Genomic DNA, 41,710 nt, shown 5'->3' with positions numbered 1-41,710 from the left:
GTTTGAGGACGGAACCCCCCGCCTCGGGTGGGGACATCCGACACGGGGTCGCCCAGCCGGGGCGCCCAAGTCCTCGGGACTGGGTCACCTCCTCCGAGGCAAGGCCCCTGCCAGGGGTCCCGCCTCAGCCTGTCCGGCGTTTGAGGACGGAACCCCCCACCCCGGTGGGGATAACCGACACGGGGTCGCCCAGCCGGGGCATCCAAGTCCTCGGGACTGGGTCACCTCCTCCGAGGCAAGGCCCCTGCCAGGGGTCCCGCCTCAGCCTGTCCGGCGTTTGAGGACGGAACCCCCCACCCCCGGTGAGAACAACCAACACAGGAGCACCCAGCCGAGGCGCCCAAGACCCCAGGACACGGTCACCCCGCAAAAACAAGGCCCCCCGCCTAGGGGACCCCCATGGACAGACGCCGTGGCTGCAACCCCAGGACGAGCGTCGTCAGGGCCTGGACGATGTCCACTCCCAAGTACCAGTCCCCGGTGTGGTCCACGCTGTACACACGGCCCTGTGAGTCGATCGCCAGCACCGCCTGGTTGTCGCCTTCCGAGCCCAGTGGGGAGACCTCGGTGTCCAGTGCGCGTCCGAGGTCAGCGAGGGTGCGTGCCAGGTGGAGGCCGGCGAGTGGGTCGATGTGGAGGGTGGGCGGGGCGGTCTGTCGGCCTGGGCCGGGGGCGGTGATCCGGAGGTCGCCGAACTCCGCCCAGGCCTCCACCGCCGCCGGGAAGACGCTGTGCTGGTGTCCCGCTGGTGACGCGTAGGCACGCAGGCTGTCGGCCCAGTGTTCGGCGAGCTTGATGTCCCAGCGGCCAGGCTGCCACCCCGCCTCGCGCAGCGCGGCGTCGACGGCGACGGGAAACCGGGTCGTACTGAGGTTTTCGGACATCGGTGCGGATTCAGCCGTTCTCGTTGGCGGTCGGGTCCACTGCGCGTACCCCGAAGTGGTCGAGCATCGGTGCGCAGGAGCGGCAGGGCGCCGCGTAACTGCCGTGCAGTGGATCGCCGTCCTCACGGATTCTGCGCGCCGTCAGTTTTGACTGTTTCAGCGCTCGCTTGGCCTCGCTGTGGCTGAGTGGCCTGCGCCGGGCACGCTTGGATCGCTTGCCTTCGGCGCTGGTCAGATGGCGCGACAGCAGAATTGCTTCAGGACATCGGCCGGTGAAGCGCTCCCGCTGCCCGCTCGGTAGCCGGTCGAGAAAGTCCCGTACGAGGGGATGGAGGACAGGTGGCTGATCGCCCTTGCCCGCAGTGGACTTGAGCGTCTCCCCTTGGACGGAGAGCGCGGCTGCGACGGCCGGCAGGATGCCGTCCCGTCGGTGGCTCAGCGCGGGTACCCCTCCTTCCTCGGTGCTGCTCCAGCTGAGACGAGGGTCACTTGTGGTGACCGGTTGACCTGATTGCGCTGTGTGCATGGTGTCGCTGTCCCCTCCCGTGCACTCCCCCGAGTTGGGTGAACACCTTGCCAAACGTGGTGCGGGCTGTGGAAGCGGGGTGGGTTAAACGTGTCCTCTCGTCGTCGTTCGGTCACTCGCCCGTGACGGTTGGTGACGTACAGCGGGACTCCTGGAAGGACCGGTACTCCCCGTTGGTCCACCCGCATAGGCTGTCCCGGACAGCCAGAAGCCAGCAGGGGGCAGATCGCCATGACGACAGGTCGGCAAGGGCTGGGGGCACCGCCTGGCCCCCAGGGACACGTCACGCCACCGAACGGTCCGGTGAACGTCGCGCCGCCGAATGCGGGCTACGCCGGTCAGACTGTGTACTTCCCCGATCCGGTACGAGCCTCCCGGCACCCCCGAGGGGTGCGGATCGACGCCGACGGGTATCCGGATTTCAGCCCGTACGTCCGTGCCATGGCGGAGATCGCTGAACCGCCGCCGGGCTTCGGCATCGATGAACTGCGCCTCACCGACTACGTATCGGCGAATGCCGCGCTGCACGCGAGCGGCCATCAGCTGTGGGACACGGTCCCCGCGGTGGCTACTCCGCACGGCTGGACCTGGCATCACGTCCGCGGGACTCGGCGGATGGAACTGGTTCCGGTCGAGGTGAAGGCGCTGCTGCGCCACCACGGCGGCCTGGCGACCGCCGCCGTGGATCAGAACAAGCGTGGAACCCGTCCGCTCCAGGAGACCCGGCCCGCCCACTTCGGCCTTCCCAAGGGCACGTTGTCCGTCACTGAGCAGCAGCTCCTCGGTGTGGAGGAGGAGCTGGGCTATCGGCTGCCGGGGGCCTACCGCTCGTTCCTGAAGGCCGCCGGGGGGTGCGCCCCGGTCGGCACCGCGCTCGATGCCGAACTGGGTCTCCTGGTCGACCAGCCGTTCTTCACGGTCCGGGACGAGGCCGCGGTCAATGACCTGGTCTATGTCAACAAGTGCCTGCGTGACCATCTCACCAAGGACTTCCTGGGTGTCGGTTTTGTCCAGGGTGGCATTCTGGCAGTGAAGGTCAGGGGTTCGGCGATCGGTTCCGTATGGTTCTGCGCCTATGACGACGCGCGGGACCAGAATGGTTGGCACATTCAGGACCGGGTGGATCGGCTGTTGTTGCCGTGTGGTGCTGACTTCGATGGGTTCCTCCAGCGGCTCGCTGGCAATCCGCCCGAGTTGGAGACTGTGGCGAATCTGATGGTGGACGGCGGCTTTGCGCACGTCGTCCCAGTCGCGGATGGGGAGTGACGCTCCGATGGTGACCTTCGCGCAGGCGCAGGAGCGTGCGGAAGAGTGGGTCAACGGCGATATGCCGGTGTACCAGCACCGTGAGGTGCGGGTGCGGGAATTCGAACTCGGCTTCGTAGTGTGGGCCGAGGACCGTGAGGACGTGGCGACACCGGATGGTGGGCATCAGCGCCTGGTGATCGCGCGGGACAGCGGTGAGGCGACGCTCTGGCCCGGACTGCCGATCGGCGAGGTGATCAGGCGGTACGAGGAGGAGTACGGCGCCCAGGCGATCGCTCCCGAGGCCGCCACCCCACCGCCCCAGCGGATCGATCTCAATCAGACGTCGTTCCTGCTCACTCCACCGGAGTGGCTCCAGGACGCGGCCGACAGGCTGGGCACGCTCGGCGGCCGGCCGACCTCGGAGCCCGCGCCCGTCGCGGCGTCGGAGGGGCAGGGGGTGGGAGTCCCCCCGTCGCACGGTCGCGGGGTAGGGCGGTTTGACGCGCCTTCCGATTCGCCCGCTGCCGGCACTCCTGCCGCTTCGGACGGGGTCGGAGCGACCGGTGGCCCCGGAGCTGTCCCCGTTCCGGCGGATACGCGCCAGCCGAGCACCGGCCCCGGTGCTCCGGTCGCCGACGCGCCGGGACCATCGCCCGCCCCGGTGGGTCCGGATGAGCCCGTGCGGGCGCCATGGGACACGCCCCCGCCGGCAGCGGCCGATGCCAACGACCGCATCGCCGGAGCCGACGGCGGTTCGGCCAACGCCTCCCAGGCGAGTAGCGGGTCAATCGGCGGCGACGCCGCCTGGTCAGGCGATCGATCGGCAGGGGGCAACGCCTCACAGGGCGGCACCATGTGGCTGGCCCCCGCGGGCGATGGGGACCGTGAGCCGACGCCTTCGGACGGCCGTGGCGGTGCGTCCTGGAACGACACCAGTTCGATACACACGAACGACCCCTCTGTGCCGTTGCCCGACACGGTGTTCGCGCCGCCCGTCGCCGGTGTGGACGACGACGGGAAGCCCCCGTCCGGGGTCGGCCCGGACGCGCCGACCGCGCTGATGTCGGGCGGTAGCCAGTTGCCGCAGACGGTCAGGCAGGAGGGGCCCATCGGTGGGCTGAGGCCGTCGTCCGGTGGTGCGGCCGACATAGCGGAGGCCGCCACCAGCAAGAGCCAACGGCCACAGCGGCCCACCCGCGGTGGGGTTCCGGCGACGCCGCCACCGCCTGGCCCGCCGCCTGCTCCTCCTGGCATCCCGGGAGCGCCGGCTCCTCCCGGCCCGCCGGGAGCCCCCGTTCCTCCGGGACCGCCCGCGAACGGCTATCTCCCCACGCAGCTCAGTCCGCAACTCGACTCGGGGCAGGCCCGACCGCCGGGGCCGCAAGCCCCTCCCGGGCCGCCCGGCCCTCCCGCTCCTCCTGGTCCTCCCCCGGGGGCGACCCCTCCGCCAGACGGGGTGCATCGCGCGGCGACCATGCTGGCCGATCCGGGGCCACCCGGGATCGGCGGCCCGGGTGTGCCCGCGCACCCCGGCCCGCCGGGTCCGCCGCCTGGTTCCGTACCGGGGGCCAGGCCCCCCACGTACGGTTATCCACCGCAGCCCCACGGAGTGCCGACCGTCGGCCCCGGATATCAGGCGGTGCTGCGCTACCGCGCGCCCGATGGCTCCGAGGCTCAGCTGATCCGCCGGTCGGCACCTGGTACTCCGCACCCGGAGTGGCAGATCCTGCATGAGCTGCGGGCGCTGAACGTGCCGCCGCAGCAGGTGCTGGAGTTGCACACCGAGCTGGAGTCCTGCCAGCTCCCGGGCGGCTACTGCGCTCGGATGATCAAGGAGACCTGGCCGCAGGCGAGGATCACCAATATCGCCCCCTACGGCAGGGACCACGCCAGCCGGCAGCAGGGGATGCGTCAACTGATCACCCACCAGGGCGAGCTGCACCAGGTGGCGGACGGTCCGGCCAGGCCGGCACCGGTGCGGGCTCCGTTGCAGCATGTGCAGCAGGCTCCGGCGGTGCCGCCGCAGGCGGTGGCGCAGGAGTTGGTGTCCGCGTTCGGGCCGCAGGGCATCTGCCGGTTCGACCAGCGAGCGGTCTCACGTCAGGGGGTGCCGGAGGTGGTGGCGGCAACCCTGGTGTGGGCGGGGCTGCCGGGTGACTTCAACCCGTTCTTCTGGGCACAGCCCGCCCAGCCGGTGGTGCCGACCCTGGCTGAGCTCGCCGCTCAGCGCCAGGTGCAGGCCGCGATGGACGCCGGCTCCTATCTGGTGGTCGGCAGCGACTTCGGCCGGGCGATCTGTGTCCAGTACGGCACGGCCCATATCGTGGCGGTGCCGGTTGAGGCCGGTCCCGGTGGGCAGCCGACGGCGCCGCAGTTCGTCAACAGCGGGCTACCGGAGTTCGTGCGCTGTATGGCGCTGCTCGGTCGGATGTGGCGCTACCGCTACAGCCTCAACCCGGAGCAGGCCGGTCGCTGGACCGTCGACTTCCAGGCGCAGCTGGCATCACTGGACCCGGCGGCGCTGGCATCGCCGGAGAACTGGTGGTCAGTTCTGCTCGAACAGATGTGGGACGGTTTGCTGTAATTGTCGCCGTTCGGGACGTAGGGGCGTCCGGTCCGTGATTGCGGGCCGGACGCCTGTTTCGTTTTCTTGGGACGGGTACCGCATCCTTGGCCGACATAGTTAGGTGGAGTGTCGCAATGTCGACACTTTGCTGGAATCCGGGATGATATGTACAGAATCGCGGAAGGGGCTTGAAGGATGAGTGCTGCATCGGTGTCAGCTCATGGCTTCGCCGTCGTGCGTCGTGGCTATCACATGGAGCAGGCCGACGCCCATGTCACCGCCCTGTCCCAAGATCGGGACGAAGCCTGGGAGCGGACGGCGCGGCTGACCGTACTCGCCAAGAAGATGGAGGCGGAGGCGACCCGGCTGCGCGAGGTGGTCGCAACGCTCGCTCCGCAGACGTACGAGGCGATGGGCGAGCGGGCCCAGCAACTCTTGGCGCTCACCGAGGAGGAGGCGGACGACGTGCGGGGGAGCGCACACGCCGCCGCGCGGGAGGCTGCTCAGGCGGCGGATGCCGAGGCGCGTCGGCTCCGGGGTGAGGCCCGCGAAGAGGCCGACCGGTTGCTGGCCAAGGCCCATGACGATGCTGAACGTGCGCTGCAAGCCGCCCAGAAGTCCGCGGATGGCACGCTTATGGAGGCCCGGGAGGAGGCGAAGGCCCTTCGGGCGGATGCCCTGACGGCGTGGGAGGAGATGCGCGACCGCGCCGAGGGTCTCCTTGCCGACCTGGAGTCGAAGCAGGCCGCGCGGTGGGAGGCGGACGGCCGGGAGCTCGCCGCGCGTCTCGCGGAGCAGGAGGCGCGTCACACGGAGTTGATGACCCTGGCGGAGAGCGTCCTTGCGAAGGCCAAGCGGGCGTTCTCGGAAACCGAGGAGAAGTCCCGCCACGACCAGGAGGACGCGGAGGCCCGCGCAACCGAACTGATCACTCAGGCCCAGGTCCAGGAGGAACGGACCACGCGCGAAACGGAACGGGTGCTGCGCGAGCATGAGGAGTCCCGCGAGGAGATGCAGGCACATATGGCACATGTGCGCAGCAGCCTGGCGGCCTTGACGGGGAGGACCCCCGCGGAGGGCTGACGGCTCCTTTTACGCGGTTGCTTCACTGGGCTACTTCACTGCGGGGGGTGGGGTGTCGGGGATGACGGGGTTGTTCTCGCACCCCATGCCTTTCAGCGCCTTCTGGGTGGCTGCGAGGAGGAGGGTGAAGCGCTCGCGGTGGCTGGTGGAGCCGGTGAGTGTGTCGTGGATGTAGGCGTTGAACGGGAGCCCTTCGAGTTGCCCCGGTTCGCTGCCCGCGATCTTGCATATGGACGACGAGGTCCCCCGAACTGCCGCCGGTTTCGGCGGGGAGTTGGTTGGGACGGGTCCGTGCCGTATCGCCGCCAAGGATTCAGCCTTGGCCTGTTCCCATTCGTTCCATGTCATAACTCCCCCCGGAGCAATATGAGTTGGGCACTTGGCAAGCGCCGGCCAACCCTAACGGAATCTCGGGTACGTCAGGCAAAGCGGCGCACCGGGTGCCTGGCGAGAAGCGGGTGGGTCCTCCGGGCGTCAGGAGGGTTTGTCGCAGGGTGCGTTCGGTGTGAGGGGTTGATCGAGCACCGGCTCTGGTGGGGCTGTCTCATCATCGATCACGGGGAAGCGGCGGGGGGCGATGAACACCAGGGCCAGCAGGGCGAGCACGGCTGCCGCCGCGGCCCCGATGTAGACATAGTCCACGGCGGTGTCCACCGCTCGGCGCAGTCGGTCCGCGGCCTCGGCGGTGAGGGATGCCGGGTCCTCCAGTGCGGTGGACACCGAGTCCAGATCGCCCGAGCCCCCCAGGCGGGAGGCCAGCACACCGTTGGCCACCGCACCGAAGAGTGCGGCTCCCACGCTCTGGCCTATCTGGCGGTAGAAGAGGACGGATGCCGTCGCGGTGCCCCGCTCGGACCAACCCACGGTCGCCTGCACACCGACGATCAGTGGTAGCTGGAAGAAACCCAACGCCCCGCCCAGGAGCAGCATCAGCAAGGCCGGCTGCCAGGCGGAGCCGGGGTAGGGAAGGAAGGGGAAGACCGCCAGGATCAGCGAGGCGAGTGAGATGCCGATGATGGCGGTCATCCGGAAGCCGATGCGGTTGTAGAGGTGGCTGGAGGACGCGGCGGCTATGGGCCAGCTGATCGTCATCACCGAGAGCACGAAACCCGCGGCGACCGGTCCCAGACCCAGTACGGATTGCGCGTAGGTCGGCAGGAAGACGATGGGCGCGATGATCACCAGCCCCAACGCGCCCAGCGCCACATTGACGGCGGCGATCGTGCGTCTGCGCCAGACCCAGCCGGGCAGGATCGGGTCGGCCGCTCGCCGCTCCACCACGATGGTCAGGGCGATCAGCGCCACACCCGTACCGAACAGGGCGAGGGAGGGGGCGGAGAGCCATGGCCAGGCGATGCCTCCCTGCACCAGGGCGATCAGGAGCGTGGTGCCCGAGCTGAAGACGAGGACCGCGCCGGGCCAGTCGATACGAGGGCGTGGTGTCACCTTCGGACGCGACGGTTCCTGGAGATGGCGCTGGATCAGCCAGAGCGCTACGAGGCCTACCGGCAGACTGACCAGGAAGATCCAGCGCCAGTCGGTGTAGGTGGCGAGCAGCCCGCCGATCGCCGGTCCCGCGACCGCTGAGGCGGCCCAGACCGAGGAGAGCCGGGCTTGGATCTTGGGGCGTTCCTTCAGGGGGTAGAGATCGGCGGCGATCGTCTGCACGGTGCCCTGGATCGCTCCACCGCCTAGCCCCTGGATCACCCGGAAGGCGATCAGCGAGCCCATGTTCCAGGCGGTGGCGCACAGGATGGTGCCGATCAGGAAGATGACGATGCCGACGACGAGGACGGGCTTGCGCCCAAGGGTGTCGGAGAGCTTGCCGTAGATGGGGATGCTGACCGTGAGGGCGAGCAGATAGCCGGCGAAGATCCAGGAGAAGAGGGAGAAGCCGCCGAGGTCGCCGACGATCTGCGGAACGGCGGTGGAGACCGTGGTGCCCTCCAGCGCGACGAGGGCGATGCTCATCATCAGCGCGGCGACCAGCGCTCGGCGTCCCGGGGGTTGCTGGGCGGGTCTTGGGGGCCGTTGGTCCGCTGTGGACGGCTCCGGTCTCTCTATCACCACCAAATCCTTTCGATATGCACCTATTTCCGGGGACACCTTCTCACTTGAGGTTGACGCAGCGGGAGGGTGCAGGCTCTTTCGGTGACGCACATCTCCCATCCGCAGGGCCGGGGGTAGGGGGTTTTCCATCCGGGGGTGGAGAACCCCTAGGGGCTCCTCCCTACGTCCGGGCGGGGAACGCTCGTACCCCGGAACGAGGAGAACAGTGCGACTCACTGCTTACGTTGTTCCTACGGCGTCGGGCAGTTGAGGACATCGCCGGGGGTGGGGAAAACCCCCGGTTCAAGACTGCGCCTTGCCCCAGCGCGCCGGACTCCTTCCGCCGACAGACTCATTCGGGTACGCGGCGACATCTGAACCGACCGACATTTGGAGACTTAAAGTGACAACGGCTGTTACCACTCCCCGCCACGGGGACACCGGAGGGCGTACGGCCGTCGCCGCACGCGGTCGGCAGGTCGTCAAGGCGTACGGTTCCGGGGAGACGCGTGTGGTCGCCCTCGATCATGTCGATGTCGACATCGCTCGCGGACAGTTCACCGCGATCATGGGTCCGTCCGGCTCGGGCAAGTCCACCCTGATGCACTGCCTCGCCGGCCTCGACACCGTGACCTCGGGCAACATCTACCTCGACGACACCGAGATCACCGGCCTCAAGGACAAGAAGCTCACCCAACTCCGCCGGGACCGGATCGGCTTCATCTTCCAGGCGTTCAATCTGCTGCCCACGCTCAACGCCCTGGAGAACATCACCCTCCCCATGGACATCGCGGGCCGTAAGCCGGACGCCGCCTGGCTCAACCGGGTCGTTGACACCGTCGGCCTCTCCGAGCGGCTCAAGCACCGGCCCAACCAGCTCTCCGGCGGTCAGCAGCAGCGCGTCGCCGTCGCCAGGGCACTCGCCGCCCAGCCCGAGATCATCTTCGGTGACGAGCCCACCGGAAACCTCGACTCCCGCGCCGGCGCCGAGGTACTCGGCTTCCTGCGCCGCTCGGTCGATGAGCTGGGCCAGACCATGGTGATGGTCACCCATGACCCCGTGGCGGCCTCCTACGCGGACCGGGTGATCTTCCTGGCCGACGGCCGGATCGTGGACGAGATGTTCCGCCCCACCGCCGACGCCGTACTGGACCGCATGAAGGACTTCGACGCCCGGGGGCGTACGTCGTGACCGTATTCAAGACCTCCCTGCGCAACTTCTTCGCGCACAAGGGACGCATGGCGCTGTCGGCGATAGCGGTCATGCTCTCCGTCGCCTTCGTGTCGGGGACGCTCGTCTTCACCGACACCATGAACACCACCTTCGACAAGCTCTTCGCCATCACCTCGGCCGATGTCACCGTCAGCCCGAGTGAGGAGGACGAGGACGACGAGAGACCGCAGAGCGGCAAGCCGGCGGCCCTGCCCGCCTCCGTTCTGGCGAAGGTCGCGGCGACACCCGGTGTGGAGGCCGCCGAGGGCGCCGTCACCAGTGCGAGCGTCACCGTCGTCAACTCCAAGAACAAGGACATCGGTGCCAGCGGCGGTGCTCCCACCATCGCCGGCAACTGGACCAGGAACGAACTCCGCTCCATGGAGATCTCCTCGGGCAACGCCCCGCGCGGCCCCACCGAGGTGATGGTCGACGCCGAGACCGCCGACAAGCAGAACCTCAGCATCGGCGACGAGGTCCGTACGATCTCCGCCGTCGGCGACTTCACCACCAAGATCGTCGGAATTGCCTCGTTCAAGGTCACCAACCCCGGTGCGGCGGTGTTCTTCTTCGACACCCCCACCTCCCAGCGCCATCTGCTGGGCAAGGAAGGACTGTTCACCAACATCACGGCCGAGGCGGCTGACGGGGTGAGCAACGATCAGCTCAAGAAGGACGTGGGCGCCGCCCTCGGCGGCGGCTACGAGATCCTGACCGCGAAGCAATCCGCCGACGAGGGCCGCAAGGACGTCGGCGAATTCCTGAACGTCATGAAGTACGCCATGCTCGGCTTCGCCGGGATCGCCTTCTTGGTCGGCATCTTCCTGATCGTCAACACCTTCTCGATGCTGGTCGCCCAGCGCACCCGCGAGATCGGTCTGATGCGGGCCATCGGCTCCAGTCGTAAGCAGGTCAACCGCTCCGTACTGATCGAAGCGCTCTTCCTGGGCATCGTCGGCTCCATCGCCGGTGTCGCAGCAGGAGTGGGCATCGCCATCGGGCTGATGGAACTCATGGGCTCCATGGGCATGAACCTGTCCACCGACGACCTGACCGTCAAGGCGACCACTCCCATCGTCGGAGTCGCCCTCGGTGTGATCGTCACCATCCTGGCCGCCTACGTTCCCGCACGCCGAGCGGGCAGGGTCTCCCCGATGGCCGCACTGCGTGACGCGGGCAACCCGGGCGACCGCAAGTCCGGCTGGATCAGGGCCGCCATCGGGCTCGTCCTCACCGGCGCCGGCGCCGCCTCCCTCTACGCCACCACCCAGGCGGACAAGGCGAGCGACGGCTCCATGGTCCTTGGCATCGGAGTGGTCCTCTCGCTCCTCGGCCTGATCGTGATCGGCCCGCTGCTGGCGGGCGTGGTGGTACGGGCCATCAGCGTGGTGCTGCTGCGGATGTTCGGCCCGGTCGGGCGGATGGCCGAGCGCAACGCGCTACGCAACCCCCGCCGTACGGGAGCGACCGCCGCCGCCCTGATGATCGGCCTCGCCCTGGTGGCCTGCCTGTCGGTCGTCGGTTCCTCGATGGTCGCGTCGGCGACGGACGAACTCGACAAGTCGGTCGGCGCGGACTTCATCGTGCGCACCGAGACCGGGCAGCCGATCGTGCCGCAGGCCTACGAGGCGATGAAGAAGACCGACTCCATCGACCACATCACCCAGTACAAGGACGTGACCGCCAAGGTCACCGCCCCGAACGGCAAGGCCGCCAAGGAGACCGTCGTCGCGGCCGACCCCACCTACCCCCAGGACCTGCGCCGCAAGGTCGTGGACGGTGACCTGAACGCCGCATACGGCAAGGGCTCCATGTCGGTGGGGGACGAGTACGCCAAGAAGCACGGGGTGAAGGTCGGAGACACCCTCACCGTGGACTTCATCGTCGGGGACACCGTCCAGCTCAAGGTCAGGGCCATCACCTCGGACGACGGCGCACTCGACCAGGGCGTGAAGTTCATCAGCACGGCGACCCTGCAACAGCATGTCCCGGCCGACAAGATGCCGCAGAACCTGATGCTGCTCGCGTCCGCGAAGGACGGCCAGGAGAAGGAGGCACTCACCGCGCTCAAGGCGTCCCTGGAGGCGTACCCGCAGTACAAGGTGCAGAACCAGGCCGACTACAAGCAGACCCTGAAGGACCAGATCGGCCAGCTGCTGAACATCGTCTACGGTCTGCTGGCACTCGCGATCATCGTCGCCGTACTGGGAGTGGTGAACACCCTCGCCCTCTCGGTGGTGGAGCGGACCCGGGAGATCGGTCTGCTGCGCGCCATCGGACTCTCCCGCCGACAGCTGCGCCGCATGATCCGGATGGAGTCGGTGGTGATCGCCGTCTTCGGCGCGCTGCTCGGTCTCGGCCTGGGAATGGGCTGGGGCATGGCGGCCCAGAAGCTGCTGGCCCTGGAAGGCCTGAAGGTCCTGGAGATCCCCTGGCCGACGATCATGACGGTCTTTGTCGCCTCGGCCTTCGTGGGTCTCTTCGCCGCCCTGGTCCCGGCCTTCCGGGCGGGCCGGATGAACGTACTGAACGCCATCGCGACCGAGTAACCGACCAGAGGACCGGGGGAGCCCTGCGGGGCTGCGGTAATGGGGGACGGCCCCCGGGACGCGGAGGAATCGCATCCCGGGGGCCGTGCGTTGGGTACCTACGAAGTCCCCTGGACGCGGTGTCGCCAGGCGGCGATGAGCGCATCGATCTCCGCGGTCAGCCGGCCGTACTCGGGGGTGGCGCGGATCGCCTCGATCTCCGGGTCGCAGAGGTCGAAGCTGTGCGGGCCCCGATGGCGGGCGAAGAGAGTGCAGGCTTCGTCGTTCTGATCCGACCTTCCGTTGTGAGCTGGACAGTCAGGCAGCAGGAGTACGGACTCGGGCGCCCGGCCATCCGCCCAAGCGGCCCACATCTCGCCCTGCCGGGAGTCGTCCAGTTGCCACACCAGGTCGTGGTGGCGACCGGTGGTGTGTGCTGCCAGCTTGCAGCGGAGAAAGGTCTCGACATAGAGCGGATCGCCCGCGTCGGGGGCCAGTCGCATCATCTGCGCGACAAGCGACAAGCGACAAGCGGCATCGGCATGACGGCCAGGGCGGCGCAGACCTGGTGCTGTTCACCTGGCGTCTGGGGCGTAGTTCTGCCCAATGGGTGGCCTATCGACGGGGTGTCCGGCTGTTCAGAGGCGTCACCCGCTCGCTCAACCGGCTTTGACTCACTCAACAGTGCGCCTCCCTTTCCCAGTCTGAGGACGATGAACAAAGAACACCGAATCGGGGGAACTCAAGCCACTCTGAAAAGGCTGCGCTTAGGAGGCGCATAGGCTTCGCTGGATAGCCTGTTCAGTAAGCTCGCCCGGCCGCAGAGGTAGGAACAATGACGGGCAGGAGGGAGCGCTTTGCCCAGCACCGGAATTCATGCGGTTGCAGTCAAGAGAAGTTCGCAGAGGCAGTCGGGGTTGACCGATCAACGGTTCAGCGCTGGGAACGTGGTTCCGCCAGTCCTCAGCCATGGCAGCGGTCAAAGATCGCACTATTTTTTGATTTGACCATGCGCGAACTCGAAGTTCTGATCACCTCCCAGCAACAGACCTCAACTGGAGATGGGCTCGAAGTTCCGCTGGACCGCCCGGATATCGGCGGTCAGGACTTAGGCTTGAGGGAAAGCCTCGGGGAGGTTCCGCTCTCAGCAACTCCCCACAGCGCAGAAGACGGAGACGACCCAATGAAGCGCCGCATTCTCCTGCGCGGCGCGCTCGCTGCCGGTCTGGCAGGTCCCGGGCTCGCCGCTTTGTCCCACACCCGTCATGAGATCGATGCTGCTCTCTCCGCTGATCACAGCATCATCGACGTTGGCTTCTGGGAGTCGACGGCCGAGCGCCATAGCTACGGCTATGCGGGCCAGACTCCCCTCGACGTACTCTCCTCTCTTCTCGATGACTTCGCCGAACTGCGCCGTTCCCTATTCCGACCCCAGACGGTCCGGAACCGTACGGCCCTGTGCCACGCGACGGGGCAGATGGCGGGTATGGCTGCGATCGTTCTGCATGACCTCGGGCAGCATCGCGAGGCCCACCGTTGGTTCGACACTGCTGGGCGGGCGGCTGAGCAGTCAGGGGACCGGCTGCTGAACGCCTGGGTGGTGGGCCGGGAGGCCATGGTTCCGTTGAACTACGGCGCACCGCAGGCGGCTGCCCGGCTTGCGGACAAGGCGCGGCATCTTGCGGGCGGTGCTCCCTCGGCTGCCGCGGTGCTTGCGTCCGCTGTCGCGTCTCGTGCCTATGCAGCCGGAGGGGATCGAGACAGGGCACTGCAAGCGGTGGCGCGGACGGAGGCGCTTGCCGAGCGGCTGACGCCGCAGCAACACGCGGACACCTGGTTCGGGTATCCGATGCAGAAGCACTTCGTTCACATGAGTCAGGCACTGACGGTGTTGGGTGAGACCGATCGTGCCTACCAGGCACAGACGCGGGCACGGGAGCTTTCGCGGTCGCCCTCCCTGATGACACGGGCCTTGATCGCCATCGATCAAGCATCTTGCCGGGCCCAGGACGGTGAGCCGGTCGAGGCTGCTCAGATCGCTGCCCAGGCGTATGGCCGTCTTCCGACCGCCTACCGCACGGGGCTCACCCGGACCCGGGCCAAGGCTCTCCACCGGTCGCTGCCCCCGGGTACTCCCGGAGCCGATGAGCTGGCCGACGCGCTGACCAAGACCGGGTGACCCGGTCCGCCGCAGTCCAAGATCGTTGAGTGCGCGCCGATTGGCTCGTGGCCCTGGGACGGCCCACCCACTGCGGAGGCGCCCCCCACCCCCGCGGGCGTACGCTGGAGAGCCCGGCCCGTTGGACGTGTCGGGTCGTTTGTGTTGCGCACCCCCCGGGACGGAAAGCCTTTCATGAGCCTGCACGGTCTCCTCGATGCCGTCGTCCGCGACCCTGCGCTTGCCGAGGCGGTGCAGACCGCTCGTGGTCCCGGCCCTGCCCACGTTGACCTGGTGGGGCCGCCCGCGGCCCGGCCCTTCGCGGTGGCCGCGCTCGCCCGGGGGACCGGGCGTACGGTGCTCGCCGTCACCGCGACCGGGCGGGAGGCGGAGGATCTGGCCGCCGCGCTGCGCTCGCTGCTGCCCGAGGACGGGATCGCCGAGTACCCCTCCTGGGAGACGCTGCCGCATGAGCGGCTCTCGCCGCGTTCGGACACGGTCGGCCGACGGCTCGCCGTGCTGCGCAGGCTCACCCATCCATCCAGCGACGACCCCTCCACCGGGCCGGTCTCGGTGCTGGTCGCGCCGATCCGCTCCGTGCTCCAACCGCAGGTCAAGGGCCTGGGCGAGTTGGAACCCGTGGCTCTGCGGTCCGGGCAGCAGGCCGACCTCGGGGATGTGGTGGACGCGCTGGCGGCAGCCGCGTACTCCCGGGTGGAGTTGGTGGAGAAGCGCGGTGAGTTCGCGGTGCGCGGCGGCATCCTGGATGTCTTTCCGCCAACTGAGGAGCACCCCCTACGGGTGGAGTTCTGGGGCGATGACGTCGAGGAGATCCGCTACTTCAAGATCGCCGATCAGCGGTCGCTGGAAGTCGCCGAGCACGGTCTGTGGGCGTCGCCCTGCCGGGAGCTGCTGCTGACCGACGAGGTGCGCGGGCGGGCGGCGGAACTCGCCGAGGCCCATCCCGAGCTGGGCGAGCTGCTGCACAAGATCGCTGAGGGAATCGCCGTCGAGGGCATGGAGTCACTGGCTCCGGTCCTGGTCGACGAGATGGAACTGCTGCTCGACGTGTTGCCCAAGGGCTCGATGGCCGTGGTCTGCGACCCGGAGCGGGTCCGCACCAGGGCCGCTGACCTGGTGGCCACCAGCCAGGAGTTCCTCCACGCCTCGTGGGCCGCCACGGCCGGCGGGGGAGAGGCCCCCATCGACGTGGGCGCGGCCTCGTTGCGGGGGATCGCCGAGGTTCGGGACCGGGCGCGGGAACTGGACATGATGTGGTGGTCCGTCTCGCCCTTCGCCGCCGACGAGGAGCTCTCCGAAGGCACCATCAAGCTGGGGATGCACGCCACCGAGTCCTACCGCGGCGACACCGCGAGGGCGCTCGCCGACACCAAGGGCTGGCTCTCGGACGGCTGGCAGACGGTCTATGTCACCGAGGCCCACGGCCCCGCGGCCCGTACCGCCGAGGTGCTGGGCAGCGAGGGCATCGCGGCCCGGCTGGAAGCCAGCCTCGACGACATCACCCCGTCCCTGGTCCATGTGGCCTGCGGCTCGATCGACTACGGCTTCATCGACCCCGGTCTGAAGCTCGCCGTCCTCACCGAGACGGATCTGTCGGGTCAGAAGGCCGCGGGCAAGGACGGCCAGCGGATGCCGACCCGCCGCCGTAAGACGATCGACCCGCTCACGTTGGAGACCGGCGACTACATCGTCCATGAGCAGCACGGTGTCGGCCGCTATGTGGAGATGGTGCAGCGCACGGTCCAGGGCGCGACCAGGGAGTATCTGGTGGTCGAGTACGCGCCCGCCAAGCGCGGTCAGCCCGGCGACCGGCTCTACATCCCCACCGAGCAGCTGGAGCAGATCACCAAGTACGTGGGTGGTGAGGCCCCGACTCTGCACCGGCTCGGCGGTGCGGACTGGACCAAGACCAAGGCGCGGGCGAAGAAGGCCGTCAAGGAGATCGCGGCCGACCTCATCAAGCTGTACTCGGCCCGGATGGCGGCCCCCGGGCACGCGTTCGGCCCGGACACCCCCTGGCAGCGTGAGCTGGAAGACGCCTTCCCCTATGTCGAGACCCCCGATCAGCTCTCCACGATCGCCGAGGTCAAGGAGGACATGGAGAAGACGGTTCCGATGGACCGGCTGGTCTGTGGCGATGTGGGGTACGGCAAGACCGAGATCGCGGTACGGGCCGCGTTCAAGGCGGTCCAGGACGGCAAGCAGGCCGCCGTGCTCGTACCGACGACCCTGCTGGTGCAGCAGCACTTCGGGACGTTCTCCGAGCGGTACTCCCAGTTCCCGGTCGTGGTGCGGGCGCTGTCGCGCTTCCAGTCCGACGCGGACGCCAAGGCGACCCTGGAGGGGCTGCGAGAGGGCTCGGTCGACATCGTCATCGGTACGCATCGACTGTTCTCGTCCGAGACCAGGTTCAAGGACCTCGGACTGGTCATCGTCGATGAGGAGCAGCGGTTCGGCGTGGAGCACAAGGAGCAGCTGAAGAAGCTGCGGGCCAATGTGGATGTGCTGACGATGTCCGCGACGCCGATCCCGCGCACCTTGGAGATGGCGGTCACCGGTATCCGTGAGATGTCGACGATCACCACCCCGCCGGAGGAGCGGCACCCGGTGCTGACCTTCGTCGGTCCGTACGAGGAGAAGCAGATCGGCGCGGCCATTCGACGCGAGTTGCTGCGCGAGGGCCAGGTCTTCTACATCCACAACCGGGTGGAGTCCATCGACCGGGCGGCGGCTCGGCTGCGGGACATCGTGCCGGAGGCCCGGATCGCCACGGCCCATGGCCAGATGTCGGAGTCGGCGTTGGAGCAGGTGGTGGTGGACTTCTGGGAGAAGAAGTTCGATGTGCTCGTCTCCACGACGATCGTTGAGTCCGGTATCGACATCTCCAACGCCAATACGCTCATCGTGGAGCGCGGTGACAACTTCGGTCTCTCGCAGTTGCACCAGTTGCGCGGCCGGGTCGGTCGTGGCCGGGACCGGGGCTATGCCTACTTCCTCTATCCGCCGGAGAAGCCGCTCACCGAGACCGCGCACGAGCGCCTCGCCACCATCGCCCAGCACACCGAGATGGGCGCGGGCATGTATGTGGCGATGAAGGACCTGGAGATCCGTGGTGCGGGCAATCTGCTCGGCGGGGAGCAGTCCGGGCACATCGCGGGCGTCGGCTTCGATCTGTATGTGCGGATGGTGGGCGAGGCGGTCGCGGACTACCGGGCCTCGCTGGAGGGCGGGGTGCAGGAAGAGCCGCCGCTGGAGGTGAAGATCGAGCTTCCGGTGGATGCGCATGTTCCGCATGACTACGCCCCCGGCGAGCGGCTGCGGCTCCAGGTGTACCGGTCGATCGCCGCGGTCAATACGGAAGAGGACATCAAGGCCGTCCGCGAAGAGCTCGTCGACCGGTACGGCAAGCTCCCGGAGCCGGTGGAGAACCTGCTGCTGGTCGCGGGACTGCGGATGCTGGCCCGGGCTTGCGGGGTCGGTGAGATCGTCCTCCAGGGGGCGAACATCCGGTTTGCCCCGGTCGAGCTGAGGGAGTCCCAGGAGCTGCGGTTGAAGCGGCTGCATCCCCGCTCGGTGATCAAGCCCGCCGCCCACCAGGTGCTGGTGCCGCGTCCCGCGGCGGGGAAGATCGGTGGCAAGCCCGTGGTGGGTCGGGAACTGCTGGGGTGGACCGGCGAATTCCTCACCACGATCCTGGGCTCGTGATCGAGGAGCGGCCGTAAGGCTCCACGGGCTATGGAGTTCCACCGCTCGTGGCCGTGGAGCACTGCGGCGGCTGGGGGTGCGCTCCGTCAGGTCCGGGCCGCTCCCCCTAGCGCCCCTGGGTCAGCCGGTGGTGGTGAGGGTGGCCCGGAGTTGGTCGATGCCCGCCCGCCACGCGTCGGCTTCGCCTGACTCCGCCCAGAGCTCAAGCAACTCGGATTCCTCTCCCAGCACCCGGTCGAGCGCCTCGACCGCGAGTGGGCGCAGCTCGACGGGGAGCGGTGGCAGGGGCTCCTTGGGGCCGTACGCGGTGGTGATCGGCTCTCCGCCGGGGCACTGGGCGGCTATCAGGGCGGCTGCGGCGACGGCTTCCGCTCCCTCGTCGCTGTCGAGGAACCCGGTGGTGGCGATGGTGCGCCGCAGGGCGTCGGACAGCACGTCGGCACGCTTCTGGGAAGGTGCGTCATCGACGTTGTGGCCGAAGTCGGCTGCCGTGTCGTTGTCGAAGTGGCCGATGTCCCAGGTGCCCATGGTGGATCTCCCTCTTTCCTTCTTCTTTCAGGTCCCGTCATGGTGGCACCGACCACTGACAACGGACGATGAGCGCTTGAGGGTGGGGCGACCCGGGGGGTTGCCGTACCCCGATCAGTAGCCTGAGCGGATGAACAGACCCAACGGTCAGCGCCCCTTGGTGGACACCTTCGCGGTTGCCGCCACCGTCCTCGCGGCGGCCTTGCTCATCGGCTGTGACGGTGTGTCACTCGAACCGTCCGACGAGTCCACGGCTCAGCCGTCCGCCGGCGCCCGTACCGGTAGCGGTACGGGGATCAGTCCGCTCGCCAACCCCGAGGGGACCGCACGGGGGCTCGGCCCGATCGGGTCGGACGCGGATCGCACGGCCGCCCGTGAACTGATCGCGAAGGTGTCCACCAAGGGCCGCGGGCCGCGGACCGGTTATGACCGCGATGAGTTCGGTTCGTCATGGACCGACAGTGCGGACGGGGTGCCGTTGGCCCGCAACGGCTGTGACACCCGCAATGACCTGCTGGCCCGTGACGGCAGCCAACTGCGCTACCGCCAGGGCTCCGACTGCGTGGTGGTCGCCATGACCCTGCGGGACCCGTACACCGGGGCGCTGATCGACTGGCGCAAGCAGCGGGCGTCCCAGGTGCAGATAGACCATGTGGTGCCGCTGTCGTACGGCTGGCAGTTGGGGGCGGCCCGCTGGAGTGCGGAGAAGCGTCGGCAGTTCGCCAACGACCCGTTGAACCTGCTGCCGGTGGACGGCGCCGCCAACAGCCGTAAACGGGACTCGGGACCGGCGTCCTGGCTGCCCCCGAACAAGCCGATCCGCTGTGCCTACGCGGCCAGATTCGCGCAGGTCGCGGTCGCGTATGAGCTTGCGGTGACGAGCGCGGACAAGGAGGTGATGCTGGCGCAGTGCGGAGGGTAGGGGTTCGGCGCCCCACGCGGGTGTGCGGGGGCTGGGCCGTTCGGCGCCCCGGGGCCCAGCGCGCGGGGGGCTGATCAGACGGCGCGTCCTCGGCCGCTCCCCGGGCCCCCGCGCGGGGGCTGACCGGCGCGGGCCGTAGCCGGTGTCCACCGCGGAGGGTCGTGCCCCGAGCCGGGGTGCGCCGAGGACGCGGCGCTCCGGCATGCCGAAGGCCGCCCCTGAGGGCGGCCTCCCCTGCTGGTGCCGAAGGTGTTACCGCTGGGCGAGCTTCTCCAGATCGAGGATGTCCTTCCGCGCCGGCTTCTTCACCGGGACCGGCTCGTCGAACCCGGAGAAGGCCATCATGAACGGCTCATCGCCTCCGAGTTGTTCGGCCTTGAGGAGGTAGGGCTTCCCCTCCGTCGCCACCTGGGCCCGATAGGTGACCTTGCCGTCGGTCTCGGTGAGGGTGAGCGCCCTGCGGCCGTTGACGGTGGTTTCCCCGCCCACCCGCGCGGCGGTGCTCTCCTCCTCGAAGTTCGCCAGCATCGCGTTCAGATCGCAGAGTTCGAGGCTCTCCCTGGCGTCGGGGTCGGAGGCGTCCGCCTCGATGTAGCGGCCCTTCATCACCTTGATCGTGGCCGCCCGGTCGGCGGGTGACTCGTCCTTGCCCAACTCCTTGAGATACGCCTCGTCGAACCGCATCCAGGCTGTGTCGCCGACCTTGATCAGCTCGGCCGTGCCGGTGGCTCCCATGGAGAGGGTGCCGGCGCACTCACCTCGGGAGTTGACGGCGAAACGGCCCTTCAACTCTCCCTCGCTCGTGGTGCCCGCGAAGTCATAGGTCATCGAGGTCGCGGTCTTGATCGTACGGAGTGACCTGTTCAGGATGTCCGGGCCCGACTCGCCGGAGAAGGGGCCGTCCGACGCCTTGTCACCGGTGTCCGTGAGCGGGCCGCAGGCGGTGCCGCCGAAGAGCAGCGCAGGGGCGAGCGTGGCGGTGGCGATCCGTCGAACGCGGCGTGATTCACGGGTGAGCAGGGGCTTCGGTGGCGTCTTGGACGGCATGAGGGTCCCTCAGGTGTGAGGCGGTCCGGGTGGGCGGTGCGTCGGATGCGGATGCTCAGAGGGTGAGTTCCCACAGGGTCGGGTCGTGCAGGAAGCCGGGGCTGATCTCGACCGTGAGGACCTTGGCGGTGGCGGGGGCGTCGAAGGCGTACTGCACGGTGGCCTTCTTGCCGGGCAGGACCGTGCCGGTGAAGCCGGCGCCGACCTTGTCGTCGAAGATCTGCTCGGCGGTGACACCGTCGTCACCGGCGCGGGCGTCCGTGCTCAGCAGGGTGGACTTGAACTCCTTGGAACCGGCGTTCTCGACGGTCACGGTGACCTGGTAGGCGTTGTTTCCGGCGGTGTGACCGATGGCGTACTCGCTCGGGGAGAACTTCTTGGCCGCGGAGACCGTGATCTTCAGGTCGTCCTTGTACGTGGTGGTCTCGCCGGCCGCGAGCGCGCCGGAACTCGCACCGCCGCCGGCGGCACCCTTGGCCTTCCCCTTCTTGCCCTTCGCCTTGGACTTGCTCTTGTCGCCCGAGTCGGCACCGGTGTCAGTGCCGGTGCCGGTGTCCGTGGTGGGCTCCTTGGTGCCGGTGCTCGAGGTGGCCTTGTCGAGGTCCTTCAACCCCTCGTCCACGGCCTTGAAGCTGGCGACCATGGCGAAGGTCGCCGCGACCATCGCGAGCAGGCCGAGCACCGCGCCGGCGGTGGCCGCTCCCTTGTTGCTGGCCTCGCCGCGCTTGCCCCGGCCGCGGCCGATCAGCCCCATGATCAGCGCCAGCAGGCCGAGCCCACCGCCGAGGAAGAAGATGAACGGAATCCAGCCGGTGATGAGGCCGATGATGCCGAGCACCAGGGCGGCGGTGCCCAGGCCGTTGCGCATGGGCTGGGGCGGAGGGTTGTAACCCCCGTACTGCGGAGCGGCGTTGTGCGGGGGCTGCTGCATGGCGTGCGACATGGGTGTCCTCCCGGACATGACGTGTGATCGGGACCGTCTGCAAGCCCCTCGGTGCGATAGGTCAATGAGACCAGAGGCTGTGAACCGAGTCAACATGAAGAATCTGATTCGTGTTCAATCACGCTGTGAAGGGGTTTCTTATGTGCAGGTCGGTATGATCGATGACACAACAGGGGGTCTTGACCAGCGGATACGGATGACGGAGGCAGTCAGTTGCCGGAGAACGCAAGCGAGGTGACCGCCGCCGGGATCGCCCGGCTGGCCGGAGTCGGACGGGCCGCGGTCAGCAACTGGCGGCGCCGCCATCCCGACTTCCCCAAACCCGTCGGCGGCACCGAGACCAGCCCCTCCTTCGCCCTCGCCGACGTCGAACACTGGCTGCGCACCCAGGGAAAACTCGCCGAAGTACCGCTCCGGGAAAGGGTCTGGCAGCAACTCGCCGACCACCCGGCGACCATCGCGACCGCGCTGGTCCAGGCGGGCTGTGCGCTCCTGCTCGTCCGCGAGAGGCCGACCAGCTGGCAGGAGCTGGCCGCCCTTTCGGACGAGCGGATGGGCGAACTGCTGCCGACCGCGCTGGAGCGGACGCTCACGGCCCGCTTCGGCGAGGACCGCGCCCCGCTACTGCACCGGCTCAACGGGCCGCACGGCCCCGGCGGGCACCCCGTCTCCGCCTCGGTGCCCCTGCTGCGCTCCGTCGCCGAACTCGCCCTCGAACTCGGTCCGCGCCACACCTATGAGTTCCTGCTCGGACGCTTCCTCGACGTCAACCTCCGCCAGTACACCCTGACCCCGCCAGGACCGGCCGCGCTGATGGTCGACATCGCCGCCATCGGCGCGGGAGCCACCGTCCTCGACCCCGCGGTCGGCGCCGGAAACCTGCTCTGCGCCGCCGCAGCCGACACGGGCAAGGCCGCCCCCGCCGCCCTCTACGCACAGGATCTCGACCCCGACCTCACCGCGCTGACCGCCCTCAGACTCGCGCTGCTCGGCGATGCCGCCATCCGCGCCCGCTCCGCGGACACCCTGCGCACGGACGCCTTCCCCGACGCCACCGTGGACGCCGTGCTCTGCCATCCACCGTTCAATGAACGCAACTGGGGGCATGACGAACTCGCCTACGACCCCCGCTGGGAGTACGGCTTCCCGGCGCGCACCGAATCCGAGCTCGCCTGGGTCCAGCACGCGCTCGCCCGACTGCGCCCCGGCGGCACGGCCGTCCTGTTGATGCCGCCCGCCGCCGCCTCCCGTCGCTCAGGCCGCCGCATCCGCGCCGGATTGCTGCGCCGCAGTGCACTGCGCGCCGTCATCGCCCTGCCCGCGGGCGCCGCACCCCCCTACGGCATCCCGCTCCACCTCTGGGTGCTGCGCAAGCCCGAGCCCGCCCGGGCGCCCGCGCCCGAGCTGCTGTTCGTCGACACCGCCGAACTCGCCGGCACCGGCGGCGGACGCGACAAGCTCGACTGGCAGGCCGTCCACAACGCCGTACTCGACGCCTGGCACCGCTTCGGCGACCCCACCAGCGCGCCACCGCCGGCGGACCGGGGGGGAGTAGGGCGAGCCGTACCCGTCATCGAACTCCTCGACGACGACGTCGACCTCGCCCCCGCCCGCCATGTCCCACCGGCCGCGAGCGGTGCGGACGCCGATGACCTGCTGCTCGTACGCGGCCGTCTCACCGACACCCTTCGACTCACCGCGGAACTCACCCCCGCCCCGGCCGTCACCGGCCAACCGGCCCCCTGGCCCGCCACCACCCTCGGCGAACTCGCCCGAGCGGGCGCCCTCACCATCCGCGCCGGCAGCGTGCCCGCGACGGCCGTCGCGGGCACCGTCCTGGGCACCGTGCAACCCGCGCCCGGTGTCCCCGTCGCCACTGCCTCACTCGTCCTGACCGAACAGGACGTCCTCACCGGTTCACCCCCCTCCGGTCCCCTTCCCGAGCAGCCTTCGGACCAGGCCGCGACCACCGAAGGCAACGTCGAGCCGGTACGCGTCGAGGCGGGCGATGTCGTCGTCCCCGTACTCGGTGGCGGCTCCGTGGTCCGCGTGGTCGACGAGACCACCGCCGGCGCCGCGCTGGGTCGCAACCTCCAACTGCTGCGACCCGACCCGGCCGCCCTCGACCCCTGGTTCCTCGCCGGATTCCTGCGGGCCACCGCCAACACCCGGCAGGCCAGCAGCTACGCGTCCACCGCCACCCGGCTCGATGTGCGCAGACTCCAGCTACCTCGGATCTCCCTCGCCGACCAACACCGCTACGGCGAACGGTTCCGCGCCCTGTCCACGTTCGAGGACGCGCTGCGGCTCGCCGGGCGCCTAGGCGAACAACTGGTCCAGGGGCTCTACGACGGACTGACCCAGGGGACCGTACGGCCCGAATAGCGCGCCACCGCAACCCCGGTACGCAGCTCCCGCGTCGCCGCGAGCCAGTCAACCGCGGCGCGCGCGAGGTCCCCGCCGGGCCCCCGCGCACCAGGCCCCGCCGACACCGTCAGAAACACGCCAACCCCACCGGGGTTTCCGCAGGGCCGATGTCCGGCAAAAAGGTGTGAAGGGGGCGCAGTGACGCATCGGACAACGCCCCGCGTACAACCCTGGAGCTGTTGCCGGCGTCGGTGTATACGCTCATTCCCTAACGCAGCCTTGTCCCCAGGCCATCAGGAGCAGTAATGCACGGCCCCGGCTATGCCCCGCCGCCCCCAGGTCGACCGCCGTCGTCCGCGATGCTGACCGTCATCCGCGTGCTCTTCGTGACCCTCGCCCTGCTCAGCTGCGGACTGCTCGCCTGGTGTGCCATGCTCCGGTTGGCCATCATCCGCCGCCGCCCGCTCGACTGGGTGCTGTTCGGCATATCCCTGCTGCTCCCCCTCATCATCTTGGGGTACATCGTCGAGGTCAGCGAGGCCGGCGAACAGCAGACGACCACCGATGAGGAGATGAGCGGAGGGGACTTCGTCGCCTTCATGGGGCTGGTGGCGATGGCGATCGGAGTGCCCGTGCACTATCTGATGGCTGAAGTTCGCCACTACCAACAGCCCGTGCAGGGGTGGACGCAGCCCGCATCGCCCTACCACCCGTCCGGCCCGGCGTACGGGCAGCCGCCGACCCCCGGCTACGGCTATCCGCCCACCGCCCCCAACCCCCCGGCGCGGCACCCCCACACCCCGGGCTACGGCTATCCGCCCGCCCACACACCGCCACCGCAACACCAAGCCCCCCCGACACCGCCGCACACCCCCGCCACGCCACCCGCCCCCGCCCCCGCGGAAGGCGGCCGTATCGACCAGGTCCGTGCCGAGCTCGACGAACTGAGCGACTACCTCCGCAAGGAGCAGGGCCAGTGAACGGACGCGTCATCGCGGACCGCTACGAACTGGCCACCGTCATCGGACAGGGCGGCATGGGCCAGGTCTGGACGGCGTACGACGGGCGGCTCGATCGCCGGGTCGCCGTCAAACTGCTTCGCCCGGACCATATGGCGGCGGCAACCGCGGCCGGGGAGATGCGCCGCCGCTTCGTTCGCGAGTGCCGGGTCACCGCGCAGGTCACCCATCCCGGTCTTGTCACCGTCTACGACGCCGGCAGCGATGGCGATGACCTCTATCTGGTGATGCAGTACGTCGAGGGCGCGGACCTCGCCGACCATCTCGCCGAACACGAGCCCTACCCCTGGCAGTGGGTGGTCTCCGTCGCCGCCCAACTCTGCGCCGTCCTCGCCGCGGTGCACGCCGTGCCGATCGTCCACCGCGACCTCAAACCACGCAATGTGATGGTCAAGCCCGATGGCACCCTCACCGTCCTCGACCTCGGTGTCGCCTCCGTCATCGACACTGACACCACTCGCCTCACCCACACCGGCTCACCCATCGGCAGCCCCGCCTACATGGCCCCGGAACAGGCCATGGGCGGCGCGGTCGGCCCGTACACCGATCTCTACGCCCTCGGCGTGCTCATCCATGAACTCCTCAGCGGAAATGTGCCCTTCGCCGGCTCCACCGCACTGGGTGTGCTCCACCGGCACCTCTACGAGGCACCGCTCCCGATCCGCAGGCTGCGCCCCGAGGTCCCCGAGCCGTTGGAGGCACTCGTGCTGCGACTGCTGGCCAAGGACCCACAGCACCGCCCCTCCGGCGCGCTTGAGGTGTACGAGGCACTGGCGCCGCTGCTCCCCAACCGCGGTGCGCCCAGCGGACCACTCGATCCGACGCGTCCCTTTCTGCGGCCCTTCGCCCCCTGGCCCGACCGGGCAGCCGTGCCATCGCCGCCCGTTGCCGCCCCCACACCACCGCGGCTCGATGTCGCGGCCGCCGTGGACGAGGTCAAGCGGCTCCTCGGCGAGGGCAGCATCACCCAGGCGGTGGACATCCTCGGCAGCATCCTCCCCGCCGCCGCGGCCGAGCACGGAGAGCACTCCCCGGTGGTCAGGATTCTGCGCAAGCAGTACGCGACCACGCTGTTGGACGACGGCCAGTACCGTCGTGCCCTGCCGGAGCTCAGACGCCTTGCCGATGACCGGCTGGCCGAGGCGGGGCCCGCCGACCCCCAGACACTTCAGTTCCGCTATGACGCGGCCCAGTGCCTGGAACAACTCGGCGAGCCGGCCGCCGCACTGGCCGAGTACCGCTCGGTCCTCCCCTACTACGAGAACCAACCGCCCGGTGGTCCCGGCGCGGCCCGTTCCTTCGACGTCCGCCACCGCATCGGCAACCTCCTGCTGGCGATGGGCGATCACACGGCGGCTCAGCACCAGTTGCAGGGGCTGTTGCACGACTCAGAACGGGCCTACGGGCCCTACCACCAACTGCCGGTGGAACTCCGGCGAGGGCTCAACCGGCAGCAGCAGTTCCACAGCCCCCGCCGCGGCGGGGCGCCAGGACCCGCGCGCTAGCACACCGCGCGCGGGCGTATGCTGCGGCGACTGAACGGGATGCGCGGGGGAGCTGGCGAGACGATGGAAGTCCGGGGCCAACTGGTGAGATTCGCCCTGGTGGGAGTGGTCAACACCGGTACGTACTACGGCCTCTATCTCGCCTTGCTGAACTGGCTGCCCTATGTGGCGGCGCATGTGCTCGCCTTTGTTCTGAGCATGATCGGCTCGTTCTTCCTGACCTCGTACTTCACCTATCGGACCCGGCCCACCTGGCGGAAGTTCCTGCTGTTCCCCCTCACCAACGCGGCGAACTTCATCGTCACCACCACGGGGGTCTACCTCCTGGTGGACGTGCTGGGCATGGGCAGCCGCTACGCACCGCTGATCGCCGCGGCGGCGGCGATCCCGATCACCTTTGTCCTCTCCCGGACGATCATGCTTCGCCCTGACGCGCGAGCCATCACCCCGCCCCCTGAACATGAGCGTGAGCAGGGGCAGGGGCAGGGGCAGGGGCACGAGGCGGAGCCTGAGGAGCAGCCCCGTCAGGATGTGCGCTAGTTCCTCAGGGACGGGCGGCCCGACGCGATAGCGGTCCGACACGAGGTGGGCCGAAGGGGCAGGCGGTCCGACGCGAGGTGGCCCGGAGCGATGGACGGTGGAGATGGGCGGTCCGCGTGGGTTCGACGAGGCGGTGGGCCCGGCCACGGACGAGCCCCGTGCCCGGCCCCGTACCCGGTTCCGGCACGGCTCGCCCGTGCATGTGAACCCTCACGCATAACCCCTGAGGACCCTTGGGACCTCGTTCGATGGCACGGTGGACACCCGCCGGATGACACCGCGAACACCGCTCTACCGACCTCGGATGAGAGGGCCGACCCCACGGCGACTTGGAACGTACGGCTCCAGAACGGTTCGAAACGGGAGGCCGCCCCCGATCGTTGACCGAATCAGTGCCCGCGAAGAGGTGGCCCCGACCGCCCAGGACTGCCTAACATCATCACCGCTAGGACTTTGTGCATTGCCGCACAATCACGCCGGGAGGCTCCTTTGCACCGCCGCCGTCGCACCGCGATCATCGTCTCCGCCGCACTGCTCGTCGCTGCGCCACTCCTCGCGGCCTGTAGCAATGACGCTCACCCGGGCGCCGCTGCCGTCGTCGGTGGAGACCGGATCGAGGTCTCCACCGTCCAAGCGAATGTGAAGGACGTACGTTCCGCGCAGGAATCCACCCCTGAGGGTGCGCAACTGATCAAGGACACCGGCCAGCTCGGCCGCGCCAAGCTCTATGAACTCATCGTCGCCAAGGTCGTTGAGCGCGCCGCCGATGACGCCGGGGTGAGCGTCAGCCGCAAGGACATCCAGGACGGTCGCGCCGGCTTCGTACAGCAGGCGGGCGGCGAGGAGCAGCTTGCCGCGATGTACCTCCAGCAGCGCGGGGTCGCGCCCGACCAGCTCAATGATGTCGTCCGCCGGGACATCCTCGTCGGGAAGCTCGCCGCCGCGATCGGCGCGACCAACACCCCCGAGGGGCAGCAGAAGCTCAACAAGGCGTTCTCCGCCGCCGCGAAGGGGCTGGACATTGATGTCAACCCCCGCTTCGGCGCGTGGAACAGCCAGAAACTCGAACTCGGTGAGTACAAGGCCCCCTGGATCACCCAGGTGACCAAGCAGGAGCAGCCCGTCCCGACCGATGGCGCCTAGGTCGTCCTCTCCTTTGGATCTTGCCGGGCGCCCGTACGGGCTGGCCAGCGGGACTGTCACCGGCCCACGGTAAGTTCGAGGGGTGACCACAGACACCTCCGCCACCGGCCGCGTCATCCTGCTCACCGCCAGTCACCGTGTTGCGCCAGGGCTGCTGTCCTGGCCGGCCTGGCAGACGCTGCGCACGGCCGACCGGGTGTTGTGCGCGGATGGCGCCCACCCTCAGCTGCCCTATCTCCGGGAGGCCGGGGTCGCGGTGGAGATCGCCGCCCCCACCGCACGGGAGGTGGTGGACGAATGCGCCACGGGCGCCACCGTTGTGGTGCTGGCATCGGGTGAGGGCGAGTCCACCCTCACCGATGGGCTCGCCAGGCTCGCCGGTTCGGGCCGGGAGCAGATGCCCGCTCTGGAGTTGCTGCCCGGTTCCTATGACCTCCCCGGCGCCCGGCTGCTCGATCTGGTCCAGGTGATGGACCGCATTCGAGCACAATGCCCCTGGTCCTCGACACAGACCCATCAGGGTCTGGCCAAGTACGGCATCGAGGAAGCGTATGAGCTGGTCGAGGCGATCGAGGACGGCGACCGCGACGAACTGCGCGAGGAGCTCGGAGACGTACTTCTCCAGGTGGTGTTCCACGCCCGGATCGCCCAGGAGGACGAGGACGAACCCTTCTCGATCGACGATGTCGCCGCGACCATCGTCGACAAGCTGATCCACCGCCATCCCCATGTCTTCGGCGACGCGACGGCCGAGACCCCGGAGGATGTCAAGGAGCACTGGCTCCGTACGAAGGCGGAGGAGAAGCAGCGCACCTCGGTGACGGAGGGCGTTCCCCTGGGGCAGCCGGGTCTGGCGCTCACCGCGAAGCTGGCCTCGCGGGTGCGCACGGCGGGCCTTGAGGTCCCCCTGCCGAGTGGCGATGGCATCGGATATGAACTGCTCGGCCTCGCCGTCCGTGCGGAGGCAGCGGGCAGCGACCCCGAATCCGCCCTGCGGGCGGCGGCCAGGGTGTACCGGGACGCGATCCGCGCGGCGGAGCAGGACCAGGGGCGGTAGGAGAGGGGAGTGCCTCTCTCACCGGAGTCGTATCGGAGCCTGGCCGGAGTCCTACCGGTCTTCGGCTGGGGTGCCCTGTGGCATCCGGCCCCAACCCGCTTCGGTACCGGGGCGGGCAGGGCCCCACCAGCCGTGCCACGCGTAGTAGGGGAACCGCTCGTATCAGTGGGTGGGCCCTACCGCCCCTCCTCAATGGGTGGTCAGGGCGGGTGGTGAAACCCCTGAGCGGTCCGGGCGTCCGAAGGGGCGCGCCTCGCTATGCCCGGGGAGGCTCCTCCCTTCGGTGGTGAGCGGGGCGGCTAACGTCAAGGGGTGAGTGACAACCCCGCGCCAGCCCCCCTTCCCCATGTCCCCGACCCTGCTTCGGGTGCCCCTGAGAACCAGCCAGATTCGGGTGCTTCCGGCACCCGGGATCCGCGCGGTTTTGGCACCGAGGGGCCCAGCGCTCCCGGCTTCCGGGGAACAGGCTCACCCACTTCCGCCACCGGCTGTCCTGTTTCTAGCGCTTTGGGGTATTCTGGCGCCGCTCCGGATGCCTCCGATGCCGACTCCGGCCCAGATGCGGCATCGGGCGTCCCCGGGTCTGCTTCGAGCACCTCTGGTCCTCGACCCGGGGTGTCCGACGCTCCCTCGAACCCCTCCCGTACCGATGCCGGCTCGCGTCCCTCGCCCGAGCTGTTCAGCTGGGAGTTCGCCACCGATCCGTATCCGGCCTACGCCTGGTTGCGCGAGCACGCCCCGGTCCATCGCACTCAGCTGCCCAGCGGTGTGGAGGCATGGCTGGTGACCCGGTACGGCGACGCCCGGCAGGCGCTCGCCGACGCTCGTCTGTCCAAGAACCCCGCCCACCATGCCGAGCCCGCACATGCAAAGGGGAAGACGGGCATCCCTGGTGAGCGCAAGGCCGAGTTGATGACTCATCTGCTCAATATCGACCCACCGGACCACACCCGACTGCGCCGCTTGGTCGCCAAGGCGTTCACCCCGCGCCGGGTCGCCGCCTTCGCTCCCCGGGTGCAGGAGCTGACGGACCAACTGATCGACTCCTTCGCGGCAAAAGGGGAGGCCGACCTCATTCATGAGTTTGCGTTCCCGCTTCCGATCTATGCCATCTGCGATCTGCTCGGGGTGCCATCGGAGGATCAGGACGACTTCCGTGACTGGGCCGGGATGATGATCCGCCACGGCGGGGGACCTCGCGGCGGGGTGGCCAGATCCGTCAAGAAGATGCGGAGCTATCTGGCCGAGCTGATCCATCGCAAGCGCGAAGATCTGGGGGACGATCTCATCTCGGGGCTGATCCGGGCCAGCGACCACGGGGAGCACCTCACCGAGAACGAAGCCGCGGCAATGGCCTTTATCTTGCTATTTGCCGGATTTGAGACGACTGTGAACCTCATTGGCAACGGCGTCTTCGCCCTGTTGAACCACCCCGAACAGCGCGAACGCCTGCAATCGTCGCTGGCCGCGGGGGAGCGTGGGCTACTGGAGAGCGGCGTTGAGGAACTGCTGCGGTACGACGGTCCGGTGGAGCTCGCCACCTGGCGGTTCGCCACCGAGGAGCTCGACATCGGAGGGCGGCGCATCGCGGCCGGCGATCCCGTGCTGGTCGTCCTCGCGTCGGCGGATCGCGATCCCGAGCGGTTCCCGCGACCGAATGTTCTGGACCTTTCCCGGCGTGACAATCAGCACCTCGGATACGGCCACGGCATCCACTACTGCCTCGGTGCACCACTCGCCCGACTGGAGGGGCAGACCGCGATCGCCACTTTGCTGCGCAGGTTGCCCGATCTGCATCTTGCCGTCGATTCAGCCGATTTGCGGTGGCGTGGCGGCCTGATCATGCGTGGACTGCGAAGTCTCCCCGTCGAGTTCACATCCCGAAACATCTGAGGCAGCGTCAAAAACGTGACATTGGCGTAATCTCCGCTGCATCGACTTGTGACAGACGTTCGACTGCCGCTACGTTTCGCCCCGTCCCCAGCTGTCACGCGAAAGGCAACCGCATGCTCTCCGGGAATGGTCGACATCGCCGACCCCGTCAGGCTCCGGCTCTCGTTGTTGCGGCAGGGGTGACGGGCTCGGCCATCGCGATTCCACTCCTTGGCGCGACCTCGGCATCCGCCGTCGAGGCCGCTTCATGGGACAAGGTCGCGGAGTGTGAGACCGGGGGCCTGTGGAACGCGGACACCGGCAACGGCTTCTACGGCGGGCTCCAGATGTCGCAGGAGACGTGGAAGGCGTTCGGCGGCACGCAGTACGCGTCCCGGGCGGATCTCGCCACCCGAGCGCAGCAGATAGCCATCGCGGAGAAGGTCGTCGCGGCCGACGGCATCAGGCCCTGGCTGGCGTGCGCCACGATCGCGGGTGTGAAGGTCGAGGCCGACCCGGTTGGCTCCCCCTCCGCTCCCGCCGCGAAGCCGGCTACCACTCCGTCCCCTTCGGCCAGCGCCACCAAGGCGCCGGCTCCTGCCGGCTCCGCCTCGAAGACGGCGGACCCCAAGGCGGGTCCGACCCAGGGCAGCGGTGTGTCCAAGGGCGATGGGCAGACGCCGAGCCAGTCCCCGAGTACGGGCAAGCATCGCGGCGAGTCGGCCGCGGAGCCCAAGCCCATCAACTCCGGCGACAGCGAGTCGACGGGCTCGGCCGCGCCCACCGAGCCGGCCAAGTCCAGTGATGGTGAGGCTCCGCGGGAGACCAGCGGCACCCACCCCTCCCGAGGTGGTGACGGGACCCGCACCGACATCGAGGGAGCCGGTACGGGGGTTGCGGCCACACCGGGTGCGGTCGGCGGCGCCGACGCCTCTCCCGGTTCGTACACCGTCCGCCCCGGTGACAACCTCTGGGCCATCGCGGAGAAGAGCGAGCTGCCCGGTGGGTGGCCCGCTCTCTACGAGGCCAACAAGGAAACGGTCGGCGGCGACCCCGACCTCATTCACCCTGGTCAGAGTCTCGATCTCGCAGCGAGTCAAGGCTAGTTCGATGGACTTTGTCCACTTTTGCAGGAATGAGACAAGGGTCTCTTTGTCGGAATTCGCTCACCCGACCTTACGGAATCCTGCATTCCGCGCCTGACCTGCGGAAACGCCGAGCGGGCAAGTGGCGAAATGGGCGATTTCTCCCCGATGTTCGACTTTGAACATCGGGGAGGGCTGTGTCTACGGTCTGAACCGCTCGCACCGCGGGCACCGTCGACCGTCACGCCGAATCCTGCCGTCGGTCGGGGGGAGTACTCGTCGCTCAGAGCGCCGAAGGCAGGAGCGGGGGACCCAAGGTAAGTGCCTGTTCTGGCCGCCCAAGAGGACGGTCGGTACCGGCTAGGGGTGAAGCTGCGCGCAAGGACGCGCAGCCGGGCAACTCACTTGGCCCGAACCCGACAGCTCACCTCGTAGGCGTCGGTGAGGAGAAGTTCCATGCTGTTTTCCAGCAAGGGCAAGCACCGCCGCCCCAGCAAGACCAGCCGTATCGTCGCGCTCGCCGGTGTCACCGGTGTCGCCGTCGCCGCACCGCTGATGGGTGCGACCTCCGCCAATGCGGCCACCTCCGCTGAGTGGGACAAGGTCGCCCAGTGCGAGTCCGGTGGCAACTGGTCCATCAACACCGGTAACGGTTACTACGGTGGCCTGCAGTTCTCGGCCTCCACCTGGGCCGCGTTCGGTGGCACCAAGTACGCCTCGACGGCCAACCAGGCATCGAAGTCGCAGCAGATCGAGATCGCCGAGAAGGTCCTCGCGGGCCAGGGCAAGGGCGCATGGCCGTCCTGTGGCGTGGGTCTGTCCAACGCCGCTTACGGCGGTGGCAATGCCGAGTCGCAGCAGCAGCAGCCCAAGCAGGAGAAGCCCAAGGCGCAGCCGAAGCAGCAGCAGCCGAAGGCCCAGCAGAAGCAGGCCAAGCCGCAGCAGCGTGCCGAGGTCCCGACCACCCGCTCCGAGCGCGCCGAGGCCCCCGTTGCCAAGGTCAAGGGCTTCCAGAAGGGCGACGGCGAGTACCAGGTCAAGGCCGGCGACACCCTGAGCAAGATCGCGAACGCCGAGCAGGTCGACGGCGGCTGGAAGAAGCTGTTCGAGCTGAACGAGGACGTCGTCAGCGACGCCGATGTCATCTACCCGGGCCAGCAGCTCCACCTGCGCTGATCTCTGACTCCGGCGGCCAACCCCGAGCCCCCCGAGGTCCGGTCGGACCAGGTGTCGACCGAGCCCTTGGGCCGGGCAAGGCCGACCGGGTTCAGAACCGGGGCACTTGAGTTCCGGCCGGTTCAGATCTGAGCAGCCTTGAGTGGATCTGAGCCGACAGAACTCATCGGCGGACCCAGCGGGCCCATTGCGCCCAGCAGGCTCAGTGGACCCATCGGTTCTGGTCGGAGCCGAGCCTCAGAGAAGGCTCCGCGCAGGGTCAGTTTCCGGCTGGTGTCCAGATCAACCCCGGTCCCACACCCAGGCTCCGCGAAGAGCCGAGTTCCACGGCCAGGCCCTGAGCCGACCCTTTTGCGGGGTCGGCCCCGGGCGGCCTCGTTCCACGGCAGTTCGGTTTCGACCGTCGGGCCGACGGCATCTTCTCCAGGCCGTCTCCCCCACGCCCCCGGTCGTGGTCCCGAACCGTCCCCGGCCCCCCTCTCCCCCCGGGGCCCAGAACACCCCGGGCCGGCGCGCTTCCCCCGAATGCGCCGGCCCGGGGTTCTGTCTTTCCGCCGCCGCGGACCGTGTCACCAGCCCTGGCCCGCTCCCCTTCTCCTCACCGCGGGTCGGGACCGCGGGTCGGGCCTATCAGGCCCCTTTTTTGTCCCAGGGGGCGGGCATCTGCCGAACGGCACCCGCCCGCCGGTTAGGCTCATGCCGCAAGGCCAATGAGACCCTGCACCCCACGCATCACATCCCAGAAGGAGATGCTCGTGCCGTCCATCGACGTCGTCGTAGCCCGGGAAATCCTGGACTCCCGAGGCAACCCCACCGTCGAGGTCGAGGTTGGCCTCGACGACGGCAGCACGGGTCGTGCTGCCGTTCCGTCCGGCGCCTCCACCGGCGCGTTCGAGGCTCTTGAGCTTCGCGACGGCGACCAGAACCGCTACCTGGGCAAGGGCGTCGAAAAGGCCGTCCTCGCCGTCATCGAGCAGATCGGCCCCGAGCTGGTCGGGTACGACGCGACCGAGCAGCGCCTGATTGACCAGGCGATGTTCGATCTCGACGCCACCCCAGACAAGTCCTCGCTCGGCGCCAACGCCATCCTCGGAGTCTCCCTGGCCGTGGCGCACGCCGCGTCCGAGGCCTCCGACCTGCCGCTCTTCCGCTACCTGGGCGGCCCGAACGCGCACCTGCTGCCCGTTCCGATGATGAACATCCTGAACGGCGGCTCGCACGCCGACTCCAATGTGGACATCCAGGAGTTCATGATCGCTCCGATCGGCGCGGAGTCCTTCTCCGAGGCGCTGCGTTGGGGCACCGAGGTCTACCACACGCTCAAGAAGGTCCTGAAGCAGAAGGGCCTCTCCACCGGCCTGGGCGACGAGGGCGGTTTCGCGCCGAACCTCGACTCCAACCGTGCCGCGCTCGACCTCATCCTTGAGGCCATCAAGGAAGCCGGTTACGTGCCCGGCAAGGACATCGGGCTCGCGCTCGACGTCGCCGCCTCCGAGTTCTACAAGGACGGCAAGTACGAGTTCGAGGGCAAGTCCCGCTCGGCCGCCGAGATGACCGAGTACTACGAGGAGCTGGTCGCGGCCTACCCGCTGGTCTCCATCGAGGACCCGCTGTTCGAGGACGACTGGGCGGGCTGGAAGGTCCTCACCGAGAAGCTCGGCACCAAGGTCCAGATCGTGGGCGACGACCTGTTCGTCACCAACCCCGAGCGTCTGTCCCGCGGTATCGAGGAGTCCAGCGCCAACGCCCTGCTCGTGAAGGTCAACCAGATCGGTTCGCTGACCGAGACCCTGGACGCCGTGGAGCTCGCCCAGCGCAATGGCTTCAAGTGCATGATGTCCCACCGCTCCGGTGAGACCGAGGACGTCACCATCGCCGACCTGGCCGTCGCCACCAACTGCGGCCAGATCAAGACCGGCGCCCCGGCCCGCTCCGAGCGCGTCGCCAAGTACAACCAGCTGCTGCGCATCGAGGAGATCCTCGACGACGCCGCGGTGTACGCGGGACGCAGCGCGTTCCCCCGCTTCAAGGGCTGAGTCAACCAGCCCTGGCCGCACCCTCAGTCCCGCCGCACGGGCTGAGGCACCAGGCTCGCTGGTGCCGGGCAGCGTCCGATGCGCCGTTGCCCAGCCAGTCTCCCTACGTCCTCGGCCACGGTCCCGTACCGTGGCCGAGGACGTAGGCACATCCGGGACCAGGGGTCCCAGGCGGCCGTACGCGGCAGTCACACCCGGGCTCGGTACGCACCCGTCGTACGAGAAGGTGGTGCGACGCCTTGCGTGCACCGCGAGGAAGACGGCTGTGGGAAGCAGCGGTAAGAAGAAGCCGTAGGAAGACGGCCGTACGAGACTCCAGCGACGGAGCAGGGGAGGCGGGACGACATGGCCGGCAAGAACCGCGACCGGTTCTCCACCGCGACCAGGCTGCGGCTGCTCGGCGAGCAGACCGCCGCCCGCGTCTACCGCTCCCAGACCAAACGCCAGGCCCGCCGCTCCCGGCTCACCGGGCGGGCGGCCTTCCTCGCACTCGTGGTCTGTTCGCTGATCGTGGCCCTCGCCTACCCGATGCGGCAGTACGTCTCCCAGCGCGGTGAGATGTCCAAGCAGCGGGAGCGGATGGCCGAGGCCGAGCAGCACGTCGAACGCCTCCGGGACGAGAAGGCCCGCCTCCAGGACGACGCGTACATCCGACGGCTGGCCCGTGAGCATCTGCACTATGTGCTGCCGGGGGAGACCGGATACACCATGATCGACCCCGAGAACGCCGAGCCCAGGCCCACCGGCGATGACTCGGCCGACCGCCCCTGGTACTCCAACGTCTGGGACGGTGTCGACAACGCGGACCGCGGCTGACGCCCGCATCTGCGAACCTGGTACGTCGGTGCTGCCCGGGTACGCCCGGGGGCAGCGCACCCCGTCCGACCGTTCGCAGCGGCCGTAGCAGCTTGCGGAAGTCCGTAGAACCTCCGTAGAACGTCTGAAGAACCGTAGAACCGTTAGAGCCAAGGCAGGCATGGAAACCCCTCCTCCCCACACCGACCCGACCGAGCCGACCGACGCGGACATCGCCGCGTTCAAGGAGCAGCTCGGCCGCCCACCGCGCGGACTGCGCGCCATCGCGCACCGCTGCCCCTGCGGTCAGCCGGATGTCGTCGAGACCGCCCCCCGGCTGCCGGACGGCACGCCCTTCCCGACGCTGTACTACCTGACCTGCCCGCGGGCCGCGTCAGCGATCGGCACGCTGGAGGCGAACGGGGTGATGAAGGAGATGACCGAGCGCCTGGAATCCGACCCCGAGCTGGCTGCCGCCTACCGTGCGGCCCACGACGACTACATCAAGCGCCGCGATGACATCGAGGTGCTCCAGGGCTTTCCCAGCGCGGGTGGCATGCCGGACCGGGTGAAGTGTCTGCATGTGCTGGTGGGGCACTCACTGGCGGCGGGCCCCGGGGTGAACCCGCTCGGGGACGAGGCGATCGCACTACTCCCCGAGTGGTGGCGCAAGGGGCCGTGCGTCACCCCCTGCGCGCCCGTGGAAGCCGACTAGGACTCTCTCCCCTTATTAAGGAGCCCGAATGACCCGGGTCGCCGCGATCGACTGCGGAACCAACTCCATCCGTCTGCTCGTCGCCGACGCGGACCCCGCCACCGGTCAGCTGGTGGAGCTCGACCGGCGGATGACCATCGTCCGGCTCGGCCAGGGCGTCGATCGCACCGGCCGGCTCGCGCCCGAGGCGCTGGAGCGCACCTTCGCCGCCTGCCGTGAGTACGCCGCGGTCATCAAGGAGCACGGCGTGGAGCGGCTGCGCTTCATCGCCACCTCGGCCTCTCGGGACGCCGAGAACAGGGACGACTTCGTCCGTGGGGTGCTGGACATCCTCGGTGTGGAGCCGGACGTCATCAGCGGCGACCAGGAGGCGGAGTTCTCCTTCGTCGGGGCGACGAAGGAGCTACCCGGGCATGAGGAGCGGCTGGTGGTGGACATCGGCGGCGGCTCGACGGAGTTCGTCATCGGACGGGAGCAGGTGGAAGCCGCCCGCTCGGTGGACATCGGCTGTGTACGACTGACCGAGCGGCACATTCGGAGCGATCCCCCCGCCCCCGCGGAGATCGCCGCCATCCGGGCCGATATCGCGGCAGCGCTCGACCTCGCGGAGCGGACCGTGCCGCTCGGCGGGGCCCGCACCCTCGTGGGGCTGGCCGGATCGGTGACCACGATCGCCGGCATCGCCCTGGGCCTCGACGCCTATGACCCCACGGCGATCCACCACTCGCGCATCCCGGTGGAGCAGGTCAGCGACATCGTCCGTACGCTCACCGAATCCACCCATGAGGAGCGCGCCGCGATCCCGGTGATGCATCCGGGGCGCGTCGATGTCATCGTCGCCGGAGCCTGGGTGCTGCTCGCCGTCATGGAGCGGATCGGTGCCGCGGAAGTGGTGGTCAGCGAGCACGACATCCTGGACGGGATCGCCTGGAGTGTGGCGCTCGGCGACGAGTGACACCCCGGGTGCGGACCGCAACAACCCGGGCTCCGGCTGCTCGGCACGGTCGATGCGGTCCGCCGGACGGGTACGGGCTTCCCAGGCCGTCACCGTGCTCTCGGCCATCCGAAAAGCCCGTGCGCTGATGTGCACACCCGGCGGGGGAAGGCGGGTGGTGTTCCGGGGGTGATCCTCGGCCGGATCGCCTGGTCAGTCGCTTGGAAACGAAGTTCGTGAAGTTCTTCACAAGGAAAAGGGCCCTGATGGGCGCTGTTGACGGCCGAAAAGCCACCCTTGAGGGGCCGTTGGGCTCCGAAGGGAAGGCGAAGGGGTCCCGAGTGGGTGTTTCGGCCAGGTGAACCAGGTCGGTGGTTCCTACGAGACCTGACCTTAAGGGCCAGCTCACAGGGGGTTCACAACGATCGTTTCGATACCGTGGTTCCCCACTGAACGCATGACCTCGGTCACGGGGCGGCGCAGTGTAGCAGAGGTGCACCTACTCCTTGTGAAGGGGCTCACGAGCACCCTCTGTCAGCGGGGTGGATACTCGATGGCATGAGCACCACGGAGCGTCCCAGGATCCTCGTAGTTGGCGGGGGGTACGTAGGTCTGTATGCGGCGCGCCGCATTCTGAAGAAGATGCGGTACGGCGAGGCGACCGTCACGGTTGTCGACCCGCGCTCTTACATGACGTACCAGCCCTTCCTACCCGAAGCTGCTGCCGGAAGCATCTCGCCCCGGCACGTCGTCGTACCGCTACGACGCGTGCTGCCCAAGGCCGAGGTACTCACCGGGCGTGTCACCACCATTGATCAGGACCGCAAGGTCGCCACCATCTCGCCGCTGGTCGGCGAGGCGTATGAGCTTCCCTTTGACTATCTGGTGGTCGCGCTGGGCGCGATCTCCCGGACCTTCCCGATCCCCGGGCTCGCCGAGCAGGGCATCGGCATGAAGGGCATCGAAGAGGCCATCGGCCTGCGCAACCACGTGCTGGAGCAACTCGACAAGGCTGACTCCACCACCGATGAGGAAGTCCGCCGCAAGGCGCTCACCTTCGTCTTCGTCGGCGGTGGCTTCGCCGGCGCCGAGACCATCGGCGAGGTCGAGGACCTGGCGCGGGACGCTGCCAAGTACTACTCGAACGTCAAGCGCGAGGACATGCGCTTCGTTCTGGTCGATGCCGCCGACAAGATCCTTCCCGAGGTCGGGCCGAAGCTCGGCAAGTACGGCAAGGAGCACCTTGAGGGCCGCGGCGTCGAGATCTACCTCGAAACGTCGATGGACTCCTGCGTCGACGGCCATGTGGTGCTGAAGAACGGCCTTGAGGTCGACTCCAACACCATCGTGTGGACCGCCGGTGTGAAGCCCAACCCGGCCCTCGCTCGCTATGGTCTGCCGCTCGGCCCCCGCGGGCACGTGGACACCTCCACCTGCCTCCAGGTGCAGGGTCTTGACTACGCCTGGGCCGCGGGCGACAACGCCCAGGTCCCGGACGTCGCCGCCCGCAAGGCCGGCGTGGCGAACGCCTGGTGCCCGCCGAACGCGCAGCACGCGCTGCGGCAGGCGAAGGTCCTCGGCGACAATGTGATCTCCGGCATGCGGGGCTTCCCGCAGAAGGAGTACAGCCACGCCAACAAGGGCGCGGTGGCGGGCCTCGGTCTGCACAAGGGCGTCGCGATGATCGTCGTCGGCAAGGTGAAGATCAAGCTCCGTGGCCGGCTGGCCTGGTACATGCACCGTGGCTACCACGGTCTGGCCATGCCGACCTGGAACCGCAAGATCCGTGTGTTCGCCGACTGGACGCTGGCGATGTTCCTCAAGCGCGAAGTGGTCTCGCTGGGTGCGATCGAGACACCGCGCGAGGAGTTCTACGAGGCGGCCAAGCCCGCTCCGGCCGCCGCCGCCGCTGCTCCGACTCCCGAGAAGGCGAAGGCTTCCTGACCTCGCCGCTCAGACTCGATAGCTGATCGAAGGGCCGTCCGCCATCCGTGGTGCGGGCGGCCCTTCGCCATGCCCGCGTGTCGAACCAGCCCGCTTCGATGAACCCTCCCGCGCAGACCAGAGCCTGAACGGGGCCTTTCGGGGGTTGGGTTCCTCCGCGGCAGGTGCTCTTGCCCGTGCCGTAGGCGAGGCACCGCCGAGTGGGCGTTCGCACGCCCCATTCTGTGCGGAAACGTCTCGGTGCGGGAAGCACCCGCAGTGCGCGAGTTGTTCAAGGACACAGGGGCCTGTTGTTCAGGGCCTCGAAGAAGCATGGCAGAGCAAGCAGGAGCACCTGACAGAAACACACCACGGAGGTCAATATGGCCGACGCCGCACTGCGGTTGATCACCCTCGCCGAGGAGTTGCTTGGGACCCGCTTCCCCGTCCGCATCCGGGCCTGGGACGGGTCGGAGGCGGGGCCGCCAGACGGGCCCGTGCTCGTCGTACGACACCGTCAGGCACTGCGCCGACTGTTGTGGCGCCCCGGTGAGCTAGGACTGGCGCGGGCCTGGGTCGCCGGGGACATCGAGGTGGACGGCGACCTCTACACCGTCCTCGACCGTCTCACCGGAATCCTCTGGGATCGAGATCAGCCACCCCGACCAGAGCCAGCCCTTGAACGGGAAGCCGAACGCGGATCCGAACGGGGTGGTCAGCGACTGCCTGGCCCACCGCCCCCGACATCAGCACAGCCAGGGACATCGGCGCGGTCACCAGGGCAGGAGCAGCCGGTACGGCGGAGCCGGCCGCAGAAGGGGAGTGGGCGCCGACTGGCCCATGAGGCCTGGCGTAAGGCGGTCACGGAAAGTCGCCTACGTTTCCTCCTCGACCCTGCCCAGCGCTCCGCCGCCAGCACCCTCGTCCGGATCGGCGGTGCTCTGCCCCCACCGCCCCCGCCCGCCGAGGAAGCCCGCAACCGCCGAGGCTCCCTCCACACCAGGCGCCGGGACAAGCGGGCCATCAGCCACCACTACGACGTTGGCAACCCCTTCTACGAACTCGTCCTCGGCCCGTCCATGGTGTACTCCTGCGCCTACTGGCCCAACGGCACAACGGACGCCGGCGGCGCCGAGCAGTCCCTGGACGACGCCCAACGCGACAAGCTCGACCTCGTCTGCCGAAAGCTCGATCTGAGACCGGGCGAGAGACTGCTCGACGTGGGCTGCGGCTGGGGCTCCATGGCCATGCACGCCGCCCGTGAGTACGGCGTCCATGTCATCGGTGTCACCCTCTCGCGGGAACAGGCGAACTACGCCCGTAAGCGCATCGCGGACGCCGGCCTCACCGACCGGATCGAGATCCGCGTTCAGGACTACCGGGACGTCAGCGAGGGCCCCTATGACGCCATCTCCTCCATCGGGATGGCGGAACACGTGGGTGCGGCTCGCTATCGGGAGTACACCGACCAGCTCTACGCCCTGCTCAGGCCGGGCGGACGGCTGCTCAACCACCAGATCGCCCGGCGCCCCGAGCGGGATGAGTCCGCCTACCGCCTCGATGCCTTCATCGACCGCTATGTCTTCCCCGACGGGGAACTGCTTCCCCTCGGTCGCACCACGACCGCCCTCGAAGAGGCCGGCTTCGAAGTGCGGGACGTGGAGTCCATCCGGGAGCACTACGCCCTTACGCTGCGCCGTTGGGTCGACAACCTGGAGACCCACTGGGAGTCGGCGGCACGCCTGACCTCACCGGGGCGAGCGAGGGTCTGGCGGCTCTACATGGCCGCGAGCGCACTGGCCTTCGAACGGAACAGGATCGGTGTCAACCAGATCCTGGCGGTGAAGACCCACCCGGACGGCGCCTCCGATGTGCCACTGCGCACCCGCACCTGGCACACAGACCGCGACTGATGCCGTGACCGACACCGAGACCCTCACCGCGACGAGCACCGAGACCCTCAGCGCGACAGCACCGCGCCGGAAGGACCGCCCTTGACCCACCCACCACAACGACGCCCGGTTGTCTGACGACTTGAGCACATCCCCTTGCGGAGTTGCCTCAGGAACCCCGTACCGCCGAAGGGCACCGGCACGAGGAACGTACGAGGGCCCCGCACCCA

At 68.7% G+C, this 41,710-nt stretch carries 31 protein-coding genes and 1 riboswitch; of the genes, 23 read left to right on the top strand and 8 right to left on the bottom strand.

Annotated elements, in window-relative coordinates; genetic code table 11:
• Window positions 1–386 precede the first annotated feature (386 nt).
• Together NBG84_RS18440 and NBG84_RS18435 are read right to left on the bottom strand one after the other, a co-directional pair.
• Window positions 387–884, bottom strand: a complete 498-nt coding sequence (locus NBG84_RS18440; RefSeq protein ID WP_250920573.1) for an SUKH-3 domain-containing protein — start codon at window positions 882–884, stop codon at window positions 387–389.
• A gap of 10 nt (window positions 885–894) precedes the next feature.
• Window positions 895–1,410 (bottom strand): YwqJ-related putative deaminase, encoded by a 516-nt coding sequence (locus tag NBG84_RS18435; RefSeq protein WP_250920572.1) that lies wholly within the window; start codon window positions 1,408–1,410, stop codon window positions 895–897.
• Between the two features lie 231 nt (window positions 1,411–1,641).
• Between NBG84_RS18435 and NBG84_RS18430 the strand changes: the two genes are divergently transcribed.
• The 3 genes from NBG84_RS18430 to NBG84_RS18420 all read left to right on the top strand — a co-directional run bounded on the left by NBG84_RS18430 (window position 1,642) and on the right by NBG84_RS18420 (window position 6,307).
• Entirely contained in the window at window positions 1,642–2,676 is a 1,035-nt protein-coding gene (locus NBG84_RS18430; protein WP_250920571.1) for an SMI1/KNR4 family protein, read from the top strand.
• Window positions 2,677–2,683: 7 nt separating this feature from the next.
• The gene (locus tag NBG84_RS18425; protein WP_250920570.1) at window positions 2,684–5,242 is read left to right on the top strand and encodes an SUKH-4 family immunity protein; all 2,559 of its coding nucleotides are present in this window, start codon (window positions 2,684–2,686) and stop codon (window positions 5,240–5,242) included.
• A gap of 177 nt (window positions 5,243–5,419) precedes the next feature.
• Complete coding sequence (locus tag NBG84_RS18420) at window positions 5,420–6,307, top strand: coiled-coil domain-containing protein (RefSeq protein ID WP_250920569.1); 888 nt, start codon at window positions 5,420–5,422, stop codon at window positions 6,305–6,307.
• 30 nt (window positions 6,308–6,337) lie between these two features.
• On the opposite strand, the gene NBG84_RS18415 is transcribed toward NBG84_RS18420, so the two are convergent.
• Window positions 6,338–6,655, bottom strand: a complete 318-nt coding sequence (locus NBG84_RS18415) for a hypothetical protein (protein ID WP_250920568.1) — start codon at window positions 6,653–6,655, stop codon at window positions 6,338–6,340.
• A 126-nt stretch (window positions 6,656–6,781) separates the two neighbouring features.
• The gene (locus NBG84_RS18410; RefSeq protein WP_486679378.1) at window positions 6,782–8,371 is read right to left on the bottom strand and encodes an MDR family MFS transporter; all 1,590 of its coding nucleotides are present in this window, start codon (window positions 8,369–8,371) and stop codon (window positions 6,782–6,784) included.
• Between the two features lie 388 nt (window positions 8,372–8,759).
• On the opposite strand from NBG84_RS18410, the gene NBG84_RS18405 reads away from it, so the two are divergent.
• Both NBG84_RS18405 and NBG84_RS18400 read left to right on the top strand, forming a co-directional pair.
• Window positions 8,760–9,548, top strand: a complete 789-nt coding sequence (locus NBG84_RS18405) for an ABC transporter ATP-binding protein (RefSeq protein ID WP_250920566.1) — start codon at window positions 8,760–8,762, stop codon at window positions 9,546–9,548.
• Window positions 9,545–12,118, top strand: a complete 2,574-nt coding sequence (locus tag NBG84_RS18400; protein ID WP_250920565.1) for an ABC transporter permease — start codon at window positions 9,545–9,547, stop codon at window positions 12,116–12,118. The genes NBG84_RS18405 and NBG84_RS18400 overlap by 4 nt, the downstream gene beginning before the upstream one ends.
• A 98-nt stretch (window positions 12,119–12,216) precedes the next feature.
• Here NBG84_RS18400 and NBG84_RS18395 read toward each other — a convergent pair whose 3' ends face one another.
• Window positions 12,217–12,621 carry a hypothetical protein gene (locus NBG84_RS18395; RefSeq protein WP_250920564.1) on the bottom strand — a complete coding sequence of 135 codons (405 nt, stop codon included), beginning with the start codon at window positions 12,619–12,621 and terminating at the stop codon, window positions 12,217–12,219.
• 311 nt (window positions 12,622–12,932) lie between these two features.
• Here NBG84_RS18395 and NBG84_RS18390 point away from each other — a divergent pair, with 311 nt between their 5' ends.
• Window positions 12,933–14,276 carry a helix-turn-helix transcriptional regulator gene (locus tag NBG84_RS18390; protein WP_486679377.1) on the top strand — a complete coding sequence of 448 codons (1,344 nt, stop codon included), beginning with the start codon at window positions 12,933–12,935 and terminating at the stop codon, window positions 14,274–14,276.
• A gap of 174 nt (window positions 14,277–14,450) precedes the next feature.
• A complete protein-coding gene (mfd, locus tag NBG84_RS18385) occupies window positions 14,451–17,981 on the top strand; it encodes a transcription-repair coupling factor (protein ID WP_250920562.1) in 3,531 nt (1,176 codons plus the stop codon).
• Between the two features lie 120 nt (window positions 17,982–18,101).
• Here the strand turns inward: mfd and NBG84_RS18380 are convergent, their stop codons facing one another.
• Window positions 18,102–18,509 carry a DUF4259 domain-containing protein gene (locus NBG84_RS18380; protein ID WP_250920561.1) on the bottom strand — a complete coding sequence of 136 codons (408 nt, stop codon included), beginning with the start codon at window positions 18,507–18,509 and terminating at the stop codon, window positions 18,102–18,104.
• Window positions 18,510–18,639: 130 nt separating this feature from the next.
• Here NBG84_RS18380 and NBG84_RS18375 point away from each other — a divergent pair, with 130 nt between their 5' ends.
• On the top strand, window positions 18,640–19,431 hold the full coding sequence (locus NBG84_RS18375; protein WP_250920560.1) for an HNH endonuclease family protein: 792 nt from the start codon (window positions 18,640–18,642) through the stop codon (window positions 19,429–19,431).
• A 252-nt stretch (window positions 19,432–19,683) separates the two neighbouring features.
• Here NBG84_RS18375 and NBG84_RS18370 read toward each other — a convergent pair whose 3' ends face one another.
• Complete coding sequence (locus NBG84_RS18370; RefSeq protein WP_250920559.1) at window positions 19,684–20,478, bottom strand: hypothetical protein; 795 nt, start codon at window positions 20,476–20,478, stop codon at window positions 19,684–19,686.
• Between the two features lie 55 nt (window positions 20,479–20,533).
• Window positions 20,534–21,421, bottom strand: coding sequence for a DUF4352 domain-containing protein (locus tag NBG84_RS18365; RefSeq protein ID WP_250920558.1), 888 nt, complete (start codon window positions 21,419–21,421; stop codon window positions 20,534–20,536).
• Window positions 21,422–21,634: 213 nt separating this feature from the next.
• Between NBG84_RS18365 and NBG84_RS18360 the strand changes: the two genes are divergently transcribed.
• The 15 genes from NBG84_RS18360 to NBG84_RS18290 all read left to right on the top strand — a co-directional run bounded on the left by NBG84_RS18360 (window position 21,635) and on the right by NBG84_RS18290 (window position 41,501).
• Complete coding sequence (locus tag NBG84_RS18360) at window positions 21,635–23,806, top strand: N-6 DNA methylase (protein ID WP_250920557.1); 2,172 nt, start codon at window positions 21,635–21,637, stop codon at window positions 23,804–23,806.
• A gap of 287 nt (window positions 23,807–24,093) precedes the next feature.
• A complete protein-coding gene (locus tag NBG84_RS18355) occupies window positions 24,094–24,768 on the top strand; it encodes a hypothetical protein (RefSeq protein ID WP_250920556.1) in 675 nt (224 codons plus the stop codon).
• On the top strand, window positions 24,765–26,312 hold the full coding sequence (locus NBG84_RS18350) for a serine/threonine-protein kinase (RefSeq protein ID WP_308312078.1): 1,548 nt from the start codon (window positions 24,765–24,767) through the stop codon (window positions 26,310–26,312). The genes NBG84_RS18355 and NBG84_RS18350 overlap by 4 nt, the downstream gene beginning before the upstream one ends.
• A 63-nt stretch (window positions 26,313–26,375) precedes the next feature.
• Window positions 26,376–26,852: a GtrA family protein gene (locus NBG84_RS18345; RefSeq protein ID WP_250920555.1), complete on the top strand. Its 477-nt coding sequence runs from the start codon at window positions 26,376–26,378 to the stop codon at window positions 26,850–26,852.
• A gap of 489 nt (window positions 26,853–27,341) precedes the next feature.
• Complete coding sequence (locus tag NBG84_RS18340; RefSeq protein WP_250920554.1) at window positions 27,342–27,995, top strand: SurA N-terminal domain-containing protein; 654 nt, start codon at window positions 27,342–27,344, stop codon at window positions 27,993–27,995.
• Between the two features lie 82 nt (window positions 27,996–28,077).
• Complete coding sequence (locus tag NBG84_RS18335) at window positions 28,078–29,052, top strand: nucleoside triphosphate pyrophosphohydrolase (protein ID WP_250920553.1); 975 nt, start codon at window positions 28,078–28,080, stop codon at window positions 29,050–29,052.
• Between the two features lie 615 nt (window positions 29,053–29,667).
• The gene (locus tag NBG84_RS18330) at window positions 29,668–30,945 is read left to right on the top strand and encodes a cytochrome P450 family protein (protein ID WP_250920552.1); all 1,278 of its coding nucleotides are present in this window, start codon (window positions 29,668–29,670) and stop codon (window positions 30,943–30,945) included.
• A 179-nt stretch (window positions 30,946–31,124) separates the two neighbouring features.
• Window positions 31,125–32,030 (top strand): transglycosylase family protein, encoded by a 906-nt coding sequence (locus NBG84_RS18325; protein WP_308312077.1) that lies wholly within the window; start codon window positions 31,125–31,127, stop codon window positions 32,028–32,030.
• Window positions 32,031–32,288: 258 nt separating this feature from the next.
• A riboswitch (cyclic di-AMP (ydaO/yuaA leader) is annotated at window positions 32,289–32,462 on the top strand.
• Window positions 32,463–32,465: 3 nt separating this feature from the next.
• A complete protein-coding gene (locus NBG84_RS18320; RefSeq protein ID WP_250920551.1) occupies window positions 32,466–33,185 on the top strand; it encodes a transglycosylase family protein in 720 nt (239 codons plus the stop codon).
• A gap of 749 nt (window positions 33,186–33,934) precedes the next feature.
• Complete coding sequence (gene eno, locus NBG84_RS18315) at window positions 33,935–35,221, top strand: phosphopyruvate hydratase (RefSeq protein WP_250920550.1); 1,287 nt, start codon at window positions 33,935–33,937, stop codon at window positions 35,219–35,221.
• Between the two features lie 345 nt (window positions 35,222–35,566).
• Entirely contained in the window at window positions 35,567–36,037 is a 471-nt protein-coding gene (locus NBG84_RS18310; protein ID WP_250920549.1) for an FtsB family cell division protein, read from the top strand.
• 160 nt (window positions 36,038–36,197) lie between these two features.
• The gene (locus tag NBG84_RS18305) at window positions 36,198–36,731 is read left to right on the top strand and encodes a DUF501 domain-containing protein (RefSeq protein ID WP_250920548.1); all 534 of its coding nucleotides are present in this window, start codon (window positions 36,198–36,200) and stop codon (window positions 36,729–36,731) included.
• 28 nt (window positions 36,732–36,759) lie between these two features.
• Window positions 36,760–37,686 (top strand): Ppx/GppA phosphatase family protein, encoded by a 927-nt coding sequence (locus NBG84_RS18300; protein WP_250920547.1) that lies wholly within the window; start codon window positions 36,760–36,762, stop codon window positions 37,684–37,686.
• 537 nt (window positions 37,687–38,223) lie between these two features.
• Window positions 38,224–39,609 (top strand): NAD(P)/FAD-dependent oxidoreductase, encoded by a 1,386-nt coding sequence (locus tag NBG84_RS18295; protein ID WP_250920546.1) that lies wholly within the window; start codon window positions 38,224–38,226, stop codon window positions 39,607–39,609.
• A gap of 362 nt (window positions 39,610–39,971) precedes the next feature.
• Window positions 39,972–41,501 (top strand): class I SAM-dependent methyltransferase, encoded by a 1,530-nt coding sequence (locus NBG84_RS18290; protein WP_250920545.1) that lies wholly within the window; start codon window positions 39,972–39,974, stop codon window positions 41,499–41,501.
• Window positions 41,502–41,710: the final 209 nt, after the last annotated feature.

Origin of the sequence: Streptomyces albipurpureus (assembly GCF_023701525.1) — a bacterium.
GTDB lineage: Bacteria > Actinomycetota > Actinomycetes > Streptomycetales > Streptomycetaceae > Streptomyces > Streptomyces albipurpureus.
The sequence above is the reverse complement of the archived record's forward strand: the minus strand, read 5'-3'. Positions and strand labels throughout refer to the sequence as shown.

Coding starts and splice junctions, on each gene's coding strand:
- NBG84_RS18365 (WP_250920558.1), bottom strand. CDS start 21,421: ATGTCGCACGCCATGCAGCAGCCCCCGCACAACGCCGCTCCGCAGTAC.
- NBG84_RS18375 (WP_250920560.1), top strand. CDS start 18,640: ATGAACAGACCCAACGGTCAGCGCCCCTTGGTGGACACCTTCGCGGTT.
- NBG84_RS18425 (WP_250920570.1), top strand. CDS start 2,684: ATGGTGACCTTCGCGCAGGCGCAGGAGCGTGCGGAAGAGTGGGTCAAC.
- NBG84_RS18370 (WP_250920559.1), bottom strand. CDS start 20,478: ATGCCGTCCAAGACGCCACCGAAGCCCCTGCTCACCCGTGAATCACGC.
- NBG84_RS18310 (WP_250920549.1), top strand. CDS start 35,567: ATGGCCGGCAAGAACCGCGACCGGTTCTCCACCGCGACCAGGCTGCGG.
- NBG84_RS18440 (WP_250920573.1), bottom strand. CDS start 884: ATGTCCGAAAACCTCAGTACGACCCGGTTTCCCGTCGCCGTCGACGCC.
- NBG84_RS18345 (WP_250920555.1), top strand. CDS start 26,376: ATGGAAGTCCGGGGCCAACTGGTGAGATTCGCCCTGGTGGGAGTGGTC.
- NBG84_RS18435 (WP_250920572.1), bottom strand. CDS start 1,410: ATGCACACAGCGCAATCAGGTCAACCGGTCACCACAAGTGACCCTCGT.
- NBG84_RS18300 (WP_250920547.1), top strand. CDS start 36,760: ATGACCCGGGTCGCCGCGATCGACTGCGGAACCAACTCCATCCGTCTG.
- NBG84_RS18305 (WP_250920548.1), top strand. CDS start 36,198: ATGGAAACCCCTCCTCCCCACACCGACCCGACCGAGCCGACCGACGCG.
- NBG84_RS18320 (WP_250920551.1), top strand. CDS start 32,466: ATGCTGTTTTCCAGCAAGGGCAAGCACCGCCGCCCCAGCAAGACCAGC.
- NBG84_RS18390 (WP_486679377.1), top strand. CDS start 12,933: ATGACGGGCAGGAGGGAGCGCTTTGCCCAGCACCGGAATTCATGCGGT.
- NBG84_RS18290 (WP_250920545.1), top strand. CDS start 39,972: ATGGCCGACGCCGCACTGCGGTTGATCACCCTCGCCGAGGAGTTGCTT.
- NBG84_RS18415 (WP_250920568.1), bottom strand. CDS start 6,655: ATGACATGGAACGAATGGGAACAGGCCAAGGCTGAATCCTTGGCGGCG.
- NBG84_RS18295 (WP_250920546.1), top strand. CDS start 38,224: ATGAGCACCACGGAGCGTCCCAGGATCCTCGTAGTTGGCGGGGGGTAC.
- NBG84_RS18380 (WP_250920561.1), bottom strand. CDS start 18,509: ATGGGCACCTGGGACATCGGCCACTTCGACAACGACACGGCAGCCGAC.
- eno (WP_250920550.1), top strand. CDS start 33,935: ATGCTCGTGCCGTCCATCGACGTCGTCGTAGCCCGGGAAATCCTGGAC.
- NBG84_RS18355 (WP_250920556.1), top strand. CDS start 24,094: ATGCACGGCCCCGGCTATGCCCCGCCGCCCCCAGGTCGACCGCCGTCG.
- NBG84_RS18430 (WP_250920571.1), top strand. CDS start 1,642: ATGACGACAGGTCGGCAAGGGCTGGGGGCACCGCCTGGCCCCCAGGGA.
- mfd (WP_250920562.1), top strand. CDS start 14,451: ATGAGCCTGCACGGTCTCCTCGATGCCGTCGTCCGCGACCCTGCGCTT.
- NBG84_RS18420 (WP_250920569.1), top strand. CDS start 5,420: ATGAGTGCTGCATCGGTGTCAGCTCATGGCTTCGCCGTCGTGCGTCGT.